Origin of the sequence: Halohasta litorea (assembly GCF_024494645.1) — an archaeon.
Taxonomy (GTDB): domain Archaea; phylum Halobacteriota; class Halobacteria; order Halobacteriales; family Haloferacaceae; genus Halohasta; species Halohasta litorea.
Map to the genome: position 1 here is coordinate 1 of NZ_JANHDJ010000006.1, position 53,376 is coordinate 53,376.

The 53,376-nt window shown below is 60.4% G+C and carries 77 protein-coding genes and 1 tRNA gene (1 of these 78 only partly in view); 70 read left to right on the forward strand and 8 right to left on the reverse strand.

Features of this window, described 5'->3' with window-relative positions; all coding sequences use genetic code 11:
* The first annotated feature begins 782 nt into the window (after window positions 1-782).
* The 4 genes from NO877_RS13825 (at window position 783) to NO877_RS13840 (ending at window position 3,423) form a co-directional block, all read left to right on the forward strand.
* Window positions 783-1,067 carry a hypothetical protein gene (locus NO877_RS13825; protein ID WP_256396942.1) on the forward strand — a complete coding sequence of 95 codons (285 nt, stop codon included), beginning with the start codon at window positions 783-785 and terminating at the stop codon, window positions 1,065-1,067.
* A 290-nt stretch (window positions 1,068-1,357) separates the two neighbouring features.
* Window positions 1,358-1,981 carry a hypothetical protein gene (locus tag NO877_RS13830; RefSeq protein ID WP_256396943.1) on the forward strand — a complete coding sequence of 208 codons (624 nt, stop codon included), beginning with the start codon at window positions 1,358-1,360 and terminating at the stop codon, window positions 1,979-1,981.
* A 214-nt stretch (window positions 1,982-2,195) separates the two neighbouring features.
* Window positions 2,196-2,654 carry a hypothetical protein gene (locus NO877_RS13835; protein WP_256396944.1) on the forward strand — a complete coding sequence of 153 codons (459 nt, stop codon included), beginning with the start codon at window positions 2,196-2,198 and terminating at the stop codon, window positions 2,652-2,654.
* A 508-nt stretch (window positions 2,655-3,162) separates the two neighbouring features.
* On the forward strand, window positions 3,163-3,423 hold the full coding sequence (locus NO877_RS13840) for a hypothetical protein (protein WP_256396945.1): 261 nt from the start codon (window positions 3,163-3,165) through the stop codon (window positions 3,421-3,423).
* Window positions 3,424-3,682: 259 nt separating this feature from the next.
* Here the strand turns inward: NO877_RS13840 and NO877_RS13845 are convergent, their stop codons facing one another.
* Window positions 3,683-3,997, reverse strand: a complete 315-nt coding sequence (locus NO877_RS13845; RefSeq protein WP_256396946.1) for a hypothetical protein — start codon at window positions 3,995-3,997, stop codon at window positions 3,683-3,685.
* A gap of 107 nt (window positions 3,998-4,104) precedes the next feature.
* Between NO877_RS13845 and NO877_RS13850 the strand changes: the two genes are divergently transcribed.
* Window positions 4,105-4,479, forward strand: a complete 375-nt coding sequence (locus tag NO877_RS13850) for a helix-hairpin-helix domain-containing protein (protein ID WP_256396947.1) — start codon at window positions 4,105-4,107, stop codon at window positions 4,477-4,479.
* 6 nt (window positions 4,480-4,485) lie between these two features.
* Window positions 4,486-4,749 carry a hypothetical protein gene (locus NO877_RS13855; RefSeq protein WP_256396948.1) on the forward strand — a complete coding sequence of 88 codons (264 nt, stop codon included), beginning with the start codon at window positions 4,486-4,488 and terminating at the stop codon, window positions 4,747-4,749.
* A 572-nt stretch (window positions 4,750-5,321) separates the two neighbouring features.
* On the opposite strand, the gene NO877_RS13860 is transcribed toward NO877_RS13855, so the two are convergent.
* Entirely contained in the window at window positions 5,322-5,498 is a 177-nt protein-coding gene (locus tag NO877_RS13860) for a hypothetical protein (RefSeq protein ID WP_256396949.1), read from the reverse strand.
* Window positions 5,499-5,877: 379 nt separating this feature from the next.
* Here NO877_RS13860 and NO877_RS13865 point away from each other — a divergent pair, with 379 nt between their 5' ends.
* The 6 genes from NO877_RS13865 to NO877_RS13890 all read left to right on the forward strand — a co-directional run bounded on the left by NO877_RS13865 (window position 5,878) and on the right by NO877_RS13890 (window position 10,101).
* A complete protein-coding gene (locus tag NO877_RS13865; RefSeq protein ID WP_256396950.1) occupies window positions 5,878-6,855 on the forward strand; it encodes a hypothetical protein in 978 nt (325 codons plus the stop codon).
* A gap of 234 nt (window positions 6,856-7,089) precedes the next feature.
* The gene (locus tag NO877_RS13870; RefSeq protein WP_256396951.1) at window positions 7,090-7,707 is read left to right on the forward strand and encodes a hypothetical protein; all 618 of its coding nucleotides are present in this window, start codon (window positions 7,090-7,092) and stop codon (window positions 7,705-7,707) included.
* Between the two features lie 215 nt (window positions 7,708-7,922).
* Window positions 7,923-8,579: a hypothetical protein gene (locus NO877_RS13875; RefSeq protein WP_256396952.1), complete on the forward strand. Its 657-nt coding sequence runs from the start codon at window positions 7,923-7,925 to the stop codon at window positions 8,577-8,579.
* Window positions 8,580-8,624: 45 nt separating this feature from the next.
* On the forward strand, window positions 8,625-9,200 hold the full coding sequence (locus tag NO877_RS13880) for a hypothetical protein (RefSeq protein ID WP_256396953.1): 576 nt from the start codon (window positions 8,625-8,627) through the stop codon (window positions 9,198-9,200).
* A gap of 339 nt (window positions 9,201-9,539) precedes the next feature.
* Complete coding sequence (locus tag NO877_RS13885; RefSeq protein ID WP_256396954.1) at window positions 9,540-9,749, forward strand: hypothetical protein; 210 nt, start codon at window positions 9,540-9,542, stop codon at window positions 9,747-9,749.
* A gap of 190 nt (window positions 9,750-9,939) precedes the next feature.
* Window positions 9,940-10,101 (forward strand): hypothetical protein, encoded by a 162-nt coding sequence (locus NO877_RS13890; protein ID WP_256396955.1) that lies wholly within the window; start codon window positions 9,940-9,942, stop codon window positions 10,099-10,101.
* Window positions 10,102-10,763: 662 nt separating this feature from the next.
* On the opposite strand, the gene NO877_RS13895 is transcribed toward NO877_RS13890, so the two are convergent.
* Complete coding sequence (locus NO877_RS13895; protein WP_256396956.1) at window positions 10,764-11,087, reverse strand: hypothetical protein; 324 nt, start codon at window positions 11,085-11,087, stop codon at window positions 10,764-10,766.
* A 1,243-nt stretch (window positions 11,088-12,330) separates the two neighbouring features.
* On the opposite strand from NO877_RS13895, the gene NO877_RS13900 reads away from it, so the two are divergent.
* From NO877_RS13900 to NO877_RS13990, 19 genes are all read left to right on the forward strand, one after another.
* A complete protein-coding gene (locus NO877_RS13900) occupies window positions 12,331-13,545 on the forward strand; it encodes a hypothetical protein (RefSeq protein WP_256396957.1) in 1,215 nt (404 codons plus the stop codon).
* A 248-nt stretch (window positions 13,546-13,793) separates the two neighbouring features.
* Complete coding sequence (locus NO877_RS13905; protein ID WP_256396958.1) at window positions 13,794-14,417, forward strand: hypothetical protein; 624 nt, start codon at window positions 13,794-13,796, stop codon at window positions 14,415-14,417.
* Window positions 14,414-14,671 carry a hypothetical protein gene (locus NO877_RS13910; RefSeq protein ID WP_256396959.1) on the forward strand — a complete coding sequence of 86 codons (258 nt, stop codon included), beginning with the start codon at window positions 14,414-14,416 and terminating at the stop codon, window positions 14,669-14,671. The genes NO877_RS13905 and NO877_RS13910 overlap by 4 nt, the downstream gene beginning before the upstream one ends.
* A 77-nt stretch (window positions 14,672-14,748) precedes the next feature.
* Window positions 14,749-15,048 (forward strand): hypothetical protein, encoded by a 300-nt coding sequence (locus tag NO877_RS13915; RefSeq protein ID WP_256396960.1) that lies wholly within the window; start codon window positions 14,749-14,751, stop codon window positions 15,046-15,048.
* Window positions 15,049-15,375: 327 nt separating this feature from the next.
* On the forward strand, window positions 15,376-15,606 hold the full coding sequence (locus tag NO877_RS13920; RefSeq protein ID WP_256396961.1) for a hypothetical protein: 231 nt from the start codon (window positions 15,376-15,378) through the stop codon (window positions 15,604-15,606).
* Window positions 15,607-15,638: 32 nt separating this feature from the next.
* Window positions 15,639-16,094, forward strand: coding sequence for a hypothetical protein (locus tag NO877_RS13925; RefSeq protein ID WP_256396962.1), 456 nt, complete (start codon window positions 15,639-15,641; stop codon window positions 16,092-16,094).
* A 5-nt stretch (window positions 16,095-16,099) separates the two neighbouring features.
* Window positions 16,100-17,017 carry a hypothetical protein gene (locus NO877_RS13930; protein WP_256396963.1) on the forward strand — a complete coding sequence of 306 codons (918 nt, stop codon included), beginning with the start codon at window positions 16,100-16,102 and terminating at the stop codon, window positions 17,015-17,017.
* 336 nt (window positions 17,018-17,353) lie between these two features.
* Complete coding sequence (locus NO877_RS13935) at window positions 17,354-17,515, forward strand: hypothetical protein (protein WP_256396964.1); 162 nt, start codon at window positions 17,354-17,356, stop codon at window positions 17,513-17,515.
* A gap of 655 nt (window positions 17,516-18,170) precedes the next feature.
* Entirely contained in the window at window positions 18,171-18,518 is a 348-nt protein-coding gene (locus NO877_RS13940; RefSeq protein ID WP_256396965.1) for a hypothetical protein, read from the forward strand.
* Between the two features lie 8 nt (window positions 18,519-18,526).
* Window positions 18,527-19,270, forward strand: coding sequence for a hypothetical protein (locus NO877_RS13945; protein WP_256396966.1), 744 nt, complete (start codon window positions 18,527-18,529; stop codon window positions 19,268-19,270).
* Window positions 19,271-19,378: 108 nt separating this feature from the next.
* Entirely contained in the window at window positions 19,379-19,918 is a 540-nt protein-coding gene (locus NO877_RS13950) for a DUF7332 family protein (RefSeq protein ID WP_256396967.1), read from the forward strand.
* Window positions 19,919-20,191, forward strand: coding sequence for a hypothetical protein (locus NO877_RS13955; RefSeq protein ID WP_256396968.1), 273 nt, complete (start codon window positions 19,919-19,921; stop codon window positions 20,189-20,191).
* Window positions 20,192-20,422: 231 nt separating this feature from the next.
* Window positions 20,423-20,929, forward strand: a complete 507-nt coding sequence (locus NO877_RS13960) for a hypothetical protein (protein WP_256396969.1) — start codon at window positions 20,423-20,425, stop codon at window positions 20,927-20,929.
* A 66-nt stretch (window positions 20,930-20,995) separates the two neighbouring features.
* Window positions 20,996-21,316, forward strand: a complete 321-nt coding sequence (locus NO877_RS13965; RefSeq protein WP_256396970.1) for a nucleoside triphosphate pyrophosphohydrolase family protein — start codon at window positions 20,996-20,998, stop codon at window positions 21,314-21,316.
* 1 nt (window position 21,317) lies between these two features.
* Entirely contained in the window at window positions 21,318-21,728 is a 411-nt protein-coding gene (locus tag NO877_RS13970) for a hypothetical protein (RefSeq protein WP_256396971.1), read from the forward strand.
* On the forward strand, window positions 21,725-22,027 hold the full coding sequence (locus NO877_RS13975) for a hypothetical protein (protein ID WP_256396972.1): 303 nt from the start codon (window positions 21,725-21,727) through the stop codon (window positions 22,025-22,027). Before NO877_RS13970 ends, NO877_RS13975 begins: the two co-directional genes overlap by 4 nt.
* Before the next feature lie 174 nt (window positions 22,028-22,201).
* Window positions 22,202-23,116 (forward strand): hypothetical protein, encoded by a 915-nt coding sequence (locus tag NO877_RS13980; RefSeq protein WP_256396973.1) that lies wholly within the window; start codon window positions 22,202-22,204, stop codon window positions 23,114-23,116.
* A gap of 42 nt (window positions 23,117-23,158) precedes the next feature.
* The gene (locus NO877_RS13985; protein WP_256396974.1) at window positions 23,159-23,659 is read left to right on the forward strand and encodes a hypothetical protein; all 501 of its coding nucleotides are present in this window, start codon (window positions 23,159-23,161) and stop codon (window positions 23,657-23,659) included.
* Between the two features lie 62 nt (window positions 23,660-23,721).
* Window positions 23,722-25,497: a DEAD/DEAH box helicase gene (locus tag NO877_RS13990; protein WP_256396975.1), complete on the forward strand. Its 1,776-nt coding sequence runs from the start codon at window positions 23,722-23,724 to the stop codon at window positions 25,495-25,497.
* On the opposite strand, the gene NO877_RS13995 is transcribed toward NO877_RS13990, so the two are convergent.
* Window positions 25,498-25,899, reverse strand: a complete 402-nt coding sequence (locus NO877_RS13995) for a hypothetical protein (RefSeq protein WP_256396976.1) — start codon at window positions 25,897-25,899, stop codon at window positions 25,498-25,500.
* Between the two features lie 200 nt (window positions 25,900-26,099).
* Between NO877_RS13995 and NO877_RS14000 the strand changes: the two genes are divergently transcribed.
* From NO877_RS14000 to NO877_RS14075, 16 genes are all read left to right on the forward strand, one after another.
* A complete protein-coding gene (locus NO877_RS14000; protein ID WP_256396977.1) occupies window positions 26,100-26,561 on the forward strand; it encodes a hypothetical protein in 462 nt (153 codons plus the stop codon).
* Window positions 26,562-26,645: 84 nt separating this feature from the next.
* Window positions 26,646-26,960, forward strand: coding sequence for a hypothetical protein (locus NO877_RS14005; RefSeq protein ID WP_256396978.1), 315 nt, complete (start codon window positions 26,646-26,648; stop codon window positions 26,958-26,960).
* Between the two features lie 32 nt (window positions 26,961-26,992).
* Window positions 26,993-27,352 carry a hypothetical protein gene (locus NO877_RS14010; RefSeq protein ID WP_256396979.1) on the forward strand — a complete coding sequence of 120 codons (360 nt, stop codon included), beginning with the start codon at window positions 26,993-26,995 and terminating at the stop codon, window positions 27,350-27,352.
* A 111-nt stretch (window positions 27,353-27,463) separates the two neighbouring features.
* Complete coding sequence (locus tag NO877_RS14015; RefSeq protein WP_256396980.1) at window positions 27,464-27,724, forward strand: hypothetical protein; 261 nt, start codon at window positions 27,464-27,466, stop codon at window positions 27,722-27,724.
* Between the two features lie 66 nt (window positions 27,725-27,790).
* Window positions 27,791-28,141 (forward strand): hypothetical protein, encoded by a 351-nt coding sequence (locus tag NO877_RS14020; protein WP_154017988.1) that lies wholly within the window; start codon window positions 27,791-27,793, stop codon window positions 28,139-28,141.
* A gap of 61 nt (window positions 28,142-28,202) precedes the next feature.
* Window positions 28,203-28,709, forward strand: a complete 507-nt coding sequence (locus NO877_RS14025) for a hypothetical protein (protein WP_256396981.1) — start codon at window positions 28,203-28,205, stop codon at window positions 28,707-28,709.
* Window positions 28,710-28,828: 119 nt separating this feature from the next.
* A tRNA-OTHER gene (locus NO877_RS14030) sits at window positions 28,829-28,949 on the forward strand.
* Window positions 28,950-29,403: 454 nt separating this feature from the next.
* Window positions 29,404-29,679 carry a PadR family transcriptional regulator gene (locus NO877_RS14035; RefSeq protein ID WP_256396982.1) on the forward strand — a complete coding sequence of 92 codons (276 nt, stop codon included), beginning with the start codon at window positions 29,404-29,406 and terminating at the stop codon, window positions 29,677-29,679.
* A 55-nt stretch (window positions 29,680-29,734) separates the two neighbouring features.
* Window positions 29,735-30,526 carry a LamG domain-containing protein gene (locus NO877_RS14040; RefSeq protein WP_256396983.1) on the forward strand — a complete coding sequence of 264 codons (792 nt, stop codon included), beginning with the start codon at window positions 29,735-29,737 and terminating at the stop codon, window positions 30,524-30,526.
* Window positions 30,523-31,299 carry a LamG domain-containing protein gene (locus NO877_RS14045; protein WP_256396984.1) on the forward strand — a complete coding sequence of 259 codons (777 nt, stop codon included), beginning with the start codon at window positions 30,523-30,525 and terminating at the stop codon, window positions 31,297-31,299. Before NO877_RS14040 ends, NO877_RS14045 begins: the two co-directional genes overlap by 4 nt.
* 198 nt (window positions 31,300-31,497) lie before the next feature.
* Window positions 31,498-32,046: a hypothetical protein gene (locus tag NO877_RS14050; protein ID WP_256396985.1), complete on the forward strand. Its 549-nt coding sequence runs from the start codon at window positions 31,498-31,500 to the stop codon at window positions 32,044-32,046.
* Window positions 32,047-32,308: 262 nt separating this feature from the next.
* Complete coding sequence (locus NO877_RS14055) at window positions 32,309-32,968, forward strand: hypothetical protein (protein WP_256396986.1); 660 nt, start codon at window positions 32,309-32,311, stop codon at window positions 32,966-32,968.
* A gap of 11 nt (window positions 32,969-32,979) precedes the next feature.
* The gene (locus tag NO877_RS14060) at window positions 32,980-34,026 is read left to right on the forward strand and encodes a signal peptidase I (protein ID WP_256396987.1); all 1,047 of its coding nucleotides are present in this window, start codon (window positions 32,980-32,982) and stop codon (window positions 34,024-34,026) included.
* A 66-nt stretch (window positions 34,027-34,092) separates the two neighbouring features.
* Window positions 34,093-35,412, forward strand: coding sequence for a DUF5305 family protein (locus NO877_RS14065; RefSeq protein WP_154017986.1), 1,320 nt, complete (start codon window positions 34,093-34,095; stop codon window positions 35,410-35,412).
* Entirely contained in the window at window positions 35,409-35,927 is a 519-nt protein-coding gene (locus NO877_RS14070; protein ID WP_048076036.1) for a hypothetical protein, read from the forward strand. Before NO877_RS14065 ends, NO877_RS14070 begins: the two co-directional genes overlap by 4 nt.
* 96 nt (window positions 35,928-36,023) lie before the next feature.
* On the forward strand, window positions 36,024-37,298 hold the full coding sequence (locus tag NO877_RS14075) for a hypothetical protein (RefSeq protein WP_256396988.1): 1,275 nt from the start codon (window positions 36,024-36,026) through the stop codon (window positions 37,296-37,298).
* A 39-nt stretch (window positions 37,299-37,337) separates the two neighbouring features.
* Here NO877_RS14075 and NO877_RS14080 read toward each other — a convergent pair whose 3' ends face one another.
* Complete coding sequence (locus tag NO877_RS14080; protein WP_321169354.1) at window positions 37,338-38,456, reverse strand: DUF418 domain-containing protein; 1,119 nt, start codon at window positions 38,454-38,456, stop codon at window positions 37,338-37,340.
* Between the two features lie 187 nt (window positions 38,457-38,643).
* Here NO877_RS14080 and NO877_RS14085 point away from each other — a divergent pair, with 187 nt between their 5' ends.
* Both NO877_RS14085 and NO877_RS14090 read left to right on the forward strand, forming a co-directional pair.
* Window positions 38,644-38,973, forward strand: coding sequence for a hypothetical protein (locus tag NO877_RS14085; RefSeq protein ID WP_048076033.1), 330 nt, complete (start codon window positions 38,644-38,646; stop codon window positions 38,971-38,973).
* A 4-nt stretch (window positions 38,974-38,977) separates the two neighbouring features.
* On the forward strand, window positions 38,978-39,742 hold the full coding sequence (locus NO877_RS14090; protein ID WP_256396990.1) for a hypothetical protein: 765 nt from the start codon (window positions 38,978-38,980) through the stop codon (window positions 39,740-39,742).
* 472 nt (window positions 39,743-40,214) lie between these two features.
* On the opposite strand, the gene NO877_RS14095 is transcribed toward NO877_RS14090, so the two are convergent.
* Entirely contained in the window at window positions 40,215-40,469 is a 255-nt protein-coding gene (locus NO877_RS14095) for a DUF7123 family protein (protein WP_345780160.1), read from the reverse strand.
* Window positions 40,470-40,587: 118 nt separating this feature from the next.
* On the opposite strand from NO877_RS14095, the gene NO877_RS14100 reads away from it, so the two are divergent.
* On the forward strand, window positions 40,588-41,421 hold the full coding sequence (locus NO877_RS14100; RefSeq protein WP_256396991.1) for a hypothetical protein: 834 nt from the start codon (window positions 40,588-40,590) through the stop codon (window positions 41,419-41,421).
* Between the two features lie 4 nt (window positions 41,422-41,425).
* Here NO877_RS14100 and NO877_RS14105 read toward each other — a convergent pair whose 3' ends face one another.
* Both NO877_RS14105 and NO877_RS14110 read right to left on the reverse strand, forming a co-directional pair.
* Entirely contained in the window at window positions 41,426-42,247 is an 822-nt protein-coding gene (locus NO877_RS14105; RefSeq protein WP_256396992.1) for a LamG domain-containing protein, read from the reverse strand.
* Between the two features lie 60 nt (window positions 42,248-42,307).
* The gene (locus NO877_RS14110; protein WP_256396993.1) at window positions 42,308-42,781 is read right to left on the reverse strand and encodes a hypothetical protein; all 474 of its coding nucleotides are present in this window, start codon (window positions 42,779-42,781) and stop codon (window positions 42,308-42,310) included.
* Between the two features lie 202 nt (window positions 42,782-42,983).
* On the opposite strand from NO877_RS14110, the gene NO877_RS14115 reads away from it, so the two are divergent.
* The 20 genes from NO877_RS14115 to NO877_RS14210 all read left to right on the forward strand — a co-directional run.
* A complete protein-coding gene (locus NO877_RS14115) occupies window positions 42,984-43,457 on the forward strand; it encodes a hypothetical protein (protein ID WP_048076027.1) in 474 nt (157 codons plus the stop codon).
* 37 nt (window positions 43,458-43,494) lie between these two features.
* Entirely contained in the window at window positions 43,495-44,076 is a 582-nt protein-coding gene (dcd, locus tag NO877_RS14120; RefSeq protein ID WP_256396994.1) for a dCTP deaminase, read from the forward strand.
* A 1-nt stretch (window position 44,077) separates the two neighbouring features.
* Complete coding sequence (locus NO877_RS14125) at window positions 44,078-44,392, forward strand: hypothetical protein (RefSeq protein WP_256396995.1); 315 nt, start codon at window positions 44,078-44,080, stop codon at window positions 44,390-44,392.
* A 48-nt stretch (window positions 44,393-44,440) separates the two neighbouring features.
* On the forward strand, window positions 44,441-44,845 hold the full coding sequence (locus NO877_RS14130) for a DUF488 family protein, N3 subclade (RefSeq protein WP_256396996.1): 405 nt from the start codon (window positions 44,441-44,443) through the stop codon (window positions 44,843-44,845).
* Window positions 44,846-45,077: 232 nt separating this feature from the next.
* Entirely contained in the window at window positions 45,078-46,145 is a 1,068-nt protein-coding gene (locus tag NO877_RS14135) for a hypothetical protein (protein ID WP_256396997.1), read from the forward strand.
* Window positions 46,146-46,301: 156 nt separating this feature from the next.
* On the forward strand, window positions 46,302-46,475 hold the full coding sequence (locus NO877_RS14140) for a hypothetical protein (protein WP_256396998.1): 174 nt from the start codon (window positions 46,302-46,304) through the stop codon (window positions 46,473-46,475).
* 46 nt (window positions 46,476-46,521) lie between these two features.
* Entirely contained in the window at window positions 46,522-46,893 is a 372-nt protein-coding gene (locus NO877_RS14145; protein WP_256396999.1) for a hypothetical protein, read from the forward strand.
* Between the two features lie 41 nt (window positions 46,894-46,934).
* Window positions 46,935-47,366, forward strand: coding sequence for a dual specificity protein phosphatase family protein (locus tag NO877_RS14150; RefSeq protein ID WP_256397000.1), 432 nt, complete (start codon window positions 46,935-46,937; stop codon window positions 47,364-47,366).
* Window positions 47,367-47,406: 40 nt separating this feature from the next.
* Window positions 47,407-47,790, forward strand: coding sequence for a YodL domain-containing protein (locus NO877_RS14155; protein ID WP_256397001.1), 384 nt, complete (start codon window positions 47,407-47,409; stop codon window positions 47,788-47,790).
* Window positions 47,791-47,794: 4 nt separating this feature from the next.
* Window positions 47,795-48,211, forward strand: a complete 417-nt coding sequence (locus NO877_RS14160) for a hypothetical protein (protein ID WP_256397002.1) — start codon at window positions 47,795-47,797, stop codon at window positions 48,209-48,211.
* A gap of 6 nt (window positions 48,212-48,217) precedes the next feature.
* Entirely contained in the window at window positions 48,218-48,544 is a 327-nt protein-coding gene (locus tag NO877_RS14165) for a hypothetical protein (RefSeq protein WP_256397003.1), read from the forward strand.
* A 161-nt stretch (window positions 48,545-48,705) separates the two neighbouring features.
* The gene (locus NO877_RS14170) at window positions 48,706-49,062 is read left to right on the forward strand and encodes a hypothetical protein (protein WP_256397004.1); all 357 of its coding nucleotides are present in this window, start codon (window positions 48,706-48,708) and stop codon (window positions 49,060-49,062) included.
* A gap of 22 nt (window positions 49,063-49,084) precedes the next feature.
* Window positions 49,085-49,561 carry a hypothetical protein gene (locus NO877_RS14175; protein WP_048076018.1) on the forward strand — a complete coding sequence of 159 codons (477 nt, stop codon included), beginning with the start codon at window positions 49,085-49,087 and terminating at the stop codon, window positions 49,559-49,561.
* 53 nt (window positions 49,562-49,614) lie between these two features.
* Window positions 49,615-50,520: a hypothetical protein gene (locus NO877_RS14180; protein WP_256397005.1), complete on the forward strand. Its 906-nt coding sequence runs from the start codon at window positions 49,615-49,617 to the stop codon at window positions 50,518-50,520.
* Window positions 50,521-50,579: 59 nt separating this feature from the next.
* Window positions 50,580-50,819 carry a hypothetical protein gene (locus NO877_RS14185; RefSeq protein WP_256397006.1) on the forward strand — a complete coding sequence of 80 codons (240 nt, stop codon included), beginning with the start codon at window positions 50,580-50,582 and terminating at the stop codon, window positions 50,817-50,819.
* Window positions 50,820-50,821: 2 nt separating this feature from the next.
* Window positions 50,822-51,355, forward strand: a complete 534-nt coding sequence (locus NO877_RS14190) for a hypothetical protein (protein WP_256397007.1) — start codon at window positions 50,822-50,824, stop codon at window positions 51,353-51,355.
* Window positions 51,356-51,363: 8 nt separating this feature from the next.
* On the forward strand, window positions 51,364-51,915 hold the full coding sequence (locus NO877_RS14195; protein WP_256397008.1) for a hypothetical protein: 552 nt from the start codon (window positions 51,364-51,366) through the stop codon (window positions 51,913-51,915).
* A gap of 48 nt (window positions 51,916-51,963) precedes the next feature.
* Window positions 51,964-52,539, forward strand: coding sequence for a helix-hairpin-helix domain-containing protein (locus NO877_RS14200; protein ID WP_256397009.1), 576 nt, complete (start codon window positions 51,964-51,966; stop codon window positions 52,537-52,539).
* Window positions 52,540-52,577: 38 nt separating this feature from the next.
* Complete coding sequence (locus NO877_RS14205; RefSeq protein ID WP_256397010.1) at window positions 52,578-53,117, forward strand: hypothetical protein; 540 nt, start codon at window positions 52,578-52,580, stop codon at window positions 53,115-53,117.
* Window positions 53,118-53,273: 156 nt separating this feature from the next.
* A protein-coding gene (locus NO877_RS14210) for a LamG domain-containing protein (protein WP_256397011.1) crosses the window boundary here: on the forward strand, window positions 53,274-53,376 show its beginning. Its footprint extends 713 nt past the window's final position; the window shows 103 of its 816 coding nt (coding positions 1-103); its start codon is at window positions 53,274-53,276; its stop codon lies off the right edge, out of view.

Here is a 53,376-nt window from a genome sequence, read left to right on the forward strand (position 1 = left end):
GGGCAGTCAAGAACGTTTGCCCGGCGCAAACCGCGCGCCGGTTTCCCGCTCTTACTGCCCCAGCCCCTCCCGCGTCATCCCGCCACCGCGCGTGGGCTACTCCCCTGTAGCTCCGATACCCACTCACGATGTCGAGCGTCGCGCTCCCCGTCCGGGCTCACCGCCTCGTACTTCACCTCGTTCGGGTGGACGGACTTGGCCGTCGTCACGACTTGCCGACGACCGATTTGCTGCTTCGGGCCACTCCCGAACTTCCGCGCTTGCGGGTAAATCCGTCGCCGCTCGCTCTCTACACCGCCCGCTCGCGGTTCCCCTTGGTCACCCCACAAGGGGGCGAGGAATTACCCACAACCGCGGCTTTCGGTCGAACATGGCCCGAAGCGAATCGGACGACGGCGGCGAGCAGCGCGACGACGGCCAGTGTTGCGACAACCCGAACGTCGGGAAGCTACCAAAGGCGCGGTTCCCAACTGGGGACGGCGATCGCGCCGTCTATCATGAGTGCGCCAATTGCGGAGCTACCTGGGGGTAGCCACCCTCGGCGCTCTCGTCAGGCCGGTGAGACGCGCTCCGAGTGAATCGTTCGCCACTGTGGCCCTCCCGCCGAGGCCGGAGACGCTCACTCTCCGCCAGTCGTTCGCGCCTCCCCCTCCCTCGCTCTCCACACCGCCCGCTCGGGCTGCGCCACAGCTCGGTACCTACCCGCAGTCGCTCAGGTGTCCGCAGTCTCACCCCCCGCGGCACTGTTTTTACCTCCCGACACTGAGGTAGAGGAGTACATCATGAAGTCCACCAACACGACGACCGAATCAGAGAGCTCGCCGACCGATCACCACGTCCTCGTCCAAATCTACCCCCACCAAGAGCCCTCGGACGGAATCGTCGTCGCAACTGGCGCGGAACGCGATTGCGAAACCCTCTGCGAATCCCGAGATGCGGCGTTCGACGACGTCTCTCACGTTGTGAAACCCGAGTCCTTCGCTACCGACCACGATCTCAACAACGTTGGCCCCCAGTCGCTCAACCCAGAACACGCGAAGGACCTCGCCTCCCGGTTCCGAAACTAACGCCACGCACACGGCTCACCTGGCTCACCGGGATCCCCTATCGGCTCGGGCGACTCCCAGGTCCGACGCTGTTGCGCTCCTCCCGCCGAGGCCGGAGACGCTCACTCTCCGCCAATCGTTCGCGCCTCCCCCTCCCTCGCTCTCCACACCGCCCGCTCGGGCTGCGCCTGACCACTCGCGAACGCCCAGCCGGACGGCACCGGACTAATCAGCCGAGTCCCGTCGCCCGTCGTTGTGATCTCCTCGCCGTTGGGTATTTTCTGACCTCCGAGGGGAACTGAGAGATAGAAATGACTCCAAGTCAGACCAGCGAGCAGACGCCTCGAACTGTTGCCGAATCCCTCGGTATGGGCTTCATGTACCACGACCAGCGACAGCGAGCGGCATCCATCGAGGCGTTCGCCGCCGTCGATGCCTTCCAGTTCGAACATCTAGACGAAGCGGCCGCGATCGAAGCAGGCGAAGCGTATGTCGACGCACTCTGGGAAAAGGACGCCCTCGAAGACACCTGTCGCAACGGCGGTGAGCTGGACCTTTCAGAACTCGCCGACGCGGATTGGTCCCCCATCCGAGACGCATTCAGCCGCCGCGCGACCGTCGTCGGGATGGACTCGGAGTACGCAGACTGCTCCACGATCGCCTGGCGTCGCCACAAGGTCGGCGGCGACTACTGGACGCCGATGAAGCAGGCGCAGGTGTACGAACTCCAAGCAGCACTCCAAGACCCGGACTACCCCAACAAGCCGCGAGAAGGCCAGTCCGGCCACGGACCGGAGGCCGCCCGATACGCGCTCGGCGTCGAACTCCACGACACCCGCCGCTTCGAACCCATGGTCGACGTGATGATCCCCTACTTCGAACGGATCGCCCACCGGCACCAAACGCACAACAAGCCGGCGTGGAACAGCGACTAGAGGCGACCGCTCCAACCGGGTCCCCGCCGACCGCGGCCAGCTTCCGTTCAGTCCCTCCCGCCGAGGCCGGAGACCGACGGACATAGTTGCGTCGGCCTCCCCCTCCCTCGCTCTCCTCACCGCCCACTCGGGCTGCGCCATTCAGCGATACAACCCCGCCCCATGAACTGTCCTGACCAGCAGAGCTTTATCAACATACCGAGAAAAGTGCTGTGTGGAACTCCCAATCACGAACGACGTGGAGATCATCTTTACCGATGGCACCTCCCGTGATGTATTGCTAACCATCCAACACCGCGACTCAGAGTTCATTTACGCTCCGAGACTCACAGGAGTCAACGAGGAAACCCTCGCAGAGGATGTCACCAAAGAGGACATCGCCGAAATGGACATTCTTCCCCTTGTCTATCAAGCCGCGCCGAGTTTCAGAGACTCTGACGTGTTCGACATCAACGAGAAGCTTCACGCCAAACATAGCGTCAACACAATCGACGCTCACCAGTTCACGTCAACCGACTCATGCACCATCGGCCACCCAGAACACGACGGCTTACTGTCCGTTTCGGATCGCGACATCAACAACATTCACCCAGACCCCGTCGGGAAAGGCATCGCAGAACTCCTTAGTGGCATTGCAGATCCGGCAAATAACCACCTCTCATTCTCGAGATAGCTTCGGTGAGGGCGTACAGAATCGTCATACCGGGGACCGCGAAAACCCCGACACGCTCGGTTTCTTCAGTGGGTTACACTCCAAGCAACCGTTCGCCACTAGGCCCCTCCCGCCGAGGCCGGAGCCGTTCGCTCACCGCCAATCGCTCACGCCTCCCCCTCCCTCGCTCTCAGCCAGTCGCTCGGGCTGCGCCTGTCCGCTGCCGCCGGCTCCGCGAGGCCGTCCGCTCGGGCCGCCCCGCTTGCCGCCGCACGCCGCACCGGGGCCACCACCCCGCTCGCCGCGTCATGGCCGGCAGAACTCCACCCGCGGTTGTCGCCTGAACGTTCCGACGGCTCGGCCGCCGACGCGCTCTCCGGCGCTGGCGGAGTCACCGGGCACTCACCCGACTTCCGCGGTTGCTGGTAAAACCGTCGCCGCTCGCTCTCCACACCGCCCGCTCGCGGTTCCCTTCGGTCACCCCACAAGGGGGCGAGGTAATACCCGCAACCGCGGTTCGGATTCAGACATGCCCGGTGACACCGCCGCTACAGAGCGCATCGACGAGGAACCCGAGCCGATGGTCGTCACGTTCAAGAGTCGCGACGAACCGGAGTTCCAGAAGCCCGACCATGACCCCCACGGCGAGACGTGCGCGGCGGCGGCCCACTCGACGGCGTCGTGCGACCGCTGCGGCAAGTCGGGGGTCGTCCCCACGGCCAACCTCGAGTACGCATCCGGCTTCGTCGGCGGCCCCGAGCGCGAGGTCATCTGCGAGGACTGCGCCTGACCGAGGCGCGGTCCTCGACCGTCGACAGCACCGATCCGCGCGATACCGCTTCGCGAGCAGCGACAACCCCTCCCGCCGAGGCCGGAGACGCTCACTCTCCGCCAATCGCTCGCGCCTCCCCCTCCCTCGCTCTCCACACCGCCCGCTCGGGCTGCGCCGGAAGAAAGCAGCACCAATCCTAGAAAACGAGGCCGATCAATCGGACCCGGCGATCACGTTTCAAGACCCGAACTCAGTTCACTACGAACAAACTCCTGTCTTATTCTCTCTCACAGAGCAGATAGAGGTTATCTTCGAGGGCAATAGCAGAATCACTAGGAATTGCCAGAGCAGGAAACTCGACATCTTCAACTGTTGATATAATACCCTCACCATCGGCACAGCGCCTGAACTTGTACATATTGTCCCCCCCAGTCGTGAAGATCAGATGCCCGGAACCGCCGGACGTACTTCCCTCCGTAGTACACTCCTCTATGACCATCGTACCCGTCACCCATTCCCCCTCATAGTCCAATTTCACTCTTTCTGGGGCTGCCCTTTCTCCAACATGAGTAGGTTCTATCTCAACCTTCATATTCAGATATCACGTTCAACTATAGTTAATGTACCTCTCAGAACACCACCCCCTAAGCGCCCCGCAGAGATTTTTTTAACCACCGTTTTGGGTGAGGCGTATTCGAAATGAGTACACACCAGACCCAGACCGCAGGACGAGCCGGACAGACTGAGGCCGAAATCGCTGAACTCGACATCTACGATATTCACAACCGGTCGCTCGCCATCCAGCACATGCCGGATGCGCTGATCAATATCGAGAGTCTGTTCGGCGTCGGGAAGCAGCTCGCGACGAACCTTCGGCGGGCCGGCTTCTCGACGATTCCCGACATCCACCACAACGAGAAGTGGAAGCTCACGCTGATCGACGGTGTCGGCGAAGATACTGCCCGCGGTCTCAAGTCGCTCGCCGCAGGTCGGTGTAATTACCACTTCGGCAACTACGCCTGGAAGCCGTTCAAGGAGCACGACCCGACGATCGTCGCGGAACTCGACGCCTAACCACCTATGACGGACAACCCCAACAAATTCGACGACCCGCTGATCACTGAACCGACGCACGAACTGGGCTTTCTCGGTGACATCAAGATCCACCAGGATGCCGAGGACGTCGTCACGATCCGACTCGTCGCCCGTGATACGGACGACAGTGTCGACTTCCAAGTCACCGACCACACGATGATCCAGCTAGCTGAGGCGGCGAAAGCCGCGTTCACCAAGATCCACGGCAGCATGGCCTCGATATTCGACGCGCTCGACCGAGACGAGTGACGACCCGTTCCGAACCACACCGGACTGCGTCGTCTCCCCCCGCGCCCTCCAGACGCCACCGCCGACCGTGAGACGTTCCGCGCTCCCGCGAGTGGAAAACCACACCCGAATCCGGCGGACGCACAGCGAGCATCCTACGGCGTCTGAGCCACCACCACGCGCGTCGGAGTCACGCGCGACGAGTGGGACCCCACAGACACCACAGACCGCTCAGCCCCTCCCACCGAGGCCGGAACCCTCCTTTCAGTCGGCCTCCCCCTCCCTTGCGCTCGTACGGCGAGCGCGGCGGGCTGCGCCATTCCGCCCGCTTCGCTTCGTATCGGCCCACCCCAAGTATGTCCAAGCGCCCCGCAGAGAGTTTCTATTCCCCGGTTTCGAGTGAGGTCTAATAACAATGGCTTGCCAATCAGGCTGCAACTCAGAACCGCTCAGCGAGAACAAATTCCAGTGTAGCAACTGCGGTCACGTCCACCGTGTTGACGAACCCGTCTTCGATGAGTTCCTCACCTCGTCAGCGTCACCCATCGACACTGGTCGCCGCCAGCGAGTGTAGGACCCCCCTTTTGGTACCATCACGCCGCTTCGCCGTACTCCCGATCTGGGCTCCTCCCGCCGAGGCCGGAACCGCTCGCTCGCCGCCGATCGCTCGCGCCTCCCCCTCCCTCGCTCTCCACACCGCCCGCTCGGGCTGCGCCGGGGGACAGCCACCGATCCGCAAGCGAGCCAGCGACCGACTGATGCGATACCAAGGGCAGCACCGCAGGAGAGGTTTATATGACCCGAGTGAAGTGAGGGATGACTCGAACAGTAGCATACGGGAGTACCACTGACCAGCCTACGAGAGTGGTTGGACAGGGACTTCCGTCGTGTATCCCACACAGCAGGCCCACGCCGGGAGATTTTATAGTCCCCGAATTGGGTAGAGGGATGTTCGAGAAGTCACACTCCGACCAGACCACCACAGCCAGCGTGCTGGGTGAGATGTCGGAACGCATCCCAAGCTCCTCGAAGCGACCGCAGGAGGGTTTATATACCCCGGTTGGGGCGAGGGGCGTTGAAGTGAGAGGCGCGAACGAAGACATGTTCTCGTTCGTTCCGATGATCCATCCCTCGATTTAGGTGAATCCAATGAGCGCAACCAGCACTCCCCAGAACGGTAGTATCGACTCCAACAACACTGTCCTCGTCATCCCCACCGGCATCGCCGGGAACCCGCGATACATCGCGGACATGGATGCGATGGCGGACGAGATCTGCTCGGCTGTGAACGGTCTCGCTGGCAACCTCGGCCAGTCCATGGACGAAGTCGTCGTCCGCGGAAGCTACGAGATCGCTGAGGCGGTCGGCGAGATGTTCGGTTCGGACGGCCCCGATGTCGACAGCTACTCGCTCGACTTCCGGATGTTCCTCGATGACCCCGCCGAGAGCGGCAGCGGCTACTCCGTGGAGGGCGTCGCCCAGGACGGCGACAAGCCCATCGTGGCGGCAGTCGCGCAGGTCCACGACATGACGGCTGACGAGATCGAGGCGTTCGACCTCTCGGACCGTGACGACCGGAACCTCATCAACTACGAGGTTCTCCAGCTGCTCGAAGACGAGAACAGCCTCGACGAGAGCGAGCGCGAGTTCGGCGGCAGCGCGCGTATCGGGCGGGCGAAGGCGAAGTCGAAGGCGAAAGCGACCGAGCGGCTCCTCTCGGACTACTTCGACAGTCTGGCGACGGCCGAGCACGTCATCATCATCGAGGACGGCACGGACAGCTACGAGCACGCGGCTGGCGACGTTCGCGGCCAGAACGACTGGGTCAAGTTCGCGTCGAAGGCACCGGGCGAGATCCGCTCTGTCCGACCCAGCGGCGGCGTCGGCGGTGTGCTCGACTGGACGCGCGCGCTCCTCGAGAGCAACCGCGAGGGCGGCATCGAGGTCGAGGACCTGACCGACGAGCAGGAAGCGGACCTGCGCGAGCGCCTCTCGGACGAGGACCTCGAGAACGTCGGGCTGGGCGTCGAAGAGCCGGCCGAGACGGCCGAGCCGGAGACGCCCCAGGACGACAGTCGCCCGGTCGCGGCCGAGGCCGCTGCGGTCGCCGGCCCGGCTGACGACTGAGGCGAGGCGAGCCCCCTTCCGTCGTTGTTGTGTGCGTCTGCCCCTCTCTTCTCTTCTTTCTCTTTTGTGCGCCCCTCCCGCCGAGGCCGGAGCCCTCCTTTCAGTCGGCCTCCCCCTCCCTCGCTCTCCACACCGCCCGCTCGGGCTGCGCCTGACCGCATTCCTGATCACCGCCCCGGACAGCAGGTTCGCGCCCCGCAGAGCAGTTTTTACATCTCGATTGAAGCGAGAGATATGACTGGCAGTTCACAACCCCAGACCCAAGAGACGATGACCGAGAGCACGCACGAATGCGGCCACTCCACCGACCGTGACGCGATCTCCCTCCCCGAGGTCGGCCGCATCTGCCGAAGCTGCTACACTCCGTTCTCGCTGAAGAAGTGGGACGCTTCCCTCCGACGCACCAAGGTCCACCACCAGACCGGCGAAACCACCCACTACAACACGTGGCTCGTCGGCGTCGACGACTTCGGGCGGGCAGTGTATCACGACGAGAAGCAGGGCCGGATCCTCAAGGTCGTCCCGAAACACCACCGCGCCTTCCGGGACGAAGTCGATGACGACATGCGAATCCTCCGTGGGTACCCGCACCCGCACGCCGCCGGCTACGGACATATCCTCAACGCCCCGGACAACGACGTTCTCGTCGCCGTCGACTCGATCAAGACATCCTCGCGCGACTTCAGCAAGGACGACCTCGTCGGCTACGTTACCGAGCACGCCTCAGTGGAAGGCTGGCACGCGATCTCGTCGCCGATGCTCGACTGTATCCGGCGGTACAACTCCCCCCGGACGCGCCACGAATACGAACACGCCGACGAGGTCCTCAACGAGTTCGCCGACGACGAGTAGACCCACTCCGGTTTTCCAGTGTTCTTCCCCCCTGCCCCACACCGTTTTTCCAGTGTTTTTCGTGCCACCACTTCCCGAGACCCCCCACACCGTTTTTCCAGTGTTCTTGTAACGCCAGTCCGTGGGCTACTCCGCGAGATGTAGCGGCCCCACTCGGCGGTAAACGAACCCGCAGAGAGTTTCTATTCCCCGATTTGGACAGAGGATTCGAGACAATGTCACAGTCAACAGTTAGCCCAGTTAGCCAGCACAACCGCGAGACCATCGACGATCCGATCGAGAAGCTCACCGAGATCGCTCACACTATGCCCGAGCTCGTCGACGCGAATCCGGTCATCCGCTTCAGTGGGTTGCCGGCGAGCCGCGACGCCGTGTACGAACAGGACGTGACGTACCGGAAGAAGGACGATATCTTCTTTGCCGGCTCGGTTTCGCTCCCCAGCGACGATGGGCGATTCATGAATGAACGGCTCATAACCAAAACCCCGTACAAGACGAGAGATGCGTTCAACGCGATCCCCGAACTCACAGCGCACGCCCGATTCGATGGTGGCCGGTGGCACTTCGAGGCGGGCGCTACCGAGAGCTGTCTCCAGCACTTCCTCGATTGGGGCCACGATGTCGCGGGACACCTCCAGACATTCCTCAAGCACATCGACATCCCCGCGGCGGAGACCGCAGCCGAGCCCGTAGGTGAACAGTCCGGCGGTGGAGCAGTCACCCCCTACGTCGAGACGGGGGCCTGTCCCGCAAGCGGCTGTAGCTTCCACTCTGACGAGTTCAAGCAGCTCCGCGGCCATATCGGCGGGAAGGTCGCCGGAGGCGACGACTCTCACAAGCACCTGAAAGTGCGGATCGACGACTACCGCTGACTGTTCCGAGCTCGCCGCGAAACCCACAGCAGAGACTCCACACCCATGTCCACCACCGCATACAACGTCCGAATCGAAGACGAGACCTACACCGTTTCCGAAAACAGCGAACTCGACGCGAGGTATCTCGCAGCCTCGCGCCACAAGGCCAGCGACGACGGCCCCGAAGTCGGGATCGGCGTCGAGGAGTTCGCCCAGCACGCGACCGTCGTTGATGACTCCGTCGAGGCGTTCTCGTTCGACTCGCCGCGCGTCACCCGTGAGGACCTCCCCGCAGAACTCCAAACCACAGGCGATGCCGAGGGATCCTTCGGCGGCGTCGACGTCCGCTCCGTCCACACCGAGTACGGCGGTGTGTTCTACGGCATTCTGGTCCGCCCCGAGGATGTCCCCGCCGTCGTCGCCGCGATCGACGTCGAGGACCGCGACCGTCACGAGGTTCCCGCCCACGCCCCGCGGACGCCGATCTTCACCCACACCGCCGCGTTCGCGTCGAAACTCGACATGCGAGACGCCGCCACCGGACTGGTCCTCACGCAGATCAACTTCGGCTCAGTCCCGAAGACGATCCCCTTCCTCGATCTCCGCCCCAACGCAACCTCGTTGTGGTCGATGGCCTAGCCGACCTTCTCGTCTTTTCAGCGCCCCTCCCACCGAGGCCGGAGCCGCTCGCTCACCGCTAATCGCTCGCGCCTCCCCCTCCCTCGCTCTCCACACCGCCCGCTCGGGCTGCGCCAAGACGTAGATGTTTGCCGGGGCCGGCGCGTGCGTCGCCAGCAGGCTGGCGACCCACTCGCCGGGTATGTCTGCTTCGCGCCAGCGCCCGGTCTTCCCGAACACCCCTAAAGGCCATGCAACCGCCCTTCCGGTGCAGTAGCGCCGGCTTGCGGTTGCCCCACTGGGGCCGCTCGCTTCGCTCGCGGCAAGACCATTAGGGGCGTTCGGGGTACGGGAGCGCGTATGGCGCGAAGCGCAGGCGGTCGAACCCTCGTGCGTGGTACCGAGAAAGCAACCAACGCCTCCGAACACCTCGAGCACCTCATCGAGTGCCGCGAGATGAGCTGTTCCGCGGTCGAGACCATCGACGAAGACGAGGCAAAGCAGGTCGCCGAGACGCTCCGCGAAGCAGCGGATATGATCGAAGCGGGCGCGGACTCGATGCGGTACTGATCGAGTCCGTCCCTTTCGCTTTCGCTCGCTGCTACCGTTACGCTCCGCTCCGCCCCTCCCGCCGAGGCCGGAGACCGACGGACATAGTTGCGTCGGCCTCCCCCTCCCTCGCTCTCCACACCGCTCGCTCGGGCTGCGCCTGACCGCGACCACCAGCCGTTTTTACCTCCCGAGTCAGGTGGAGGATCAGATGGACGAGACCAACACCCCCGACTACAGTCATCCGCCAGACGGACCAAACGACATCACCCCTGCCGACGAGGTCTACCGGCTCGGTGAGGAAGTGGTGATCGTCCACGGACCAGGTAGCGAGACCCGCGTCGACGCTGACGACTTCTACGACGAGACCTAAGAGCCCACCTCGAAAGCCCCTCGCCCTGTCGCGGCCGCTCGACGGCATATCCGTGCCTCTCCACACCGTTCGGCTCGGATAGGGGCCGGTCGAGGCGACCACGTGAACGCGACAGGGCGAGCCCCTTTCAGTCCCACCAGTACCGCGAGCCACCAGCACGCGCGTTCCTCGCACGCGACAGCTGGATCCAGAGCGACACGACGATCGGAGATAGTCGGCCACTCTCACCGCGCCGCACGTGGGTGATTTAGGCGCACGTCGTTTATAGCGGCTGATTTCCGGGACGCTGCTCTACGCGCGGTGGGTTACTGACCCCGCACGCCTCCGGCGAATCGCGTTGCTTTCGCCGGACGCGCACGGCTCAGTACCCACCCCCCGAGAGCCGATGTTCACTGCGACCACCGCAGTCGAGAACTGCGCGGCCCCGACCCGACTGACGTCGCCGGACCCTACCCGCGAGCGCAAGCCGCTCGCGGGTCCCTTCCACCGACCTCAGCCGCGTCGCGACACCGCTCGTCACTCGCCTGCGGCGGCCTTTGTTCACATCGGGTCGTGCTACGACCAGGTTTCCTCACTTCCTCGATTTCTGCGCTGGCGCGTGCAGTAGCGCGCGCCGCGCACTCGCCGCCCTGCCTACTCGACCCACCGGCATCCGGCGGACCCTACCCGCCCCTCCGGGCGGGTCCCTTCCGCCGCATCCCGGCGCGTCGACTGGCAGTGCCGCCGAGTCGAAACGGTTCCGGGAACGCGCCCTGGCTTGCCGCCCCCACCGAACCGCTTGCTCGCTGCGCGCTCGCATTCCGCGTCGTCGGAACGGCTCGCCGAGCCGGGCCGGGCCGAATCCGGCAGACAACTCCCCGCGCAAACCGCGCGCGGGTCCCGTCTGCCGCAATTCGACCGGCTCGGCGGCCGTTCTCGCCGTCGGTCGTACTCGCTGGCCACTCTCCGAACCGCGAGCGGCACTGAGCCGGGTCACGATTTCTCACAGAAATCGACCGGCTCAGCGACCACGCTCGCGCTGGAGAGTGCCCGCTCGCAGCCGACGGCTCGCGCGGAATCCCGACCATATCCGCCCGATTCATCTGCGTTCACTCCACCGCGCACGGCTCACGATCTCGACGGACCCTACCCGCCTTCGGCGGGTCCCTTCCGACGACATCGACCGTGCGCGCCGGGTTCACGTTGTTCATCGAGCGCATCTGACGGGTGACGCGGTTCGACGGCGGCGGCTGCCAGGCCACGTACCGGGAACCGCTCCGGCGGTGGGGGCCGACCGCCGGAGTCCGCGGAAACAGCACAATTTTCTTAGCACTTAACCGCTCGCGGTTCTGCGCCGGGCCTCTCCACACCGCTCGGCCCGCCACAGAACCCAGTGGCGGTCGCGCTATCACACAGGCGCGACCACCACTGCTCCGGCAAGCTGCGGGCGCTGTCGCGGACGATTCCTGCCGGACTCCTTCCCGCTCTTCGAGCGGGTCCCTTCCGATTGAAATCGCCCGCGACAGCACTCCTCGCCGTGCCGGAAGGACCGGATAAGTGCTAACCACACCCCCCACTTGTCGGCGGTCAACCGGGCGGGTTGGGGAGACCACTTGTCGGTTCGTTCAGGCGCGTGCCCTCGTTGATATCGGTCGGATCACGCCGGACCCTACCCGCCTTCGGCGGGTCCCTTCCACCGTCTCCGACCGATTCAACGGGGCACCCACCTGTACGCTTCCAACTTGTGGCGGTGATGTGGTCCTCGATACCGCCGGACCCTACCCGCTCGGATCCGGTAGGTCCTCGCGGGTCCCTTCCAGCGGTATCGGCCACTTCACCGGCCAATCCCTCACGGTTCTGTCCGGGCCTCTCCACACCGCTCGGCCCGACCAGAACACAGCGAGGGTCGCGCCGACCGCTAGCGCGACCCCCGCTGTTCCGACAGCTGCGGGCGCAGGCACACCCGATTCCTTCCGGACCCTTCCCGCTCTCCGAGCGGGACCCTTCCCTCGGAATCGACCGTGCCTGAGCTCCTCGCAGTGCCGGACGCCGCCCGGTTGCTTCCAACTGTTGAGGGGTGTTGAAAATCATAGTGAGGATGAACCCAGTAGGGGTCGTGCCGGCTGTCGGCGGCGGTTGTGTGAGTTTTGTTCCACACAGGCTGCTCGCTGATTCGCCAGAGAGTTTTTATCACCCAGTCGGGGTGATGGGGTTCTCGAAAGGCCTCATTGGGTTTGGAGTTGAATACAAATGCGTAACATCGACATCGGCGAGACGGGCGCGTACGGCATCTCAGACAACGACGTGAACATGCAGGGCGTGTGGTCGAATGAGGAGACTGGCCGACAGTCGTTCGGCGGGACGGGCGGGATCACGGTCGGCGCGGACGTGATGACGGTCGCGCTCGGTGACGCGAACGAGGCGGCGGGCGGGCTGAAGACGACTGACATGGGCATCGAAGGGCAGGTCAGTCGGCGTGAGTCGCGGCGTGCGCCTCGGGGCTTCGATGACCCGGAGATGGACCGTGAATCGTACACGTTAGCGGTCGAAGAGCGGATCGAAGGCGAAGCCGAGGCGGACCGGAAATCGACGCACCTCGCAGAGCGGTTCGAGCGCGTGCGCCAGCAGGCGGCCGAGAAGGGCGAGGACATCCCGGACCGGGCCGAGCGATGTCGGGCCGAGGTCACGGCTGACACGCACTACGCGCGGACGACGAGCGACGAGACACCGGAGGTCGAGACGAACGAGAACCCGTGGGGCGACCTCGAGCAATCGCAGGTTGCGGAGGCGAACACGTCGGCTCAGCGGCTGGCTGACCACTTCGGGCACGAAACGTACATGGGACGCGCGTCGTTCGCCCGGTGTCTCGCCGTTCGACTCGCGGCTGGCCAGCACATCACGAACGCGACCATCGGGCTCAAAGAGAGCGTCGAGCAGTTCCCGGACGTGAAGCAGTCGATTGCCTCTATCGATCCCTTCCAGCAGTACCAGACGACGATCGAGGCGACGGTTGACGTGCTCTGGTCCCCGCGTGGAACGGGCCAGCGGCAGGTCGGGCTGCTCTCGGACGAAAACGACGACACGGTGAAGGTGGTCATCTGGCAGAAGTCGGGTCGCAAGCCGACGCTCAAGGAGGGCGACCAGGTGCGTATCGAGCGCGGCAAGGTCAACGCCTACCAGCGGAACGGTGAGTGGGAAACGTCGATTGCGGTGGACGCGGAAGCCGAAATCGTCCATCTCGCACACGGGGATGGGCCGGGCACCCGTCGCAAGATGTCCAGTGAAGCGCCCTCGCCGCCCGCGTGGGACATGGACGCGAAGAACCACCAGTGGCTGATGGAGATGAACGCAGACGGGTCGAAAGCCGGCGAGCACGACATCTCGGCCGAGCGGATCGAAGCGACGAACGACTGGCTGATGGGCCGAATCTCCGACGAGGAGTTCGACGCGGGTCGCGAGGAGTAACACCGGGCCATCGTCGTCTTTTTTTGCCAAGGTGCGAGCGCACTGAATCCCGAACGGAGGCGGCCGCTCCCTCCGTTCGGTCACGATCCGGACAGCGACGGGGCGATGCGTCCCCTTCGGGGACACGTTCCACCGTGCCTGCCTGCGGTAGCGGGCGGGCGCGGTCCCCGCTCCGAAACGGCGACTACGTCAGTCCCGGAAAACGGCGCGCAGAGGGTTTGTATCCCTCGATTGGGGTAGAAGGAAACATGAATGCTCACTCCCCCACTCTTGATCGAATCGACTTCGAGGCGATCACGCCGGACCGGCTGGTCGGTGTCGTCGAGTACGACATCTTCGATCAGCTCGTCGACTTCGAGCATCGTGGCTGTCGGTGCAAGGTCGACCGACTGCTGTCGTATCTCGGAGCCGCCATCGAGAACCGCGCCATCGTCAACGGCGAGACGTCCGAGCCCGGACCGATGTCCGAACTCGAAGCCGTCAACGTCGCGACCGCCGCGCTCTCCGGCCGCTTCCCGACGTGGTTCGGCGACCCTGACGAGCTCGCCGACCTCAACATGGCGACCTCCGACCGACACCTCTCAGAGGCCGACATCCGCGAGGACTACTGGCAAGACGAGTTCGTCGGCACCGAGATCGACACCACCGACTGGACCAGCATCAAGCAGGTGATCGTCCCGCTCACCGCGATCGCACTCGAGGGCGTCGACGCCCAGAAGGTGGCCGACGAGCAGTTCGGAACCGACTCTGCCCAGGAAGCGATCCGTCGCACCGTGATGAAGGAGGCGTTCCAGCACAGCCTCTCCGATGACGAGATCGACGAGGCCGTCCAAGACGCCAAGCGAACGCTCCAGAACCAGTACGGCCGATGAGCGAGTTCACCGACGAGACGATCAGCGTGCCCGGCCTTGGCGACGTGCCGAGCCCGTCCGAGCTCGCCGAGCGCAACCGCTCGAAGTACGAGACCGACCACGTCGGCGTTCCAGACGGCTGTCCCGTCGAAGGCTGTACAGCGAACGGCTTCCACACGTTCGCCCAGCTTCGCGGCCACTTCGGCAGCGCAGGCGACCGCGCTCACCGCGCTTACGACCTCTCTATCGACGACTACCGCGAGGAGGCCGAGTGAATCGACGCCTGCCCGCCTGTATGAACTCGCTCCAGAGCGAGTTTTTACCCACCGAGGGGGGTAGAGTGAATTCTGATATGGGATGGACCAAACCACCGAAAGAGACGACCGAAGCATACACAGGCCCGATGGACACTCCAACCGACACCAGCGTCGAGCCGATCGGCGAGCGCACAGACGAGCCCCGGTCGACGTTCCGGCCCGTGTACACCGCGTTCGACGAGGACCTCGAAGTCGAAATCGTCGAGCGTGTTCCGGCCGCCAAGAGCCCACACCAGTACGGCCACGTCGTCATCGACCGGCCCGACTGGGACACCACGCGGAAGGCACTCACGCAGAACGTCCGGGTCGACGTCGTCGACGCGACGGAGGAGTGACCATGGAGAAGCATATCGGATATCCCATCGCCGCCGGCTGCTTCCTGTCCAGCACGCTCGTCACCGCCGCGATCTTCGTCTCGCTGCTCGGATGACACCGGTTGTTCGTTTTTGCGCGTGCCCTCCCCCGTCGCCCGGAGGGTCGGACCGCAACGTTCCACCTCCCTCCCCTCCTCCCCTCCTCGACGCTCTCTCAACACCGCCCGAGCGTCTCGGCTGCGCCGGAGGCCTGTCTGTGGGGACCGGGCGAAGCGAAGCTCACAAAAATAGGGACGCCCCGCAGAGAGTTTCTACCCTCCGAGTGGAGGCGGAGAGAGATAAAACAACATGTGTGACTCATACGTCATTGACCAACCGGAAGCAGCGCAAGCGGCGCGAGAAAGCGCAGACCACGGGGCATTCGAAGTCGTCGTCCTCGACGCAGACGACGCCGAGCTCGGCACGCTCGATCGAACGTTCTCCAACGACTTCGACGCCACCATGGCGGCGCGCGAAGCCGAAATCCCGGACATCGGCGTCTCAACCGAGATCCGAGACGCTGCGGACGAAACGCACTGAGGGAACCTGTCTTGTCAATCATTCTAACGCAGATGGTCGAAGCGATTGACAAGACACGACTTCGGGTTTCCGACGGGCTGGACGGCCAGCTCGACGCTCCGCTGGGGAGTTTTTACTCCTCGATGGAGGTACAGGAGATGATTCGAAAGCAGGCACTCGGGGGAGATTCCAGTCTCGACTCGCGGCGAGTTGAGTGTGAATGTCCCGCCTGGCCCCTGTCCAGCAGTCCGTCCCAGCGAGGTTTGTATTCCTCGGGGATGGGCGAAGGGGAACTCGAATTCTCTTCGACCAACGGTGTTCGGGATATCGTCCTCTGCGGTGAGGATGACAGCGAGCGCCGCCGCGCCCTGTCAGTCCAGGTGCGTGAGTTGGGGAGTTTGTATTCCCAATTTGGGGTAGGGGGAGATGTGATCGAGGCAGTCCAGACAGACTGTCTCGGTGCGAATCCCCAAACGGCAGATGCGGTTGCGGTCAAACAATCCAAGTGATAACAATGTCGACAGAAGCATCCCAGAACGGCGGTAGCATGGCCAGTACGAACACCAACGACGAGCTCAACGTCTTCGTGGCGGCACTCGGGCTGACGGGCAACGATCGGTACGTTCGCGACATGGACGCACTCGCGGACCGCGCTGAGGAGGGCATCAAGAAGATCGCGGCGATGGCCGACCAGCGTGTCGACAACATCGTCGTTCGCGAGAACTACGCGCTCTCGCAGCTCCTCGAAGAGCGATTCGACGACGACGTCTTCCCCGACGTGGAGTATTACAGCATGGACTGGCGGATGTTCCTCGACGACCCTGCGGAGGACGGCGACAACTTCTCCGTGGAGGGCGTGATGATGGAGGACGATGTCCCGGTCGGCCAGCTGATGGCCGCCGAGCACGGCGTCGACGCGAGTGCGTTCGACCTGAGCGATCGCGATGATCGCAACGACATCGACTACAGTCTCCTCGAGCAGTCGCGGATCAACCGCGCGAAGGCCAAGGCGCGTGGAAAGACGGACGAGCGTGTGTACAACGACTACTTCGACACGGTCACGACGGCGACGCACGCCGTCTTCCTCCACGACGGCACCGACCGGGGGATGGAGGCGATCACGACGGCTCGCGGCACGAATCCGTGGGTCAAGTACGCAACGGAGCTCAGCGGCGACTACGTGGACGTTTCGGCCAACAAGGACGGCGATCAGATCCTCGACTGGGCGCGCTACCTCGTCGAGTCCTCGCGCAGCGATGTCGAGGTCGAGGACCTGACGGACGGGCAGGTGGCGGACCTGCGTGCCCGGCTGTCGGCCGACGACCTGGAGTACCTCGGACTGGAGCCGCAGGCGGCCCCGGAGACGGAGCCGGAACCGGACGCGGCTGTGGCGGCGGAGGCCAGCGAGGTCTCCCCGGCGCAGGCTGACTGAACGCTCCACTCGGCACCAGTCTCTCCAACCCATCCCTGGAGGGGATCACCCCTCCGCCATTCATCGGGTCGATACGACCCACCAACGACACCCACCACACACCGTTTTTCCAGTGTTTTTCATGCTATCGCCCCACATGTTCTCCCACACCGTTTTTCCAGTGTTCTTCTCGGCGACGATCGCCCACCCGAACAGGCGTTCTGTAGCGGATACAGCCCCGCTACCGGCACAGTCCACCCCGACAGCCCCGCCTGAGCGCCCCAGAGAGTTTGTACCCTCCGAGGGGCGGCGAGGAGGTCAGAATGAACATTCCACCACTCACGAGAGGAGACTAGCATGGGAGAACAGCCACCAGTCATTGGGATCCACGATCCCGATCCGACGACAGAGCTCTGTACGACGGAGACGGACATCTTCGTCTGCTACGATCCGGAGGACCCGGACTCGACACTGCTCCAAGGCGGCGGCCTTCACGCACCGGGGCCGTCGATCGGGTAGTGCCAAGCCCAGCCCAACAGCGAGTCGCTGCTGCCACGACCGCGTGTTCGGGCCACACGGCCATACGGAGTCGCAGATCAACACCGGCAGCGAGGAGCGCGATGCGACTGCCAGCTGGGGCTCGGGTGCCCGCAACAACCGGGTGCCCCCAACAACCAGTGTCGCTTGAGTTTTGGTGCCCGCAACAACCGAGATACGAGGGGCTCCGGTGCCCTCTCCTGCCCGGTGCCCTCAATAACCCGTAGCCAGCCAGACTCGCAGAGCGAGCCAGGAAGGCAGTGCGTAGTGTGGGCGATGCCGGTGCCCTCAACTGCCCGGTGCCCCCCGTTGCCCGGTGCCCCCCGTTGCCCGGTGCCCCCTACTGCCCGGTGCCCCTACTGCCCGGTGCCCCCTACTGCCCAAACGGTCCAAGCTCGGGTGCCCCCTACTGGCTACTTCTGGCCGCTATCGAAGAGCAGGCGGGTCTGATCGGACAGCAGCACCCCTCAGCCAGTGACATCCCGGTGAGCGTATCGTAGAGAGTTTCTAAACCCCGTTTGGGGTAGAGGAATTAGATAATGCCCATCACCCCACCAGATTTCCTGACGATCGTCGCGACGACAGCACCGCCCGCCATCGCCGCCGCCATCCTACTGACCATTCTGGGAGTTCTCGGGTGGCTCGAGGCCGGCGCATCTCCTTCCACGCCGCACGTGAGGTCGTGGCGATGAGCACCCCGCCGAAGGCTGGCGACACCGACACTCTCCCACCGATGTCGACACAGAGTGCGTTCACCGACACCCAACTCCGACCCATCTGCCGGATCGCCGTTCGAGCAGCCGCCGACGCCGTCGTCTGGCTCGGGAAGGTGTTCCTGTTCTTCGCAACAGTGGCCTTCGTCAGCGTCGCCGTCGCGCTGCTCGCGACAACGGCGGTGGGCGGCGGAGCATTGATTATCTCCGCGATGTTCTACCTCAGGTACGTACCCATCCGCCCGACACCGATGCTGTCCCACCACCAGTGAACTCACCCATGGACGCTACCCACCGCGCCGACGCCGACGCACCCACCCCAGCAAATCGCACCCTCGAGATCGGGTACCTCCCCGACGAGTTCGGCATCCTGTTACCCGACAGTTCCGGATTTTCCATCCGGAAGCAAGCCGGGATGAGCTGTCGGAAACTCCAACTCGACGGCCAGTTCCTCCCGCTCAAACGACCCCAGATCAACCGAGGCTTCCCCGACTGGTTCCCGCAGGACGACGACGCTCTCTCACCGGGCGACTCCCACCCGGTGACCAAGTACGACCTCGAAACCATTCCCGATCGGGATTACCACACTCTCCCCGACTGGGTGAAAGCACGCCCGCTCGTTGTGTTCCACAACTTCGAGGAGTTCTCCTACTGGCTGGACTCCGTGTGGTTCTACGGCCGCAACGACCTCATCGAGGAGGTCCGCAAGTGGAACTACGACCCGTCTGGCCATCTCCTCGACCGGACGATGACCGAGACGTGGGACAGCCTCGACGACATCTGGGCCGCCATCGAAGCGGAACTCGCCTTCACGTTCGACGAGTTCGACTACTTCGACCATGTCACCAGCTCAAAGAGCGACACCGACCTCCCGCTCGATCCCGACATCCACCAGACCCCGTGTGAGGGGGTCAAATGGATCACTCTCACCGGAAGCAAATACTACGACGGCAAGCCTCTCTGCCCATGGGCCGAGGAACTCAAAGGCGAGACGGTTATGCTGCTCTACCCCAACTGCGAATAACCGTCTTAGCGTCGCACACCTCTGTTTAGGGGTGGCCGGGAGGTATTTATGTACCTCGTTGGAGGTAGAAGGTGAACCATGATCCAGAGCAAGATAAGCCTCGTCCGTGTGAGTCGCTACGTTCCAATCATAGTCACAATCGCGCTGCTCGCGACGATCGGCCTCGCGATGACCGCCGCCCCTGCGTCCGCCGCCAACTACAGTGACGAACTCAACGACACCGAAGAAGAGATGCTCGCGACCACCAACGACACTCTCGACAACCACTCCGAACTGTCCGCTGAAGCGACTACCGAGCCCCTGACGGGCTGTTTCGCCGGTAGCGGTCACGCTCTCGATATCGGAAACGGATCGGCGACGATCGACGGCCTCGTTCATGCCTCCATCCTCACCGACCCGACCAACGGCAACGAGTTCGGCGTTGAACTCGCCGGCCAGATCAACGATGACGAAATCATCTCTCTCGCGGCTGGCGTCCGTCTGAGCCGCAGCGGCCTTCTCGAAGACGGGGTCAACCCGTTTGCCGCGTTCGACCTTTTGTACAACTACAATTTCCAGCTCCCGATGTTCTCCGGCATGATCGACCAGTCGACCTACACCGAGACCACGCCCCCGCTCACCTCCGCCGCTGGTGAGGTCGAGTGTTAGATGCGCTCAAGACCAACCCAGATCAGTAATACAGAACACGAGAACGAGAATCCAGAAGCTCGACGTCGACACCGAAACCAGCGCGAACTCCCTGCTGTCGGAATCGTGATGGCGTGGCTCTCGCTGGGCTTCACCAGCGTAGCGTATGGCGTCATCACCAATCCCAGCACCCCTTCGATCGGCAGTATCGGTATGCTCGGCGTGATTCTCTTTGGGCTCGCCACCGGACTCTGCTTGACGCTCGCCGTCGTTAGGCTGTTGCGAAGGGCTTGACTCACCCTCAACACGAACGACCGTCCGAAGCGAGATACCGCAGTAGAGCCCGAGAGTTTGTACATCCCGACTGAAATGGAGGAGAGAGATGACCACTCACCCACCCCCGACGACAAGAACATTTATCTTGTCTGTTAGTGACTCGCATAGTATGCCCATCAACCGACGGTATCGACGATCCTAATCCACACTCAATGAATCAACGGACACACCAACACACCACCCACACCCATGAGCATCACGACGAATCCAGAAAACGGAAGTACAGCGCCCCTGGGGCCGGCTGACCCCCTTGAGCAATACGACTTCACGACGGTCCTCACCGTCACCGGACAGGACAGTCCCGAACCAGCAACCTACGAACTCCACGCAACGAGGACGTACCGCACCATCCAAGACGTCACCGCCGTTTGGCCCGGCTGTTCCGACCTCGCGAACATCATCCGGCATTTCATCCACCGCCCGATCACCATCGAAGGCGACACCACGGAACCGACCCCTCGGCACGGTGTCGACATCTCGATCGTCTTCAAGGCCGGTACAGCAGGGCGGTTCCACCCGGTCGACATCCGTCTCGCCAACGTGAGCGTTGACCGCTTCGATATCGACCCCGGCTTCTGGCAGATCAACGATCGCCTGGAGCAAATCCTCACTGAGCAGACCGCCGGACTCGTCGCCACCCAGATCCCGTACCGTGGCCGCAAGTACGAGACCGAAACGCCGTTCGCTACGGAATAGGCCCCCAGTAGCGTTATATCGGCGCGCTCCGACTGCTACGATAATGACGGTGAGTAGCTAGCCCGTATGACAGAAGCACTAGAAGACGAACCTGAACCTGAACGGTGGGATGCCGCGCTTTCCGAGTCTGATCTGCGGAAGCGAGCCGACCTCGCTTGGAGCAGAGATTCGCAACTTAACAAGGCCGCCGAAGAGTTCTCGGAACTCTCAGCAGCGATCAACCGAAGCCTGAACGGACAACAGGAACGGGAAAGCCTTCTCCAAGAGCTCGTCGACGCGCGGGTGATGCTTTGGCAGTTGGAGTTGCTGTTCACCGACGAAGAGCTCACCGAGGAATTGGAAACCGTCCTCGACGACTTGGACCACCGACTGGAGCTGTTCGGGTAACATGTCTGACCGAGATACCGACCGCGACAGCCCGCCTGAGATGCCAGATCCACCCGACCATCCCGAGTGGAACGGTGTTGAAACGTGGTCGAGAGCCAACCTCCGGTACCCAGTCCCCGGCGGCTGGGATATCGACGATCATGGTCCGTTCCACACCACGTGGGTTCACCAAGACGGGGCCAAACTGACCCGCTCCTCGAAGCGGACCCCCGGCCCGAAGGACACCTTCGCGTTCAAACTTGACGGGACAGAGGTCCACCGCGTCGACACCGGCCCCAAGCGAACCGAGCTACGAGAACAGACCGTCTGGCTGTTAACCTTCTACGACGAGGACGAAGACATCGACACGCCGGAAGCGTTCGAGCACCGAGTCCGCGAGAAGCAGAACCGGTCGCTAGGTGACTTCGCATGAGCAACGACCCCGACGAGGCTAACGGCGTCACCATTCACACGACCAGCGGCGAAACACTCGACGTCCAACACGTGGTCCGGCACTTCGAGAAAGACTGGGCGTACGCGAGTCGGATCACCGACAGCGACACGGTCGAGACCAACCGTCTCGTCATCCAGACCGAGAACATCGTCGCGATCGACGCCAAGTACATCAAGCGGACAACAGTCCCCAAGATCCGCATCCACCACTCAGGCAACGGCGCGGATTTCGACCATATGGACGGCGACCTCGCGTTCGAACTCGATCCAGACGAGTAACGCCCACGAGGCTACGCCGGCACACCCACACCACTCCCGCGTGAAGCTCCAGAGGGGGTTTTTAACCCCCGTTTGGAGCGAGGGATATTCTCAAAGATGTATCCGAAACCCACCCAGTCCACCGGCCGAGCCGCCCCAGCCAGCCTTGAACCCCAGTTCACACTTCGAAACTGAATGGCCGAGCCAGCCCGACGAGTCACCTCCCTCGTGGACCCGATGTTCACGCTCGCGGTCATCCCCACCGGCATCCTCGCGAACCCCCGCTGTATCTCCGACCCTGAACAGCTCGCAAAGCACATCTGTACCGCGGCTGCGCCGGTTGACCGACGGCTCCGCATCGCTGGCGAGAAGATCAAGCATGTGGTCGTCGCCGGCCCCGCCTGTATCGCGACCGCCATCGACGAGATCACTCCAGCCTACGTTGAGGTGAGTTACAACCACGTTTCCTTCCGCCGCCACCTCGACGACGCTGGGGAGTCTGGAGACGGATTTCACATTCCATCCGTTGTCCGCGACGACCCGGTGGTCGGCGAGTACCTCGCCGGTCTCAACAAGCTCTCACGCGACTCCGTCGACGACCTCGACCTGAGCGACTACGAGGACCGAGCCCGCATTACCTCCGATGTTGTCCGCCATCTTGAGGCCGACCGCTTCTGTCGAGCCAACCAGAAAGCCGAGAGCAAGCGGTTCGAACAGATCACCAACGACTGGTTCGATATCCCGACCGCGAAGCACGCGCTCATCCTCGGCGACGGCGTGAACCCCCACGAACATATCGTTGACCACGCCAACGGCTCGAACGACTGGATCAAGTACCCGACCGGCTGTGACGGGATGGTCATCGACGAGACCATCGACGGATCTGGCAACGACGGACTCAGCTGGGTCCAGGCGGCCGTGTTCGACCCACGATTCCAGAAGCAGGTCGTCTACTCCCGCCTCTCCGACACGCAGAAACGCGAGATCCACCAGTGGCTGACCGAGACTGGCCGCCAGCACCTCTCGTTCCCGCAGTCCACCTCGACACCCACACACGCGAGCGCCACCGACGGGACCGCGTCTCCGACCGCCGAGACGGCCTCCCCGTGAGGAGAGTTTGTACGCCCCGACTGAAGTAGAGGGAGATATCTAATGAGAAGTCCACACGGAGACGGCCTCAGTCCCGGCGATATCGGTGATCCGGTCGCAGATGCGATCCGGAACGAACAGGCACACGCCGCGATGCCGAGCGCAGTCGAGCGGCATCGAACGCCCGAGTGCGACAACTGCGACGCCCAGAACGAGACCGTTGCGCGACGAAGCCTGATCGCCCCTGATTGTCTCGCGCTCCAGCAGCCGGATGTCCCGTACCGACTCCTCTGTGAGGACTGTGACGACGAGCGACCGTCCCTGCGCGAGAAACACCGGCAGCAGGCCCAGAAGCGAGTCGAGGCCGACTACCACGACGACCCCGTCGCGATCGCGGTGTACGAGTGCGGTCGGGCGACCTTCGTCACCGAGGAGCCAGCCGACGACGGCCACCCCCCACACATGCGAGCGCCCCCGGAAGCGCCGGTCCAGTGTGCCTGTGGCGAGCCGCTGGCCACTGTCGAGCTCGCCGACGAGGACGGGCAGTTCGCCGACGACGCTTAGACCCCCGAGAGCGCCCAGCGGGAGTATTTATACCCCCCGAGGGGGGTAGAGGGTGAAATAATATGAGTACACAAGACCCAACCGCAACAACCGCAGAGCCGACCGCAGACGCCAGCCACATCGACATCGTCGTCCCCGAGGGGTATACGTGGTTCTTCGTCCAACACGCTAGTACGGTCGTCGACAAGCTACTCGCAGACGAACTCGCGTGGCGCGATCCGAACGCGCAATACACTGACCGCTACAAGAACGGATCGTGGGACGGCTTTCACCGGATCTACAACAGTGAGCACAGCGGCGCTCCAATCGGGCTGCTCGGTCGGGCCGTTCAACTCCTAGAAGCGGAAGGCTACACCGTTGAGACGACCATCGAGGGCGACCGCTCGGGGGCGTCGATCGCGACCGAGTGGAACTTCCCGCACTCGCTCCGTGCGTACCAGCAGGAGGCCGTCGAAGCGAGTCTCGACAAACAGATGGGCGTCATCTCCATCCCGACGGGCGGCGGCAAGACCGTCGTCGCGCTCAACCTCATCCACACCGTCGAGCAGCAGGCGATCGTCCTCGTTCACACCAAGAACCTCCTGTACCAGTGGGCAGATCAGATCGAATCCGTCCTCGGCGTCGAGCCGGGGATCATCGGCGACGGCGAGTGGTCGGAAGGCCCGGTTACCGTCGCGACGATTCAGAGCCTCCTGTCGAACGACATCGGCGACCTCGACGGCCGCTACGGCGTCGCCATCTTCGACGAGTGTCATACGACCTCCGGAGCGAAGAAGATGCAACAAATCGGCCTCGAGTTCGACACCGAGTACCGGATTGGGCTGTCGGCCACCCCGTGGCGTGCGACGCCCGGTGAAGAACTCGAAATCGAAGCCGCGGTCGGTGAGTGTATCAGCGTCATCGACGCCGAGCAGCTCATCGACGAAGGGCATCTCGCGAAACCGGAGTTCCGGTTCGTCGACGCTGAGGGCCAGCGGACGGCGAAACCGGGAGAAGACTACCACGATGTCGTCCGTCACTGCCGTGAGCTCGCTCCCGTCCGAAACAGCACGGTCGCGGCGACTGCCGCCGACCTCGTCGACGAGGGCTACACCGTCCACGTCAGCGTCGACCGGATCAACCAGGGGAAACTGCTCGAGTACGCTCTCGATGCGTCGACGACGGCGGCTGACGTTCGCGAGGACATCATCGGCGACGGCGACGACACCCAGGCCCGTGCCGAGAAGGACGCCGCGATCGACACCCTCGACGCTATCAGCGAGTACAATGCCGTGTTCCTCCACGGCAGCGACATCAACGACGTCCGCCAGGAGGCGTTCGACCAGTTCCAAGCCGGCGAAATCGACATCCTGATCAGCACCCTGCTGAAGGAGGGCGTCGACATACCGGAAATCAGCGCAATCGTCCACGCAGAGGGTGGGAAATCCGAAATCGAGCGCATCCAGCGTGCCGGCCGTGCGCTTCGCCCGAGCAACGGTGACCACGCCGTCATCGCCGACGTTCGCGACCAGGGCAAGTACCTCTCAGACCACTTCGAGGAGCGCGTCGATATCCTCGACCAATACTACGGGGCCTACGGGCCGACTGGCGGGATCGATGAACGGATCGAGACGGTGGAAGCGTATCTCGAGGACAAAGGCGTCTTCACCGACCCGTGTTCGTTCGCCGTCCGTGAGGATGGGGCCGTCGAGATCGAACTAGACGGCTATATGCCGGGCAACGAGTTCAACACGTTCCGGAACGCCGTCCAGAACGCTTCCGGCATCCGCTATAACGGCGACGCGAATGTCGCCGCCCCGGACTGGGTAGAGCAGCTACCGACGCCGAACATGGCCTGACTACCAAGTCCCGACCTTGAACGTCCAGCGGAGCAGCCCGAACAGGATATCGTAGCCGTAGTACAACAGCAACAAGAACCCGCCGCCGGTCCCAATCGCATAGCCCAGAAGCGAACGGTCGCCCCGGCGCGAGCCAAGAAAGCTGAGCACCACTCCGATCATTAGGGCGCTCAGTCCAACGTAGAACACCGTCACATGGACGATTTCGAAGAGGTTGCCCATCAGATCATCGAGGACTGTCCCGTACGAATCCACCCGAGCGGCAAACGCCAAGTCGGCACCTGAGAGGACAACGGCCGAGGTAGCTGCTGCGCCCCCAGCGAACGCCCCAACGCCGACACAGGCCATCCCCACGAAAAGCAGCAGACGAACCGCCAGCGTACGCTTTTCGCGGGGTCGCATACCTGTACTCACTCGGATCTGGCTCTTGGCTCTTTCGGTCAATTCTAATGTCCAATCTCAACAACTTTCCAATCAGAACATCTATTCGAATCTTGAAAACCGCTTATATCCCCTTCGTCCGACGCTCTATTCAGTGATGAACCACCACACGTCGCAGGAGAATTTGTATTCTCCGTTTGAAATGAGAGGTAAAGATACTAATGTTCGAAATCGCACTAGCAGCTGCCAGCACCGTCGTAAAACCCATCTGTAGCCTTGGAGACTCGTCCGAATCGCTCGACGGTGTCGAAGAGCGAACCACGCTCCGTGACGTGATCACTCCGAGCGAGATCGCCCACCAGTTCGAAGGTGGCTGGGATGTCCAGTTCGAGATCACGCAGGGGCGTTCGGGCAGTCTCAACCAGGTCGCGACGATCACCCACAATCAACTCCCGACCGAGTACCGGCTCGAACCGACCGACACGTTCGACCCGAACGGAGAAGTGGCGGTCACCCGCCGTCAGTCTCCGTCCAGCGGTCGCGACGTTCTCAACACGGCCGAGACCCTCGGCGATGCGATCACGCTCCTCAGCCAGCGCCTCCGGGCCACGACGGTCCCGTCGCCGGTCGAGCAGCCCCAGACGGCCGAGCCCGCCACGCCGACCACCGCACCGAGCATCTAACCAGCGAGGAGGGGTCACCCCACCTCGTTCGATTGCTGCGAGCCGATACAGAACCCACAGAGCCGCGCGCATACCTACCCAGACATGAGCCAATACCCACTCAGCAAAACCGACGCTCGCGCTGTCAGAAGCGTCTCCCTGACCGAATCACACCACGGGCGACGACCCGCCCGCGAAGCACCGCTGGCCGCCGCTCACACCGACAACGGTACCTTGGCGCTCCACGTTGGAGCCGCCCCCGGCGAGACGCCGCCACTCGCCGACGTCGACCTGGAGACCGTATTCAACATCCAACTGGTCGACACCGACGGTGAGCCACTGACGAACCCGGAGTACCTCCTCGGCGTCGATCCCGTCTCTGAGGGGCACCTCCACCTCTTCACTGATAGCACGCTGTAACCACTACGCCATCTACACAATTCTCTCCTCTTATGGACGTACCTCACGCACCTCAGGCATCGAACCATGTTCAGCTCCAGTGGTGGAGCCGGAACCCGAACCGAGATATCGATATCCAAACTGCATGGCGACTCAGCGTCCCGATCGGCGCACCCGACTACCACTACGATAACGCCCGGCTCCACGAGCCCAGCGGGATCATCATCCTCTCGCGAAACGACCGACTCGTCACCGTCATCTACGCCGAGAACATTCGCGTTCGCGATAGCCACCTCGAATCCTGTTCCGATTGTGGTCACCGGTACGACCCAGAGCGCGACGACGGCGACTGCCACTGGTGTTCTGGTCCAGATCAGGCAATCATGTCCGCCGCGCAACCCGCAATGGCCTGACGGCCGGCGTCGACCAACAACATCTGGAGTCGCTCCTCCGAAAATCAACCGTCTACCACCAGCGAGCTGGTGGTTTTCTATCTCCCGAGTGAGATAGAGGAATTCAGAAAAATGCCATCATCCATCACCGTCGGCTGTGCGTCTTGTGGAACCGACATCGAGACCGAAATCGACGAAGACGGCACCGTCGACGCCTGCTTCGGAAACACGATCGTCGCTGACGAAGAGCTCGTCCTCGACGATGCCGAGGGCGTCGGCGAACACCTCGACCGGTCCATCCCAGAGGGTCATATCGCGATCGTCTACGCAGAATGTCCCGACTGCTGCCCGAACTGTGGTAGTAGCACCTCGAAGACAGCGACTCCGGCCTGACCCGTACACTCAAATACCATGTCCGCGAACACCGAATCTACAGCCCGGTCCAGCAGCCACACCACCATGGGAACATCAAACCGATCGCGCCCAGCATCTGGGACAGCCGACGCACAGCCTGAGGTACCTCTCCGGCTGGATACCTTCCGAACCCAAGACATCGATCTCACACCCCAGCAGGGAGAGGAAATCCTGCTTGAGATCTGGCGGATGACTCGAAACACTCGACTCATCGAAATCGAGTACGCCCACCGCGGCGGCGTCCAAGCGGATCTTCAGTTGTCGACTCACGCTTCGGAGGCGAACCAGAAGCGGCTGAAGCCGGCGACGGCCGCGGCCAAGTCGTTCATCAAGACCGTCCGGAAAGACCACCCGCTCAAACTCGCCTGCGGTCCCTGCGGTGAAGACCGGAAATAGCGCCACCCGCGACGTCGAGCGAACCGCCCCTGAATTCTACACCCAATCCGGGTGACAAAGCATGACAACCACTGATAGCGGCGAGATCATCGACACCAACGACACGGATCGGCGTCGGGCCGACTTACCGACTCCAGAAGTTCTGGAGACGCAATCACAACAATACCCAGAAGGCGCGATCGACGCAGTGCTGTACTGTCTCGGCTTTCAGGTATGGACCGAGCCAACCTCTCCAACTGAACAGGCCGAACAGGCTACGAAAGTGACCACGGGCATCTACGCAATAGTCTGTCTCACGAACGCACAGTTCGAAGAGCGACATCCGCTTAGTCCATCTCCGAATTGGGCACAGATCCGAAGTCACCGCGAACTCATCTTCGCTACCTGCTTCAATTGTCCCGAACTCTTCGAGACTCTGGAGTACGACACCCCAGACGACATGTTCGATGCTGTCGAAATCGGTCTCGAAGCGACTGGTTACCTGGATGCGGAATCTCCCCCGCGAGAGGCCCAGTTCGTCACCGAACTAGCGTTCCATCAGGACATTTCACAGCATAACCTCGAGTAGCTCCGTTCGCCGATGGGGACGAGAAAGCGTCTAAGCCCCATCAAGATATCTGAATAACAGAAGCGGAAACTCTTTTCATAGATGGCAGAGAAGATGTGCCTGTAAGCAAGCCACGCCGCGGGGTCGTAGCTCAAACGGCAGAGCACTCGGGGGGCAGTACGGCTCGTGCTCCACTTGGCTCGTGCGTACGGACGTGCGCCGCGCCCCGAGCGGTTCTGGGTTCAAGTCCCAGCGACCCTGTAACCGGTCTTCGCTCAGGCCACACGACCAAGCGGCGGGGAATACCAACCAAGAGAGCGCAGTGCGACCGGGTTTGGATTTTTAGACCATCTCTGTTTAGGTGCCCTCAACTGCCCGGTGCCCCCTACTGCCCGGACGGTCCAAGCTCGGGTGCCCCCAACAGCCGGTACTATCAGAATTCTGGTGCCCCTCGTTGCCCGGTGCCCCTCGTTGCCCGGTGCCCCTCGTTGCCCGGTGCCCCTCGTTGCCCGGTGCCCCTCGTTGCCCGGTGCCCCCCGTTGCCCGGTGCCCCCCGTTGCCCGGTGCCCTCAACTGCCCGGTGCCCTCAACTACCCGGTGCCCTCAACTACCCGACAACAGCCCCACTACCCTCGGATTGCCTCAGGGATTGAATATCGCCCTTACTGTTTCCAAAATTTTATCAGTTATCCGACTAAGTTTGGCATCGTACACTATGTATGACCTTACTGGCTTTCAACGTGACCTGTTGTACGTGACTGCTGGCCTCGAGGAACCGCATGGCCTCGCCCTCAAGGAAGAACTCGAAGACTACTACGAAAAGGAGATCCACCACGGCCGACTGTACCCCAATTTGGACACACTCGTCGAGAAAGGGCTTGTCGAAAAATCTGAGAAGGACAGACGGACCAACATGTATTCGCTCACCCGGAGAGGCCAGCGAGAAATTGAGGCCCGCCAGAAATGGGTCGATCAATACGTCGATCAGTAGCCGCGTTACCTACACGACCGACTGTTTTATCTATCCGACTTGGGTATCTTTTCACATGTCGGAAGACCGCCCATCAATCACCACTATACGGAAAGGATGCGATCGCCAGCCGGTAGCGTGGGGGGCGGACAACTGGAAAACAGACATCTCCGAGCAGTCAGCAACCTACGTTGAAAGCACAGCCGTTCACGGTCACCGCATTGCCGAAGGGCCTACTAACGGCCTCCAATCATGGTGGAAGCTCACCGAGAGCAACTCCCCATCTACGCTCACCGACTCGGTTGGCGGCCACCACGCCACACTCCACGGAGGCAACTTCGTGAATACCAGCCGGGGGACAGCAGTCTACTTTGACGGGAACGACCACGCCAGTGTCGAACTTCCTTTCACTCAGAGCTTCACGACATCCATCTGGGCTAAGTCCGGACCATCCAGTGGGTGGTCTGGATCTGGAGTGCTGCTTTCCGCTCGAGACGCGAACGGGTTCATCATCCATCCGCGAGATGGAAGCCGCGAATGGGGTGGGTACGTTCTAGACACAACCGACAACTCGCACCACCAGATTGCCGATGACCACCCCATCTCGAACATTGATGTGTGGCACCAGTACGCGATTACATATGACCACGAGTCCGGGGTCGCAATATCATATTTTGATGGCGCGAAACAGGGAGCCACAACACTCCAGATTCCGCGAGAGGAAGCCACGATCACGACGTACTTCGGCCGCGACACAGGGGGCCACCAGGACCGCTACTACGTGGGCTACCTCAGTGAAGCTCGGTACTATTCGCGGGCGCTTTCGAGTACCGAAATAGAGTCACTCTACACAGCAACCAACAAATGAGCAACCAAGGGAAATTCACCACCAACCGGAAGACACCTGCTGAGGTAGTCGCATGGGGAAGTGCAGGTTGGGAAGACGATCTCGACGACCATTCAAACATCACCATCTCCCAGGGCCGGATCAAGCCCCAAGTACACACCCGCCCCCCGAGCGGGATCACCCACTGGACATTCAACGATTCAGAAACCCAGGACACCACTATATCCGATGTCTGGGGCGACCACAACGGCACATTACACTCAGTTACAACCAGCGTCGAGGGGCGGTCCTCTGACGCATATTCGTTCGATGGCTCAGGATTCATAGAGTTCGATCGCGATATCCTCTCCGAATTATCTCAAACCAGTTTCTCAATTGCCATCCGTGTCTACCGTACAGGGCCTGGGGCAATAATCGGGTTCATCTCCGACAACCACGACGACTACATCCTCCTCAGACAGAGATCTGACTATCCAAACTTCCGGCTCAGCAACCAATTAGAATTGGACACCCCTTGGGCTACATACACGGATCGGTGGGTCGACATTATCCTCGTGTTTAGCATCGAAACTGACTCTCTAACGCTCTACATCGAAAACGAACAAGTCGATGAAACCACGATTACAAACGCTCTCCCCCTCGATTTAACGAACGAGAGAGCAAGCATTGGTCGAGATCCCCGGTCCTATGACCGAGGCTTTCACGGCCGCATTTCGGACCTACGCTTCTACAATAAGGCAATCACCCAAGACGAAGTAGACCGCCTATACCACACCGGATCGATAATCCCCTAACCCCCGAGACGAAACGCGGTTACCTTGTTTCACCGGTACTGTCCCTTTTGAACAATTATGTACAACCGTCTGATTATACGCCATTCTTTCGTACAATCATTTGACATGGGTGGAAAAATCCCAGTAACCGAGGAAAATGCTTATATCCCCTGTCTGTGGAGGTGGTAGTACGTGGTCTAGAACCACGAGAAACCAACTATGAACCGACGCAACTTCGTTATCGGTGCTGGCGGCGCTATCACCGCGGGAACAGTCGGCTCGCTTGCGTTCACGCAGGCGACCGTCGAGCGCAATCTGGATGTTCAGGTTGTCACGGACGACTCGGCCGACGCGGCCCTGCGGTTCCAGTCCAACGACGGTACGACGATCACGGACGACGGACAGATCGCAATCAACGGAATCTCGGAGCACAACGGCGGCGGCGACGCCTACCTCACCCCGAACGGTGAGTTCACCTTCGGCGACGTCGCGAGCCCCTCGACGAACAACGCCTTCACGATGACCAACCAGCTCACCTCCGAGCGCACCTTCGACATCTCGATCGCGAACCTCGCGACGACCGACGTCGACTTCGTCATCAAGCTGTTCGACGACACGGGAGCGGAACTCGGTCAGGTCAACGGCGAGACCGACCTCACGGGCATGGCCCTTACCTCAGGCCAGACTGTCTACGGTGTCATCGAGATCCACACCGGACCCGACGACTCCAACGTCACTGGCGACGTGACGATCTCGGCCTCCGCGTAATCCAACTCGAAACTGGTCTAGAGTCACTACTAATCACCCGCCACACCCTCACAAAATATAGGATGAAATGAACCGACGAAACTTCTTACTCGGCTCAGCAGGCGCTCTCGGAACCGTTACCGTCGGGTCCGTCGCGTATACGTCTGCAACGGCGGCGCGCACTGTCGATGTTCGTGTCGAAGCGGACGACAGCGCAAGCGCAGCCCTGCGACTTGAGCCGGGTCCAGCAGGAGGCACCGACATTCGCGGGTCGCAATTAGTTGTGACCGGTGAAGCAGACGATAAGTACACAACACCGGACGGATCGTTCGTCTTCGGTGATGGGACCGACCCAACTAACGTGTACGCATTCCGGATGACGAACAACCTCACAGAACAGCGTGAGTACGCCCTCACGTCCTACGTCGAGCCCGAGACCGCCGGAGTAGGCGTGAGCCTCTTCGACATCAACGGGAACGAACTCGGGTCTTCTGCTGGAGCGATCACCGCAGTCAGCTCGGACCTGATCGTCATGGAGACCACGGCGTCCCTTCCGGGGAATACCGGAATCGACATCACCGTCTATGAAGATACCGACCCAAACGATGACGCCGCCCCGGTCAACGAAGAACTTGTTGCGCTTGATGACGGTACCAACACCTACGAGCTCCAAAACATCGACTTCGACGACGGAAACGAACTCTGGTTCGAAGCAGAGTTCACAACCGACGACACCATCGAAGAAGACCCCTCCCTCAGCGAAGTAACCCTTCGCAACGACGGAGGCGATGAAATCCAGTCTGTCGACAACACTGGTGAGGTCGTTGTTCTTGACCCCGGCCAGGTCGCATACGCGATCCTAGCCATCGAGACGTCAACCGATGATACGGATATCTCCGGCATCGTCGAGATCTCGTCATCGGCGAACGAAGACTTCAGCTAGACGGTCTTACAATGGGACGTGTAGAATCGGTGCTGACCGGTTTCGCGCTCCTATTCCTACTCATAACCACACTTAGCCTCGTAGCCCCAGCTGGGACCATGCCCGTCGTCTTCACGTCGCCCATCAGCGACAGCATGACCCCGACAATCACCCAAGACGACTTCCTCGTTGTGACTGCCGGGGATGTCGAAGTCGGTGATGCGATCCTGTTCGAAACGTCACAGCATAACCGCAACGTCCTCCACCGGATCGTCGACACTACCGAGGACGGTCAGTACATCACCCAAGGCGACGCTAACGATCTCACGGATCAGCAAGATGGGTTCGAACCGGTTAGTGACGACGACATCTACGGTTCGGTCATGACGCTTGGAGGGTCAACAACTGTATCAGTACCAATCATCGGTGCGATCCTCTCGAACCCCACCACGGTCATCTCGATGTGGGTTGTAATTTCGCTCATCGGCTTCGCGCCCACCATCTTCGGAGATAACCAACGGACTTCCCTATCTGTCCCCGTTGAACGGGGCTCATCAGACCGGAAGATCGTCATCGGCGTCGCCATCTGTACGATGCTTCTACTCCCGGTCGCAATACTGGGGACTCCCGTTACCGAGGGTGCAACCATCATCTCATCCGAATCGGTCAACCCAGAAGACGATACTCAACGAACAGCTGCTATCGGCCACTCAACGACCCAGGAGGTGATTCTCACCAGCGACTCCCTCGTCGGGATGACCCAATCTGCTCACTTAGAAGGCGATCTCCGTCTAGAGGAAGTCCAAAGCTCACCAATACGACCGGAGACAACAGTCTTCGTCAGCAACCCACCCCGGAAAAGCCCAACAGCGGACATCGCTCAGATCACCCTCTATGCGTACCCGAGCACACTCCCACAATCGACCTTACAGACGCTCGCGAACACCCACCCAGTTCTCGCAGCGTTAGCAAGCAGCGGCGTGATTGCTTTCATCCTCTCAGCGTCCGCCTTCATATTCATCAATCCACACCGGATCACCCGGCAGAAGAAGGCCACTATCTATGAAAACAGACGCTGACACTACAGAACTGACAAGCAGGTTTATGACCCGCTCCTGTGACCACTTTGATAGTCGACTAGAGACATGAGCGAGCATCCATATCACCTCAAATGTAAATGGGCGATCGCAGCCCACGCACGAGCCATCATCGCAGTGAGCATCCTTATCTGCGTCCTCACAAGTCTCATCGTCCTCACCGGCTTTGTGACCCCGGCCAGTGCATACAGCCCAGCAACACTCCTTGCTGAAGAAGAACCAGAGCCCCCGGAAATCGACCACTTGGTCGATCAAACTCAGGAGGTTTCGACGACGGTCGACACGTCCACCTCCGCATACACCGAGGGAGAACGACTCACCAATACGAACACGTATCCGATAGACGCAGCCGGAGACATACGGTTTACAGCGTCCGCTGTTGGGACCGAAACGACCCTCACCAAACACCGGGTGCTACTCCAATACGAAGCCACGGTCAACGGCGAAGAAGCCGCCTTCTGGACCGAGACCTCGACTCTTGAAGAGACCACCATCGATGACTACGAAGAAGGCGAGACCGCCTCCATTCGCTCGCTGATCGATATCGATGATGTCCACGAACAGATCCAGGAGTACGACAACGAACTCGGGCAGGATGCGTCCCTGAGTGTCTACACTATCATCGAAACGGACTACTCCTACGAGAGCTCAGAGTCCCGGATCAGCGACGACGAGCCCGTCATCGCCACCGCCACCGCGAAACACAAACAGGAGATCGTATTCGGAAATACCGTCTTCACGATCCCGACCTCCACAGACACTACCTCAACCACTACCGGCGGGCTCTCCCAGTCAACAGACTCTGAGGGCGGTCTCACGAACATCACATCGGCCTTCCTCTTTCTCATCAGCGGAGCGAGTGCCGGCTACTGCTACCGTCACAGAGACGATTACGACGCCGAGATACTCGAAATGAGACTCGAGGAAGTCCAAAACCAAAACTGGATCACGGTCGTCGACAAGTTCGACAGTTCGGACGCCAGATCGACATCCGCGGTCGGGTCTCTCAAAGACATCATCAACCTCGCGATCGACAAGGGAGACCGTGCCGTGTACTGCTACGATCAGCAACTGTTCGTCTTCGTCGACGGAGACACTGAGTATATCTACAGCCCCCCCGAACCACCTCTCGTCGCAGAGAACATCGATATCACCGAACTAGAATCTACCACGTCCCGAAGCCAAGCTCACAACGGGGAGGAAGACGGGGTGTTCATTTGGGAGGACAGCAGCACCGACACAGCCGAGGTGCCTCAAGAGGAAGCAGTCCCGCCCACAAACGGCCATGATGACCCGTCAGTCATCCCAGCGGGAAAGTCCAAGAACCCCACAGCGGACGCCATCGACGAGATCTGGATTAAGAAATGAACCGGAGACAGGCCGACTCGAAGACTAGCCCACACATCTACATCAGCGTATTCGCACTCCTGACCGGCGCTCTCCTCTTTGGGCTCATCGGGGCTGAAGCGATGACAACGTCTGATATCACTCGCCAGTCGGAGGTAAACCTAGTCCAAACTGACAGCCAAGACGCCATCATCGGCATCTCTCCACAGACTTCGATCCAGGAGAACACGACCAACCAAGAGTTCGCCACGATCTCGAATCACCAATCCACGGCCGGTGACTACACCATTACCCTCGACCCAGCTGTGGCTGAGAGCGTCTCATTCCGCTCTACGCTCGCGACCAGCGTTTCACCCGATGGATCCACAGCCACAACCACCCTCAGCAGCGGCGAAGCGGTGACTCTCTACGTCGACGTAGAACCAACCGCGTCTCAGGACATCGCCACCGCGAGCTTCACAGTAGACGGTGTCGGTGACGGGAAGAATCTCAAGCTCTCAGTCACCAACGACGGCCCAACCGTCACCACCGCGTGACCTCCCACGCGATATCACCTGCCCCACCTCTGTCAAATTCAGTACACACCACACCCGAGAGAAACGGCTTTAACAGAGTGTTGAGTCGGAATTCGTATGGCGGAAGATCTACCGTGGATGAGGAGCAACCCGAAGGCCGTAACCGGCGACGAAGAGGTGCTCTTCCGAGAAGAACAGGAAGAATGGGACGCCTCTATCGAGGAATCGAGATCCCTCTTCTTCTTCGACCAAATCGCAACGACGATCGGCCCTCCTGTCAAGACGAAGACCGAGACTCTCGACGTCGTCGGTCAACAGGAAGGCGGCCCGATAATTCTCATGGGGCTCGACTCAGAGCAGGAACCAAACAACAGCAACCACGGCCCACCGGAGGAACACGCTTCGATGGTCGCGTCGATGCTTGAAAACGTCACCAACGGCAACGACGGGATCATCGTTCTCGGAGCTGCTGACAACGGCGACGACGTCGTCAAATACTGGCGCGGCGACGTGGGCAATGACCCACAGGTCGACGAAGAGGTCACCTTCATCTCTGGGGCCGACAACATCCGAAATGTCGACTTCACCGACTACGCGATGATCGGTATCCCGAGCAGCAATAACCAAATCAATGGAGGTACCGCCCTAACGAGTTCAGAGAACCGCGCACTCATCGATCGCCAATTCGACATCGCCATGTTCGTGAACGAAGGCGGCGCACTCCTGGGCAAGACTCAGCACGGCTTCTCTGACAGTGAATCGTGGGAGTACATCAGCCCGCTCGCAAACATCAGCGCCAGTCAGGACAGTTTCGACAGTATCACTGTCACGGACGCAGGCAAGCATCTCGGTCTCACCCAAAACGGCATGGACGGCTGGTGCTGTTACCATGAGCGTCTCCATGAGGACAGCGTCCCAGACTTCCTCGACGTTCTCATCCGCAAGGGCGGATCATCTGGCCCACCGGCAGCAATCGGCGGCCACGACGTCATCATCGAGCCCGCAGTCCGCGTCGAGAGTACCGGCCCAACCACTGTCGAGGCAGAGACTGTAGTCCAATACAAGATCACGCTCGATAACGCGCTAAACAACCACGAGCGGAACGTCGACCTCCTCTTCCGCGTCACCCGAGACGGGGGCATCCAAGAGGGCGACATCACTCTCACGGATGGAACCGCAACCGCCGACGGCTCGGCGCTCACCAGTGTGATCACTGATGAACCGATCGCCCTCTCGAGCGGCGTCAGCGAAGAATTCACCACGACGCTCTCGTTCAACACCCACGACACCTACCATGTCGAGATCGACGCTCTCGACGCCGACACAGGTGAAGTCCCAGCTCGGCTCCCGTTCGATGTCACGTCCATCGACCGACGCCACATCGAGAAGTAGTCTCCCCTGCTGGTTCTTTTGGAACAGCCTAATGCCGTTTCACGCCCGACCGTAGGTCAGCGATCGCCACACCCACTCAGCAGGCCCGTACCGGAATCTCTGGAGCCACAGAACGGATAACACCACTTGGACCACCCAAATCAAGAGAACGATGCCCATCTGCTCCACGCGGCTCACCTGTCCGAATAAGGCAAGCCCATGTCCGTAGAAGATCGTCGTCGCGACGACCGTCTGAAGCAGATAGTTGCTCAGTGCGGTTCGGCCAACAGACGACAAAGCCTTCTCGACACGCCCACCAGCCCACCGCCGACAGAACAGCATAACGACGCCCACATACGAGATAGAGACGAGGATGCTTCCCCAGTAGTTGAACAGCCCCCAGGAAAACCCAGCCACGCTCCCCCAGTCGTGATAGTGGAGGTACGCGACACCCGCGACCGTGATCGTGATGCCCGCAGTGAAACACCCAGCAACCAATTTGATGTACTCTTCCGAGCTCCGCTCATTCGAGAGTACACCCCAACGGAACAGGGCCATCCCCAACAGCATCGCACCAGAATACCGCCATCCCGCCCGGTCCACAACCGCAATCGTCTGTGAGTACACGTTCGAACCGAACCGATCAGCAGCCAGCGCCGACCAACTACCCTGATGGACAGCAATCTCCTGTTGGAGTTCTTCGGGCGTTGTAGTCCAATACCCCAATTCCATCCCGTGATCCAGCATCATCACCGTCTCTACCTGCTGGATGAACGGAACCGAGAGGAGAACCACCGCCGCAACCACAAGCCGCTCCGCAGGCCAGTTATACGCTAAAACGACCACCAACGAGCACAGTGCGTACGTGACCAAGATGTCACCATCCCAGAGAAGATACGCATGAGCCAGCCCGATGACTAAGAGCCAGAACGTTCGCTTGTAGTGGAGCTTCAGCGCCGGCTCTCCCTTCGATTGCTTGGAAGAGACGAACAGGAGCACACCAGCGCCGAAAAGCATCGAGAACAGTACGATAAACTTCTGCTCGACGAAGACGTGGCTTAGCAACCACACGATGTAGTTCGCGCCTTCAAACCCACCGTACGTAGCGGGGTTGATCCTCGCGATCGACGGCATCGAGATCGACTGAATATTGATGACGAGTATCCCGAGGATGGCCACGCCTCGGAGAACGTCGAGACTGATGATCCGATCTTCTGGAGTTGTCGGGGCCGCACTAGAGCTCACAGTTGGGAGAGGATATGGACCCCCCGGTAATGAACCCACCCCTCAGATAGAGAATTTGTATCCCCCGAAGGTAGGTGAAGGTCGGTGACTCTGAGAGTTGCCGATCAAGAGGACTAATACCATGAGACGCTCACGCCCATTCCTGCCGCGGACGTACAGTACGGACACGCTCGATGATGAACTGGGGATCACCTCCACGCCGAACGACCGATCCATACACACTCTGTTCGCCATCCTGATCAACGACATCGACAGGCGCTCCAATATGAGCCAGTCGCTGAAAGACGAGGTTCTCACGGGCCTCGGGGAAGCATGGATGTACACGCTCGAACAACAGGAAGGCGAGAAAACCATCGACGTCGAATCCACCCAGCACGGTGTCTCCACCGACCTGACCACTCACGAAGAGACCCGTCCGTCGCCGACGGGCCACGCCCGAGCCGACGACTAGCCCCATGCCCCGGACGAAGTACCGGAAGGAGATCACTGCTGACCCAGCTCACCCATCCGGAAACGACCACTACGCGATCGGCATCTCCCCGCCGACTGCTAGCGATACCACCTACTGCCGGGTCCGGGTTGAGGGGAAAAGTTGGGGCCGGTCTGGTCGAAAGTTCGAGACCCGCAGCGAGGCGATCGGCTACATCCGGCAGACGCTGGACGACCTCGAGGAGAAGTCTCTCGACGACAAATACCGAGGGAGCATCAACTACTACCCAGAACCACCCAAACCGTCGAACACACGCTACGTTGTCCACCCGGATTATGAAGGCGAAATCGGCCCTCGCGAGATCTGGGGAGATGCGACACTCGGCTCATTCGGCGTCGCTTCCCAGTCACGGCTCGAAGAAAAACCGTGGTACCAGGTACGAGACGCATACGCCGACTGGGGCAAGCCACTCGGCGAGGGAGATACCGTACTCCAGCTGTTCGGAGAGCGGCATACTCAGTATGCCTTCTGGTGGTTCACCGTTTCTGATGGCTCAGTTCAGATGATCGAATACCAGTTTGGGAGGCCGTCTGTCACAGTGTCCGAATCCTCTTGGACGACTGTAACGCGCTGCGCCGGAGGCATCGGGCTTACCAGAGCCAAACCTCTGGACCGCCGCCACCTCCCAGCCGACCGTACCCCATTCAGAGTCGGCCACTCCGACGAGGCGATCGTAGAGTGGCTACAACAACATCCCCCAGAACCGCCAGAAACCGTTCGACCAGACTAACGCCGTGGTGTAGATGCTACGTCCCCACACCGCCCGATGAAAATTTGCCGATACGTATAAGCACGAATCGGAGGAACGTATCCGTAAGTACCGCCTCAACGTGAGTTCAAGCAGGAAGACAACCGAGCTATCCAAAGATAACCCCGATGGCCCCTAAGACCGACACCAGCCTCAAGAGCACAGACATCGCGAACACCACGCAGCTCCTCCAAGCGCCGATGTCTCAAGTCGAGTGCGGAAGGGCTGTCCTCGTCCGGCGGAATGAAGCAGACAAAATCGTCCAGCACGCCGGCCGCGTTACCAAGCGATCGCACCCGTTCATTACCTTACGGCAGGCCTCACACACCGTCGATGTCAACCTCACGGAACACGACTGGGAACTAGCCGATTGGATCCCTATCCGCTCACCCACAGAACGGATGCTCATCAAACAAGAGTGGGAGAAATAGCCAGTCACCAGCCAACGGCCGCGTCACTCCTGAATCTGGACCATCCACGTCGTTGCGCCCGAATACCCCCACTTCTCGATACACAACACACCGGAAGCGTCAGCCAAGGTACGCATGTTATGCCCGACACTCTTCGATGACAGGTCGAGGTCCTTCGCAATCAGTCGCGATTTGAAATACGCGACGCCGTCGGCTTCGTCCAACAGATACTCCTCCAACTGGCGCTCGGTCTCGTTCAGATCCGGGCTGCTGCCGACAGATGTTGCTTCTACGGACACATTCGGGAGTTTTTCCCTTCCGTAATAAGTGTCTCTATATTGAACACCGAGACAGTTATTGATGAAAACAGATATGAGACCCCACAGTTTTTAGTACGACTCTTTCGTAGTGTGTTCCATGCGAGAATACACAATTCACCGCGTCGACGAAGCCGGAAAGCAGATCCCGGCAGACGAAGACGCGCAATTCGACCCACGCCTCTTCGAGCAGTCAATTCACGGGTTACAGTCTCTCGTCATGGACATCACCCGAATCGACGATCGCCAAGGCTTCGATGCTGACGATGACGAACCGGAGTACAGGGCGGAACACGAGCTGGACACCGAAGACGGCCAAGAAGTCATCCACATCGACCCCGAATCGATGCTCCATGACGCCATCTTCATGATCAACCCCGAGTGGGACGTCAGCGTCGTCACCGATCGCCTCCACGAATTCGGCTACGGTATCCGGACGAGCGTCGATTGCGGCGGTGGCGTCCTCGTCTATGCCGACCTCTTCGTCCAGAACGGCGCGTTCCGCTGGGGGCGAGTGGGTCACACCGATATCGTCGACGACGCAGGTGACGGGTTCGAGGTTGACCATATCGACCGTCACACAAGCAGCCGGGTTGCTACCCACCTCATCCGCGAACTAGAGAATAGCGTGCGGACAGGCTACGCGACGACTGTCGATAGCGCGGCAACCGCTTTCGACTTCATCGCGACCAAAACGGACATCCCACCGAGCGGACGGCGACCGCCGGGTTCGCGAGAGCTCCGAGAGACAGCATGGCAGAAGACCTGGGCCGAAGCGAGAGGCAAGACACAGCAGACGGTGAGCGACAACGTGCGCTCCGCTCGAAGCGATCTCCGTGGCCGTCTCGACAATCCATCGCTCGGCTCTCGGGGTCCGGCTCTCGAACAGATTGATCCAGACGGCGACGAACCCGGAGCGATCCGACTCGTCTAACCGCTCATCCGTCGATCGTCCCAGTCTCGTATAGCCCCACTGCCTCACTCGGGGACAACACCTTGTCGTAGACTCGGACATCTTTCAGAAAGCCACTCAGAAACTCTTGTATCGGGCCTCCAGATGCGTCCTTTTCTCTCGTACCGATGTACGAGTATGTCGTATAACCGTATTTGGACGTATCCAACTCTCCGGTGAGTTGCTGAGACGCAATCTCAGATCCATCTACGTACATTCGAACGTACCCATCACCGTAGACGCCGAGGAGGTGGTGTCGTGTATCCCACGCAAACGTCTGATCAGGGTATTCCCACGGTTGGCCGGCCGTCCCTCGATCGTGCTCTGTCGTGATATCGAAATACGGCTCCCAAGAGCCCGACCCGTGACCGTAGATCACCAAATTGAACGGCTGATACGTCCCTGCCGATAGGACTCTATCATACGACGATTCGCCGTGATGCGTTGGCTTCACCCAGGCAGATACCGACATTTCAGGACCGGCAAGCTGTACCTGGGGGAGAGCGATATAGTCCTCGCTGCCAGCGTTAAACCACGCGCCGTCACGGAGTTCAGAGTCAGACGTGAACGAAGCACCCCTGTTCACCCCATCATGCTCGCCCCACACGTCCTCAACGGTCTCTTCAAGCGGCCACCGTGCGACACCGCTTGCTGGAGGCCCACCGTATTTTGTCCCCCTGAACCGGATCCCGTCGCCTTCGAGATCGACCGAGGACAAATCACCAGACTCCCAATCAGCGGCGGTGGCCCATGAGGCATTCTCAGGGACAACGCGCCTACTGGTGTATGTTCCTCGGTCGATACCCATACACGCCGATACAAAGGCGTCTTAAAAAGCAGTTCCGGTCAAGTAACCACTCGATGCTGCCTACCGCCTCATCTGCCAGACCTTCCAGTCGTCGCCGTCCGTCCGGACCTCAAGTGTAACTTCGCTCCGCCGGACAACACCCTCCTCTCCCGTGAGAACGAGGAAGAACGCAACCACGGCACTCGAATCACCCTCCTCGACCAGCTCAACATCTTCGAGTTCGTGCGTATACGCTTCGAATGACGACACCACTTCGTCAGTGTACATTGGCGCGGGGCTCTCAGGATGGAGCAGCCCATTTGCCATCTCAAGGTCTGGCGCGTAGAGAGCATCGTAGAACGTCTCTACAACCGTGACGGGGTCGTTACTCTCTAACGTCACCTTCGCCTCGTCATCCGCTTCTTCGGGTGACGGATCAGTCGCTTGTTCCCCCACGTCACTGTCGTTTTCTTCGCTGGTTTCACCACTTTGACCACCCTGATCGGGGGCCTCATCGCGCTCTGGCTGATTATCTGAACCGCTCCCTGGAAGCACATCGCTCCCCCCGATGCCCAAACAGCCGGACAGAGAAGCAGCAAACCCGATACTAGATGCTAGAAATACCCGTCGGCGCATGATTCGTTCATATCGTACATTGACACACCTCTATCTGAATCTTTCGGCGTGATGGCCGTTACAGAGAGATAATCGGACGGTACACTTTTATCGGTTCTCTGGGACTCTCCTGTAGAGGCAAATGAGCGAACCAGAACATGCGGCCAGCAGCGCAGAGGACACTCCAGAGAGTCCGGACACCACCGAAGCAGAGACCGACAGCCCACAGCTGTCTGATGACGAGAAGCTCGCGAATCTCTCCAAGCTCACTGGGAAGGACCCGATCAAGAAGCCGCCCAAGCTTTCGTTCCGAGCGTCTGCGGCGATCGCTCCAACCAGCAGCGCAGTCGACTTATTCGAGGGGTACGAGGCTGTCACGTACATTTTCGACGATGACGAGAACACACTCTGGATCGTCCCCCTCAACGAGTACGACGAAGACGATTCCTCGAAGAAGAGCATCAGCAATGACCCCCAAGATGGCTTCAACGCTCGCGCCCTGTACGAGCGACTCGACCTGAACTACGAGAAGGCCCGACGCTTCACATGTGAGTGGGTCGATGAACATGAAGCCGTCAAGGTCGACATGGACCAGACTCCCGAAAAGCACGGATAACGCAGCGAGCAGCCAGCCCCACCGACCAGTCACATCCATGATCCTCTCAGACACCGACATCCTACATCGGTTAGAACAGGGCGACCTCGTGATCGACCCGCTAACCGACATCGACCAGCAAGTCCAACCATGTAGCGTCGACCTCCGGCTGGGCAGTACGTTTCTGGAGTTTAACCGAACCCAGATCCCCTGTATCCACCCAAACAACGTCGATGAAGTGAACCAGTACGTCTCCGAAACCCACGTCGACAACGACAGTGAGTTCATCCTTCATCCCGGTGAGTTCGCCCTCGCAACAACCATCGAATCGGTCACTGTCCCCGACGATCTCGTCGGGCACGTCGAGGGGCGGTCCTCGCTCGGGCGGCTTGCGATAATCATCCACGCCACGGCAGGCCTCGCGGATGCCGGGTACTCGGGGCAGATCACCCTCGAACTCTCAAACCTCGGCGCTGCGCCAGTCGCACTGACGCCGGGTATGCGGATCTCGCAGATCACGTTTACTCAGATGACGTCGCCTGCCGAGAGGCCGTACGGCTCAGAGCGCGGGTCGAAATATCAGGGCCAGTCCGGCCCCGAGCCATCTCGCATCGGCGACGACCCTGAGTTCACCGCGTAACATGCCCCTGTTCGACCTCATCGCCGAATCGCTCTCTCAACCGGGCGTCGAGGCGTTTTCGATCTTCGCCCTCATGGCAGGCGCAGCTACCCTTGCTGAGTTTGACCGCCTGAAAGCCCACACTCTTGCGCTCGGTTGGACCATCGTCCCGCTGGCGTGGGGTGGTTTACTCCTTACAGAGACAGGGTCGCTGGGTCTCGCATTCGTTGGGGCAGCCTCGCTTTGGTTTCTCCCCGGTCTCGGATTCGTTCTTCCCGTACTTCTCCTACTTCTGATCCCAATCCAGGTTTACTATCGGGCTTCCCAACCCGCGTAAAGCAGCGATTCGGACACCTTCATTACCCTCGCCACCTGATCTCTGAGCATGGAAGGACTCCACGACACCTATCACGCCGCTCTCCAGCACGGTCACGTCGTCCCTGACGACGATGACTACGTCGTCGGTGTCGTCCGCGAGCCGATGTACGGCATCCAGGCCCACCTCGACACCAACATCACCGCCCTCGCCCCACCGCGTGACCTCCTCACCGAGTTCAAGGAACTCGCCGACGAGATTGGCCACAACGACGCGATCGACGCCTGCGACTTCGAGCAGCGATACCGCGCTCACCTCGAGGGCGACACCCAGCGTCGGGCGATGCGAGATATCCTCTCGATGCTCCCCGAAACCGCCGTCTACCTCGTGTGCTACGAGAATACCGACGACAAGATCTGTCACCGGACGTATCTCAAAGACGAACTCGAGCAGCTTGCTGACGCCACTGCGTGAGGTGGTTTTTGCTCTCCGGGGAGAGTGAGAGATATGGTTGGACAATCCAAAGACGAACGGGGTTGCTAGCCGATGACCTACATGAAATCGGTGATCTTCCGATGCGACGGTGAAGGATGCCCGAAAACAACGGGCTACGCATGTTGGACCGCCACCAGAGAGCGAGAGAAGGCCCGCGAAGACGGATGGACAAACCGTGGGAGCGAAGACTACTGTCCAGACTGTAGTGAAAATGACAACTAATGCATCTAACAACGGAGAATCAAGCGATGCTGAACAGCAGGACGCCGAGGGATTCGCAGAACTCACAGCGATGGAGGAGGAGATGGAAGCCGAAAAACGAGAGGCATTAGAGGAGATAGCGAAGTTCTCCGTCAGCCCCCCTTCAGAGCTCTCCCGGTATCAAGACCGGTTCGCTGACGGACTCCCCAGTGATTTCAGACCGGAAGTCGTGGAGTTCTTCGATACCCGGAACCGCCTTTCCCATTGGTTCCCCCGCTTAGAGCCGCTCAATATCCCAACCATCGACACCCAGATCCTCGAATTGGAGGGTGGGGGTGGGGGAGAGTTCCTCGAGGAGGAAGAGATCGACCCGATCGGCATCATCATGACTGAAGACCCCGAGCCGGTCTTCAAATTCTTCGGTCAGCCAGACTTCAGCGTGATTACCTCCTTCGTGGAGAATACCGACAACAAGCAGGCATTCCTCCGAAGTGACTACAAATCCGCAACAAACCTCGGAGACGGGAACCACATCGAGGTCAACTCACGGGCCGAAATCGTGAGGACGGTCATGCACCAGCTCCAGGATCGGCTCATGGCTGAGATGCCACCATTCACCCCACTTCCCATCCGCGAACACCTCGATTTAGACTTTTACCCAGACGGCCGCTACACCCTCCACCCCGAAGTCCGGTTCTTCATCGCTGATGGCGAAGTGCTGTATCATTTTCCCCGCGTCGACAAGGAGACGTTCGCGAGAGCAACTGATGGGGCCGCACACTACGAGCGCGTGATCGACGCCATCGACGATAACATTGACCAGTTGTACGAGTGGGCGTCCCGAGCCGCCCAAGAGTTCGACGACGCCTCTTGGTCACTCGACTTCGTGATGGACACCGACGACAACTGGTTCGCAACGGATATGGCGCTCAACACGCTCTATTACAGCTCGGAAAAGAACCGCTGGCACAACCTGAGTGAGCACGATACGGGGAGTCCATACAACCTCGAAGAACAGGTCGGTGATACCTTCCCGGAACCGGAGATCCCTAACGACGGCGGAGAATCAACGCGATAGTGCCAATAAACGCGCTTCGAAACGTAAACGGACCCATGACCACAGTCCACACTAGAACTGACACACTCAATACTCCCACAGGCAGCAGAGTGTTTTTGCTCACCGAAAGGAGGTGAGTGTTGAGTGATACACCCGGCTCTGAGACTCCACCCACCAATGACCTTCAGTCACATTCATCGTGAAGAGGCGCGTCACGTCGGCGATCCCGACGACGCCAGCATCAGCGAGTTGACCGGCGTCGCCCCACCCTGTAAGCAGTGTGGAGAAGAGCCCGGCACCGACACCGACCGTAACGGCGATCCCATCTGTCCGGATTGCCCCAACGACTGAATCGCACCCAGAGAACCACCACGCAGATCCGCTCTCACAACCCACCATGACCTCACTAGAAGACCTCAGCGAAGGCGACCGCCTGTATATTGACGATACCGACACCATCCTCACCGCCACGTCCATCGACGCCGACTTCGATACCGAGGGACTCCCCGATGGGACCGTCACGTTTGATGACCAGGGCGAGGAATTCACCACCGACGCCGAGACCGTCGATATGGACCTCCACACTGGAGCGATGTCCATTGTCGACCCGGCGGTGATCGAGAACGCAAACCAGATCCTCTTCGAGTTCGCTTCGAGTGAGATATCCACATACGCCGCCACCGTCGGACGTGGACACGACTTCAACGGCATTTCTCACGTCGACACCGTCCGCGACCTCGCGATCGCAACCCAGTTCGCAGCAGAGTAGCCCGCCGCGACGTTTTTGACCGTCAAGCGAGCAGAAAAACCATGAACGAAATCATCCCCCACCTCCACATCGGCGATGCCCGAACGGCACGCGCACTGTCTGAAATCGACAACCCATTCGACGAGGTGGTCACAGTCGGTTACGCTCGGGTCCTTGGGAGGGAATGCCCACGCGAATCTACAACGGGCGATGAGTTCGTGTTCCCGGACGGCCCCCACGAGTACGAAACGTTCGAGGCGGCCGCTGACTACGTGCTCGACGCCGTCGAGAGCGGGGAGGTGACCTTCGTTCACTGTCAGGCCGGCGTCTCGCGCAGCTGTTCAGTCTGTGCCGCGGTCCTCGCGGTTCATTCGGGCGGCGACGTCGACGAAGCCCGCAGACGAGTGAAGCAGGTGCGGCCTCGCGTCGATCCAGAACAGGAGGTCTGGTCGAGCGCCACCCGCTACGTCGACGAACACCCCCGGACCGACTGAGATTTTTTGTCTCCCGGAAGTGGGACAGAGGAGTTCATAGATGTCTACTAACCCATCTCGCGGATACAGCACCATCCACCACCTCCCGTTCGAAAACCGGGAACTCCGACACCAAGTCGGATACGGTGATCGCGACCCCGACGAGGAGACCTTCGAGACAGCGTATCGCCCAGCAGAGACCATTCTCGACGTGACTGACCGAGACCGAGCGTACCACCACGCGCAAGGCGAGATCGTCAACACCGTTCAGGATGCCCGACACATGGTCCGGTCAGCCTCTGTCGGAGACATCATCGAAATCGTCTACCCATCCGATCGCCGTGAGTTCCATCTCGTCGACGCGATCGGGTTCACCGAGTTGGAGTTCGAAGCACCAGCAGAACCCACCCACGCCAGCTCATCGAAGCCCCCGGCAAGCACCTAAGCAAATGCAAGAAACACTCACTACGAACGACCGCCCGAACGAAGGCCCAGCGCCGAAAGCGGACAGCGTCTCCAAACGTTGGAGCGTTACTCGGCAGAGTTCGCTCCGGACGACGTACCGCTACCACAAGCGACTGGACGGCGTCCGAGTCTCGATCCACGTTTCGACACCCCAGGACGGGACGTGGCTACTCGACGCCACGATCGAGGTCGACCCACGAGGCCGAGCGTTCCTCCCGACGCTCTCTAGAGGCTACGAGAGCCGGCCCGAAGCCGAATTCGCCGCGGTGAGACTGATCACGGGACTCAACTCCGACGTGATGGTCCGGCAGTTTATCATCGGCCAGTCGAATCCCTTCCGCGAACGTGAACTCTCGACAGTTACTACCATACGCCAGGCCCTCGAAGCGGACCTACAGTAGTCACCCATGACACCACCGCCGCCCACTGGCCCATACGCCGACGCACTCGCAGACACCGACCTCCGTTTCGCGTTCTCCCGGATTGGAAGCCTCATCCGCGAAGGCGTGTACAAGCAGTTTCCGGAGAACTGCCCGGAATGCGGCGGGGGCGTCCTCGTTAGCCACGGCGGCGATCGCGTTCGATGCTGGGCCAACCGCGGCGTCGACGACTGCGGATGGAACGAAACGCGCTGTCACGACTGCGGGGTCACTCCATCAGGGTGGTTCACCTACGTTCAAAACGGCGACCTCCTGAACCCTCCTTGTGTCCAACACAGGGGCTACCCGCTCTGACTCACCCCCCGTGTGCGAGATGAAATTCGCACTCAGAAACGTGGGGTGAGAGCACACGAACACACCCCCAGCCGACTGTTTTTACCCCCCAGAGAAGTGAGGGGGACCCTTGAGGAGTCCGACACCGGACACAGCGTTCTGAACACCCCCGAAAGCACACCATGAGACCAGTTCCAATCGTCAGCGACGAAGAAGCCTCAGCTGTCCAGCACGCGATCAACGTCCACATCGACCACTACCACGACATCGACGAGGACGACAACGCTGAAACGCTCAGAGACGCCCGTGACTCGGTTCACGAAGACCACGTAATCCCCGCCGACGCAGTCAGTCTCGTCTGGGAGATCCTCGTCGAGCACGACCACTTCGCGATCGCGATGCAGTCTGACTACAACAATGGAGAGGATGGCCCGTACCTGCTCAACGTTCTCACCTCCATCGTCGCGTTCAACGGCGATCACCTCTTCGAGACCTACGAGCAGTTCCGCGAGCGAGCCGACGTCTCCGTCGCGCAGTGACCACCGGCCTCACCAAAACACCATGATCAACCCAATCGCAATCGTCTATCTGGACAACGCAGAAGTCGACACGGCCGATGGCCGCGAAGATGGCGTGTTCCGCATCGCTGTCTGGGACTGGCAGGAGTTCGACGACGACGGAACAGCCACGATGAAGCTCCACACGAACAACGGCGATGTCTACGTCGACAAAGACGATGTTCGAGACATCGACGAGTTCACCAGCTCGCACACGCTCGAACATGGCCACGTCGTCTCCCTCGGTGGGGAATACACGATGGACTACGATAACCGGCAGTTGGAAATCCCGGAGGGAACACAGCTCACCGTGAGCGCGATCCGCTACGCACCCGACGGCCCCCACATCGAGTTCGACTGTGAGTTCCCCGACGACTCGGGGCCGCTCAACCAAGAGCGATTCCAAGAGATTCCGACAACGATCTACGCCTTCGCGATGGACAACCTTCTCGAGGATGGCGGTATGTCTCAGGGGCACTAAGATATCAAGCGACACACTTAGGGAGTAGATTATCTTCTGAGTTTTTAGCACCCATGCCAACAATCAACTCATACAAAAACGACCCTGGTTACTACATCCGGGCTTGGACCTCCGAGCTGGGGAACATCAACTACCAGCTCAAGCCTCAAGGCTGGGATATCATCAACGACTGGGATAGCCTCCCAACTGACGGCAGCATCTCTTGGCAGCAGATTAACGCGCTCAAATCTGTCGGTGTGGTGTACACCGACGATACTGGGGTTATCCACCCCGACGACGAGAAGTTCCAACCAGACCCCGACCAAATCGATTCGACCGATCTGACCAGCGAAGAGGTGGAGTCCTTCTTGGACGCGATCCGCACTAATTGTAGTCTCTCATCAGAACAGATATCCGCACTATACCAAATATTCGGTATTCAGCCACCTGAAACCGAGGTTGACGAACAATTCGAAGGCGCAGTCAAATCTCTCAAAGCAGACCTAAAAGCCGACATCTCTGCTGGCAACATACCGGTCAACGAGACGCTTCCTCTGACACGGGCTCAGAAATTTTTCCGTGTCGATCCAGACGACGGGACCACGAAGCGGGACGATGTTGAGGTCGTTTGTTTCGTCTTGGAAGCAGAAGATGTTGAAGAAAGAGGCGTTGAGTTTGAAGAGACGGAGGAGATGAACACTGTGGCCGTGACGATAGTCAGCCCTGGCACAGGCGAAGAACAACACCGTGATTTCGTGATGCACTTCATCTTCTTCAACGACACCGAAATCGCCGCATGGTCTGCTCTTAGCTCTCAGGAACTGACGTGGGAGATCCGATCAGAGTTGTTTGGCCAGATCAGCACCATACTCCCACCCACTGTCGATGCTTTAACCGACTCAGGCACCACCATCAGCGAGAAACCGTCCAACTTCGACATCTCGTTCACACATGAGGACCTGAAGCTCATCGAACAGTAGAGGGTTTCTGCCCTCCGGTGGGGGGTGAGAGGTCATCAATTGTGAATTACGGAGATCAGATGAAGTTCGTTGCCAGAGACGGCAGCACCGTTCAACGATTCCTCCTGGTTCGGTCTGCGGGAGCGACCAGTTCGGGCTATAAACTCTACGGATACGACCCCGAGGAGAACGCCCGCAACTTCCTCGAAGACTTCGGGATCGACGGCCACCCCAACCACCACGCGGAAATCCAAGCCGCGAAGCGTAAGATACGGTTCTACGCCGGCCCGAACGCCGACATCAGCACCCACGGGAGTTAACCATGCTAGCAGATAGAGACCACGTCACGCTCGAACCGCAGGGCTACGATGGAAGCGAGACGTTTCCAATTCTGAATGGGCGTCGAATCGACGAGCTATCGATCCTGTTCAACATCCCCGTCGAAGAGCTCACTTCGAAGTACATGCTCAGACTCGAAGAACTCCGTGCCGACAAGACGTTCGAGAACGACTACGACGGGTACGACGTCTTTCACCTCAAGTGCCAGAAGGCACTTGAATCAGCTATCAACACGCACGACCCGCGGGTGAAAAACGCACGCGCCGACGACGTGGTCGCAGAAAACGTCGGGCACATGTACACAGAAGGGACGACCGACTGGTCAGAGTTGGCGCTTACGTGGCTCACTGAGTGGCTCCGCCTCTACAACAGCAATCTGCGATACAACACCAACGACCTCGCAGAAGGCATATTCGAGGCAATTCGCAACGCAGCCGAAAACGAGTATATCACGAGAGACGAAATCGATCACCTCGTCGATGTGGCCCTCTCTGAGGAACCCACCGACCACCAGTAGCCACTCTCATGCACCTCCACGAACACGAAGACACCCACCTCTGGGAGGGGTCTTTCGCGGCGCTGGCGGCCGGGCAGATCGACGCCGCCACCGACGATGTCCTGATCTTGGCCGAAGACGAGTCGGAAGTTCGCCGGCTTCACAGCGACATCGTGACCGAGTTAGGGACCCCAATCGCCCACGCCGAGACCTACGCAGGAGCGCAAGAAGAGCTCCCCTTTGACGTCGACACGTTCGATGTGACTGTTCAGGTCAATCCCTCCCGCAGCCCGTTCAAGCGACACCAACCGCTGTACCAAGCATCGGCCGTCACCCGCCCGAACGGGACGATCGTCTACAAAGCCCCCAGGAGCCTCGCACACAGCGAGGCGGTTGACATCGACACGATATACGCACTCAACTGGAAACACCACGAGACGCCCGCCCTCGCCGCTCTGATGACCGTCTCTCTAGAAGGCACCCTCGGGAAGACGAACCCCACCGCTACAGCATCGCATACTCGCCCGTCTCACGAACAGCCACCAGAAACCGAAGAGACAACTATCACGTCGTTCGCGTGACCCCCAAAGGCTATTATCCCCAGACTGAGGCAGTACACACAATCCACGATGTCAGCCACCACCGAAGCCGACACTGTAACAGCCGAAGCACAGACCCCGCTGTCTGAAGGACAAGTCTACACCGACAGCCGTGAAAGCGAGACACCAGAACCGGCCGAGACATACACCATCATCTTCGCCGATCACCAGACCGTCGTTCTCGAAGACAGCGGCGGACACCGTCGCTTCGAAAGCCGAGACCAGTTCGACACCGCCCGAGGCGATCGTTGGAAGTTCGCGGAAGACGCTCAAGCTGACAACGACTCGCCCGCGGTCACGACCCCAGAGCCGTTCATCTCCTCGTTAGCCGTTCTCCGTCAGTCCTACAAGGCGAGCGAAGAGCTGGATCCAACGGACACTCGTGCGGACACGATCACCGACGCCATCAACCTCATCTCGAAGAACACGACAGACCCCATCCCTCTGACCGAGATCGACGGGATCGGGGACCGAACAGCCAAGAACCTCCGCGAGGCTGGTGTCACGACCGAACTCGATGTCCACGCGGCCAGCGACGAGTTCCTCTTGGACCTCCCAGGAGTTGGGCAGAAGAACCTCACAAACCTGCGCCGGCACATCAACTAACCTCCGTAATCACTCAGCGTACATAGAACGCCCCAACAATGTGCCCAGCACCCCTAAGCAGTCTCAAGCCCGGACAGCTATTCTACGATACCCAACACGAGCAGAACGCCGTTGTGCTTGGGCACAACGGCATCGGCTGGTTATTCCAGTACGAAGACGGCGATATTGTTGAACTCGGTGGCCCAACCTACCCGAACTACCTCTCAGATCAGATGGTGTATATGCCAGCCTCACGCGAAGTTGAGCGGCGACGCCCTACACTGGACAAGGCCTGCCACCCAGCTGAGCATGTATTCTTCGCAGACCCAACCACACCTCACGAACGAGACGATGAATCAGTCCGCTGTGCCATTTGTGGTCTTGAGCGGGAGGTATTAATCGATGACTTAGGCCAGCCTTTCGACTTCATAAACATCCTGACACGCGGGAAATGCCAACACTGTAAAAAGGAAATCCCTCCCGGAGAGCCAGAACACGCCTCTCACACCGACTTCTACACTTGTACCGACTGCCACGATGAGGTCAAAGACATGTCTTGGGCAGAATACACAGCAGAGTTCGGACCGCTTTACCAATAATCTCCCTACCGACACATCGACCATGTGCTCACCGGTACTGTTTATACAATCTACTGGGTAGAGTCAACCACAGCACGGCCACAGATCACTCGCCTGAGGGATTGACACCGCCCCCGTAACCAACAGGACCCAAGCTATGGCCCACAGATCGCCCCTATGACCAATACCCCCCGTATCACGAGCGATCGGCGAGCTCCCAGAGATAACTCCACCTCTTGGGGAGGCGAGAGTGGGTGGGAAGGTGAGGTTGTTGATGCTC

Bases quoted from the DNA above. Each gene is read 5' to 3' on its own strand.
- NO877_RS13825 (WP_256396942.1), top strand. From the start codon at position 783: ATGAAGTCCACCAACACGACGACCGAATCAGAGAGCTCGCCGACCGAT.
- NO877_RS13830 (WP_256396943.1), top strand. From the start codon at position 1,358: ATGACTCCAAGTCAGACCAGCGAGCAGACGCCTCGAACTGTTGCCGAA.
- NO877_RS13840 (WP_256396945.1), top strand. From the start codon at position 3,163: ATGCCCGGTGACACCGCCGCTACAGAGCGCATCGACGAGGAACCCGAG.
- NO877_RS13845 (WP_256396946.1), bottom strand. From the start codon at position 3,997: ATGAAGGTTGAGATAGAACCTACTCATGTTGGAGAAAGGGCAGCCCCA.
- NO877_RS13850 (WP_256396947.1), top strand. From the start codon at position 4,105: ATGAGTACACACCAGACCCAGACCGCAGGACGAGCCGGACAGACTGAG.
- NO877_RS13855 (WP_256396948.1), top strand. From the start codon at position 4,486: ATGACGGACAACCCCAACAAATTCGACGACCCGCTGATCACTGAACCG.
- NO877_RS13865 (WP_256396950.1), top strand. From the start codon at position 5,878: ATGAGCGCAACCAGCACTCCCCAGAACGGTAGTATCGACTCCAACAAC.
- NO877_RS13870 (WP_256396951.1), top strand. From the start codon at position 7,090: ATGACTGGCAGTTCACAACCCCAGACCCAAGAGACGATGACCGAGAGC.
- NO877_RS13875 (WP_256396952.1), top strand. From the start codon at position 7,923: ATGTCACAGTCAACAGTTAGCCCAGTTAGCCAGCACAACCGCGAGACC.
- NO877_RS13880 (WP_256396953.1), top strand. From the start codon at position 8,625: ATGTCCACCACCGCATACAACGTCCGAATCGAAGACGAGACCTACACC.
- NO877_RS13885 (WP_256396954.1), top strand. From the start codon at position 9,540: ATGGCGCGAAGCGCAGGCGGTCGAACCCTCGTGCGTGGTACCGAGAAA.
- NO877_RS13890 (WP_256396955.1), top strand. From the start codon at position 9,940: ATGGACGAGACCAACACCCCCGACTACAGTCATCCGCCAGACGGACCA.
- NO877_RS13900 (WP_256396957.1), top strand. From the start codon at position 12,331: ATGCGTAACATCGACATCGGCGAGACGGGCGCGTACGGCATCTCAGAC.
- NO877_RS13905 (WP_256396958.1), top strand. From the start codon at position 13,794: ATGAATGCTCACTCCCCCACTCTTGATCGAATCGACTTCGAGGCGATC.
- NO877_RS13910 (WP_256396959.1), top strand. From the start codon at position 14,414: ATGAGCGAGTTCACCGACGAGACGATCAGCGTGCCCGGCCTTGGCGAC.
- NO877_RS13915 (WP_256396960.1), top strand. From the start codon at position 14,749: ATGGGATGGACCAAACCACCGAAAGAGACGACCGAAGCATACACAGGC.
- NO877_RS13920 (WP_256396961.1), top strand. From the start codon at position 15,376: ATGTGTGACTCATACGTCATTGACCAACCGGAAGCAGCGCAAGCGGCG.
- NO877_RS13925 (WP_256396962.1), top strand. From the start codon at position 15,639: ATGGTCGAAGCGATTGACAAGACACGACTTCGGGTTTCCGACGGGCTG.
- NO877_RS13930 (WP_256396963.1), top strand. From the start codon at position 16,100: ATGTCGACAGAAGCATCCCAGAACGGCGGTAGCATGGCCAGTACGAAC.
- NO877_RS13935 (WP_256396964.1), top strand. From the start codon at position 17,354: ATGGGAGAACAGCCACCAGTCATTGGGATCCACGATCCCGATCCGACG.
- NO877_RS13945 (WP_256396966.1), top strand. From the start codon at position 18,527: ATGGACGCTACCCACCGCGCCGACGCCGACGCACCCACCCCAGCAAAT.
- NO877_RS13955 (WP_256396968.1), top strand. From the start codon at position 19,919: ATGCGCTCAAGACCAACCCAGATCAGTAATACAGAACACGAGAACGAG.
- NO877_RS13960 (WP_256396969.1), top strand. From the start codon at position 20,423: ATGAGCATCACGACGAATCCAGAAAACGGAAGTACAGCGCCCCTGGGG.
- NO877_RS13965 (WP_256396970.1), top strand. From the start codon at position 20,996: ATGACAGAAGCACTAGAAGACGAACCTGAACCTGAACGGTGGGATGCC.
- NO877_RS13970 (WP_256396971.1), top strand. From the start codon at position 21,318: ATGTCTGACCGAGATACCGACCGCGACAGCCCGCCTGAGATGCCAGAT.
- NO877_RS13975 (WP_256396972.1), top strand. From the start codon at position 21,725: ATGAGCAACGACCCCGACGAGGCTAACGGCGTCACCATTCACACGACC.
- NO877_RS13980 (WP_256396973.1), top strand. From the start codon at position 22,202: ATGGCCGAGCCAGCCCGACGAGTCACCTCCCTCGTGGACCCGATGTTC.
- NO877_RS13985 (WP_256396974.1), top strand. From the start codon at position 23,159: ATGAGAAGTCCACACGGAGACGGCCTCAGTCCCGGCGATATCGGTGAT.
- NO877_RS13990 (WP_256396975.1), top strand. From the start codon at position 23,722: ATGAGTACACAAGACCCAACCGCAACAACCGCAGAGCCGACCGCAGAC.
- NO877_RS13995 (WP_256396976.1), bottom strand. From the start codon at position 25,899: ATGCGACCCCGCGAAAAGCGTACGCTGGCGGTTCGTCTGCTGCTTTTC.
- NO877_RS14000 (WP_256396977.1), top strand. From the start codon at position 26,100: ATGTTCGAAATCGCACTAGCAGCTGCCAGCACCGTCGTAAAACCCATC.
- NO877_RS14005 (WP_256396978.1), top strand. From the start codon at position 26,646: ATGAGCCAATACCCACTCAGCAAAACCGACGCTCGCGCTGTCAGAAGC.
- NO877_RS14010 (WP_256396979.1), top strand. From the start codon at position 26,993: ATGGACGTACCTCACGCACCTCAGGCATCGAACCATGTTCAGCTCCAG.
- NO877_RS14015 (WP_256396980.1), top strand. From the start codon at position 27,464: ATGCCATCATCCATCACCGTCGGCTGTGCGTCTTGTGGAACCGACATC.
- NO877_RS14020 (WP_154017988.1), top strand. From the start codon at position 27,791: ATGGGAACATCAAACCGATCGCGCCCAGCATCTGGGACAGCCGACGCA.
- NO877_RS14025 (WP_256396981.1), top strand. From the start codon at position 28,203: ATGACAACCACTGATAGCGGCGAGATCATCGACACCAACGACACGGAT.
- NO877_RS14035 (WP_256396982.1), top strand. From the start codon at position 29,404: ATGTATGACCTTACTGGCTTTCAACGTGACCTGTTGTACGTGACTGCT.
- NO877_RS14040 (WP_256396983.1), top strand. From the start codon at position 29,735: ATGTCGGAAGACCGCCCATCAATCACCACTATACGGAAAGGATGCGAT.
- NO877_RS14045 (WP_256396984.1), top strand. From the start codon at position 30,523: ATGAGCAACCAAGGGAAATTCACCACCAACCGGAAGACACCTGCTGAG.
- NO877_RS14050 (WP_256396985.1), top strand. From the start codon at position 31,498: ATGAACCGACGCAACTTCGTTATCGGTGCTGGCGGCGCTATCACCGCG.
- NO877_RS14060 (WP_256396987.1), top strand. From the start codon at position 32,980: ATGGGACGTGTAGAATCGGTGCTGACCGGTTTCGCGCTCCTATTCCTA.
- NO877_RS14065 (WP_154017986.1), top strand. From the start codon at position 34,093: ATGAGCGAGCATCCATATCACCTCAAATGTAAATGGGCGATCGCAGCC.
- NO877_RS14070 (WP_048076036.1), top strand. From the start codon at position 35,409: ATGAACCGGAGACAGGCCGACTCGAAGACTAGCCCACACATCTACATC.
- NO877_RS14075 (WP_256396988.1), top strand. From the start codon at position 36,024: ATGGCGGAAGATCTACCGTGGATGAGGAGCAACCCGAAGGCCGTAACC.
- NO877_RS14085 (WP_048076033.1), top strand. From the start codon at position 38,644: ATGAGACGCTCACGCCCATTCCTGCCGCGGACGTACAGTACGGACACG.
- NO877_RS14090 (WP_256396990.1), top strand. From the start codon at position 38,978: ATGCCCCGGACGAAGTACCGGAAGGAGATCACTGCTGACCCAGCTCAC.
- NO877_RS14100 (WP_256396991.1), top strand. From the start codon at position 40,588: ATGCGAGAATACACAATTCACCGCGTCGACGAAGCCGGAAAGCAGATC.
- NO877_RS14105 (WP_256396992.1), bottom strand. From the start codon at position 42,247: ATGGGTATCGACCGAGGAACATACACCAGTAGGCGCGTTGTCCCTGAG.
- NO877_RS14115 (WP_048076027.1), top strand. From the start codon at position 42,984: ATGAGCGAACCAGAACATGCGGCCAGCAGCGCAGAGGACACTCCAGAG.
- dcd (WP_256396994.1), top strand. From the start codon at position 43,495: ATGATCCTCTCAGACACCGACATCCTACATCGGTTAGAACAGGGCGAC.
- NO877_RS14125 (WP_256396995.1), top strand. From the start codon at position 44,078: ATGCCCCTGTTCGACCTCATCGCCGAATCGCTCTCTCAACCGGGCGTC.
- NO877_RS14130 (WP_256396996.1), top strand. From the start codon at position 44,441: ATGGAAGGACTCCACGACACCTATCACGCCGCTCTCCAGCACGGTCAC.
- NO877_RS14135 (WP_256396997.1), top strand. From the start codon at position 45,078: ATGACAACTAATGCATCTAACAACGGAGAATCAAGCGATGCTGAACAG.
- NO877_RS14140 (WP_256396998.1), top strand. From the start codon at position 46,302: ATGACCTTCAGTCACATTCATCGTGAAGAGGCGCGTCACGTCGGCGAT.
- NO877_RS14145 (WP_256396999.1), top strand. From the start codon at position 46,522: ATGACCTCACTAGAAGACCTCAGCGAAGGCGACCGCCTGTATATTGAC.
- NO877_RS14150 (WP_256397000.1), top strand. From the start codon at position 46,935: ATGAACGAAATCATCCCCCACCTCCACATCGGCGATGCCCGAACGGCA.
- NO877_RS14155 (WP_256397001.1), top strand. From the start codon at position 47,407: ATGTCTACTAACCCATCTCGCGGATACAGCACCATCCACCACCTCCCG.
- NO877_RS14160 (WP_256397002.1), top strand. From the start codon at position 47,795: ATGCAAGAAACACTCACTACGAACGACCGCCCGAACGAAGGCCCAGCG.
- NO877_RS14165 (WP_256397003.1), top strand. From the start codon at position 48,218: ATGACACCACCGCCGCCCACTGGCCCATACGCCGACGCACTCGCAGAC.
- NO877_RS14170 (WP_256397004.1), top strand. From the start codon at position 48,706: ATGAGACCAGTTCCAATCGTCAGCGACGAAGAAGCCTCAGCTGTCCAG.
- NO877_RS14175 (WP_048076018.1), top strand. From the start codon at position 49,085: ATGATCAACCCAATCGCAATCGTCTATCTGGACAACGCAGAAGTCGAC.
- NO877_RS14180 (WP_256397005.1), top strand. From the start codon at position 49,615: ATGCCAACAATCAACTCATACAAAAACGACCCTGGTTACTACATCCGG.
- NO877_RS14185 (WP_256397006.1), top strand. From the start codon at position 50,580: ATGAAGTTCGTTGCCAGAGACGGCAGCACCGTTCAACGATTCCTCCTG.
- NO877_RS14190 (WP_256397007.1), top strand. From the start codon at position 50,822: ATGCTAGCAGATAGAGACCACGTCACGCTCGAACCGCAGGGCTACGAT.
- NO877_RS14195 (WP_256397008.1), top strand. From the start codon at position 51,364: ATGCACCTCCACGAACACGAAGACACCCACCTCTGGGAGGGGTCTTTC.
- NO877_RS14200 (WP_256397009.1), top strand. From the start codon at position 51,964: ATGTCAGCCACCACCGAAGCCGACACTGTAACAGCCGAAGCACAGACC.
- NO877_RS14205 (WP_256397010.1), top strand. From the start codon at position 52,578: ATGTGCCCAGCACCCCTAAGCAGTCTCAAGCCCGGACAGCTATTCTAC.